The following is a 57,671-nucleotide window of genomic DNA, read 5'->3' as shown; positions in this document are numbered from 1 at the left end:
TGAAGTGAAAATGCTCTACAATGCTGAATTGAGAAGCGTTTTCATGTTTGTTCCTGGTGTCATCACAGTGCTTTTATTACTTATTTCAGCCATGATGACCTCCATTTCGATAGCCCGTGAAAAGGAGATGGGAACGATGGAAGTGTTGCTCGTTTCACCGCTCAGGCCCATCCAGATCATCATTGGCAAAGTCGTACCTTATGTATTGCTGGCCTTTATGATTGCTGTGATGATCCTCATTCTCGGGTTTTTTGTTTTTGGCGTTCCCGTCCGAGGCAGCCTTGTGCTGCTTCTCGGCTACAGTGTTCTCTATATCATCCTGGCATTGTCGCTTGGGATTTTTATTTCATCAGTTGTCGATACACAGCAGGTAGCCATGCTGATCTCAATGGTAGCGCTCATGTTGCCTTCCATTTTGCTTTCAGGATTTATTTTCCCCATCGAAAACATGCCCTGGCCATTACAATGGATTTCCAATGTGATTCCGGCCAAGTGGTTCATTATCGTATTGCGTGGTGTTATGCTCAAGGGAATTGGTCTTGGTCATTTATGGAAAGAGACCTTAATTCTAACAGGAATGATCATATTTTTTATTGCACTGAGTGTCCGGAAATTTAAAATCAGGTTGGCATAATGAGGACGATCATCTATATTTTACAGAAAGAATTTCTGCAGATTTTCCGTAACCGGATGATGTTACCGATCATTTTTGTGATGCCGGTCATTCAACTGCTGATTCTCGCTCACGCTGCAACCTACGACATGAAAAGTATCAGAACTTTCATTATTGATCTTGATCAAAGCCCTTCATCGCGCGAACTGGTGAGTAAATTCAATGGCTCGACATTTTATAAAATGGTAGGGTACTCATTTAATTACTCCCAGGGCGAACAAGCACTCGAAAGAGATGTTGCCGACCTGATTATTCAGATTCCTCCGGATTTTGAAAAAGACATTGTGAACGAAAAAGAAGCTGCCGTTAATTTAGTAATAAATGCCATCAATGGCTCATCAGCAAGCCTGATCAATGCCTATACGATTTCGATCATCCGCGATTTTAATCTGAACCTGGTTGCCAACATGATCAGCCGGAAGGTGGAACAACCTGTTGGGGTCGAATACGCTTACTGGTACAACCCCGAATTGAATTACAAAACCTACATGGTGCCGGGAATACTTGTTCTTTTGGTGACCATCGTGGCTCTTTTTCTTTCGGGGATGAACGTCGTCCGCGAAAAGGAAATCGGGACCATTGAGCAACTCAATGTAACGCCCATTAAAAAATACCAGTTCATTGCAGGGAAGCTTTTACCATTTTGGATCATAGCTATATTTGAACTGGCGCTTGGATTGGTTGTGGCCAAAATTTTCTTCGATATTCCCTTTGTTGGGAGCATCGGACTTGTTTTTGGAGTAGCAGCTGTGTTTCTTTTGGTGGTTCTGGCACTTGGACTGATCATTTCTACACTTGCCGATACCATGCAGCAATCCATGTTTCTGACCTGGTTCTTTTTAGTAATTTTTATCCTGATGAGCGGCCTTTTTACTGCAGTTGAAAGCATGCCGGAATGGGCGCGTATAATTAATGTCATCAATCCAATTGCCTATTTTATTGAGATCATGCGGATGGTTATGCTCAAAGGATCCGGCCTGGCCGACATTATCCGGCAGTTTGTGTCATTATTTATCTATGCAGTTGTTGCATTGTCAGTTGCCATGTGGAGGTATAAAAAAGTTGACTAATGATAATAATTGTCATCTTGACGGAACAAAATTTGTTTGAATCTGCACAAAAAATTCCGGAAAATTTAGTAATCTTGCCCTAAGTTTCGCAATTAGTTAAGTTTAACCAAAAAGTCAGTTTTTATGAAAACAAGTTTCGTCATTCGTCGAACGATGGTATCGTTTCTGATTGTCTTTTTTAGCTTAGAAGCCTTTGCGCAAACCGGGTTTGAAGAATGGAAAAAACAGCGGCAGCAGCAGATGCAGGACTTTAAAGAAGAACGTGAGAAGCAACTTGAGCAACTTTCGAAGCAATTTGATGATTATATAAAAGAGCAGGATAAAGCCTTTGCCGGCTACCTGGCCGAACGGTGGAAGCAATTTCAGGTTTTTAAGGGAGTTGAGCCTCCCGATGAACCAAAACCGGATATCTTTCCATCTTATGAAGAACCTGAAAGGCCAATACCTCCAAAGCCCCTTCCAACCATTAAAGTTCCTCCCCTGATTACTCCGAAATTTGTCCCTGATCCTATTTTGCCGAGGGTAATGAAAAGCGAACCTCAGGAATTTGCTGTAACCATTGCCGAGATCAATTTTTATGGGGTTCTGTTGCCATTTGAATATGATCTTAATCTGGCTTCCAGGTTATCTGGTGAAATTAATGAAGAAGCAATCAGCAAGCAATTTGAACTTCTAAGCGCAACCAATTACAATACGCTGCTTGATCAGTTCTATGATTATCGCGAACAGATGAACCTGAATGATTGGGGTTACTATATGTTTGTGCGCAAAGCTGCAGATCAGATCGCAGGAAACGATTCAAATTCAGCAAGGTTTCTTACCTGGTTTCTTCTTATCCGCTCAGGTTATTTGACTAAAGTTGCTTTTTATGAAAATGAAATTTTTGTACTTCTTCCGGTCATTAACCAGGTATATAGCCGTAATTATTTCACATTCAACAATTTGAATTATTATATGATGGAAGGTGATCAGAACAACCTGTTTACCTATGAGAACGATTTTCCGGAAGCCCACCGCCTGTTTGACCTGAACGTAAATAGTGTATTGGCCATTGGAGATCAATCATCAGCTTATCAATTCAGATTTACATTTGAGGGAAATGAAACTCCGATCAATGTAAACTTCAACAGCCATGCCATTGATTTCTACAAGGATTACCCGCAATCAGACATCAAGGTTTATTTTGATGCGATGGTTTCCAATGAGTTAAAAACCTCACTGGTTGAAAACTTCGCTCCACTCATTCAGGGTAAATCAGAACTTGAAGCGGTCAGTATTTTATTACGTTTCGTGCAGACAGCTTTCGACTACAAGACCGATCAGGATCAATTCGGGTTTGAGAAATTTTTCTTTGCTGACGAGTTATTTCATTATCCTTATTCGGATTGTGAAGACCGCTCGGTGCTTTTTGCCTACCTGGTCCGAAGCCTGATTGGACTGGATGTTGTTGGCTTGCAGTTTCCCGGTCATATAGCAACTGCAGTAGGATTTACAGAAGCAGTGAATGGTGATTATCTCATCTTTGAAGGTAAAAAATTTGTTATGGCCGATCCTACTTATATCAATGCTCCCGTGGGTTTGACCATGCCTGATTATGTGGAAATTGAGGCAGAAATTGTACCGCTTGGTAATAAATTCGGGAATGCAAAATATGAACGGGAACTCTGGGAAGAGGTGCTTGCAGGTGGCGGTAATCGTGGCGATAACCAATCTGATTTGATTGTCGGAAAGGATGGGAATATACTTATTACCGGTTATTTTGATGAGTACTTTCGTTTTGGCGCAATAAATCAAACCGCCGATGGAAATGCTGCAATGTTTTCGATGCTCCTCAATTCTGACAGAGAACCGGTTTGGTTTAACCGGAGCACTGGTAATGGAAAAGCTGTTGCTTATAGCGCCAACTTCGATGAACAGGGAAACGCACTGGTTACCGGTACTTTTTCCGGGGCAATCACTTTAGGCAAACAAAGTATCCAAACAGGGGGAGAGGTCGATATTTTCCTTGCAAAATTCGATCGGAGTGGTCATCCGGTCTGGATTTCCAAAGCGGGCTTTGACACAATCCATCAGGATAATTTTTTGAATTTTGTGGCTAAATTTTCTGCGGACGGCCACCATCTGGGGAATGATCTTTACTTCGACAGCAAAGACTTTAATCAATTTGGAATCAAAACCGGATCGGGTGGAGATATTTTCATTACCGGAGCATTCAACAGAAATACAGGGATGAACCTGAAGGAAGCCGGCTTTGCCAGTGGCGGAGAATTTAGTGTGATAGAAATGCTCAAGGAGGAAAATGACAAGCTGGTACAGCAGAAATATGAAAAAACAATTGCCGGCCTGTTTGCAGCGGTTCATCTGATCAGGACAAGCGATGTTTCCATCCCAGGTAAAGACGTACAGATTTTATTCGATAAGTATAACCCTTCATTCAAAAAGGAGTTCCCGAACATATACAATACTATTGGGAGTATCGTGTTTTTGAAAAACAAAGACGGCATTGTTACCATTAAAACCAGTAACAGCAAAGGGTTGAATATTGATATGATGCGCGTTGATAATGAGGCCAAAATTAAAATTGTGATGCTTTCGTCAGGTGATGCACGACTGGAAGTCCTCTCAGGTGTTCGCGTAGGCAAAGCAATTTTTTGGTATAACCTCAATTATGTTGTGATGTATCGTCAGAATGGGAATATGCTTTTCGATTATGATACTGATAATGCCCAGCAGGTCAGGAATTTGAAAAACGATATTTTATATTGAAATTCATTAAAAATCACATGATTATGAAAAGGAAAATTTTTCTTGCCGGTTTATTCATGCTGGCTTGTCTTCATGGTTGGTCACAAATTGATAAAATGCGTGATGTGCTTGATGATGAAATGGACACAGAAAACTACACCATCCGTTTCTTTAACGCACTTGATGGAAACCCGGTTAGCGGTGCAACGGTTTCCATCCAAAATATCGGCGATTTTTTTACTGATGTGGAAGGAAAGATCAAGTTTCCCAGAAAAATTAAAGACGGGAACCTTTTGGTCCACTTCAGTGCCGACGATTATATCGCCACGAGTTTGAATATTGAGGTGATCGCCGGCACGATTTTCAATAACCGCATTTCAGTGTCCCCTGAAATGGCTATGGAATGGCTGCGGATTGTCCTTGACTGGGGTCGCACTCCGAAAGACCTTGATGCCCATTTTGAAAAGAAAGGAAAATATCATGTATCATTTCGCAATATGAAAATTGCTGAAGACGGTTCTTGTCAACTCGACAGGGATGATACAAAAGGATATGGGCCGGAAACGATTACAGTAAAGGTAATTGAAACGGAAGGAAATTACGAGTATTGGGTTCACGACTTCACGAATTTATCTGATGACAACTCAAAGCAACTTTCAAAATCTGGCGCAAGCGTGAAAGTTTACGGAAACGGCCAACTGTTGCATCATTTCAATGTTCCCGCAGATGGGCGCGGGAATGTCTGGAAGATATTTGAAATCAAAGGGGGTACTATCGAGGTAACAAATTACATTACCAGTATAGGTAATGAACGTTAAATCAAATCATTTACTTTAAAAACAAACAGGCATCACCATAGCTCAGGAATCTAAAATCATTTTCAAGGGCAAAATCATAAATTTCTTTCCATTTGTCTCCCAGCCAGGCAGCAATTAACAAAAGTAGTGTTGAGCGTGGCTGGTGAAAATTAGTGATCATTCCGCGAATCATCCGGTACTGATAACCGGGCGCTATCATCAACTGTGTGTAACCGGTCAGATGGTTTGATCCCGTTTTTTTTAAATAATCAAGGGTATTTTGGAGCGCTTTTTCCACCCGAAGCCCTGTCTGATTTTCTGATTGATAGGGATCAAACTGATCGATAAGAAACCCTGCATTTTTGTCTTTTTCAAGTTTCACGCCATACCAGTAAAGGCTTTCAAGTGTCCGCACGGAAGTGGTTCCGACAGCCACTATATTTCCTTTTTTTTTGATTAGTTTTTCGATCAATGGTTTTGTGATAATCACCTGTTCGGAGTGCATGGTGTGAGAGCTCAGGCCATCTCTCCCTATTGGTTTGAAAGTGCCGGCGCCAACATGAAGCGTCACAAAATCGATCGAAATTTTCCTTTGTTTTAATGCCGTGAAAAGTTCCGGTGTGAAATGTAGCCCGGCTGTTGGCGCTGCCACCGAACCATCGTATTGAGCATAAACAGTCTGGTACTGGTCGTTATCGCTCTCTGTTGCACTGCGGTTCAGATAGGGTGGAAGGGGGATTTTGCCGGCGCCTTCAAGTATTTCGGCAAAAGTTAGTTCGGCAGGTTGCCAGGTGAATTTCAATTCATAGGAATCGCCAACCTGCTTAACTTTTTCCACATTTATTCTGATATTGGCTCCTTCGTGCCCGAAGGTACCCTTCAATTCTCCTGATTTCCAGCGTCGGGCATTCCCAAGTAAACATTTCCAGATCACTTCACCCTTTTGTTGAAAAGCCATTTGAATTTCTGACGATGGCGGCGCCGGCTCAAGACAAAACACTTCGATCAGGGCGCCGGTTTCTTTTCTAAACAATAACCTGGCATGTACAACCCGGGTATTATTGAGCACAAGTAAACAATCTTCAGGAAGATGATGAAACAAGTTTTTAAACTTATCTTCGTGAGGCATGTGCCCATTGAATAGCAACAACTTTGACTCGTCACGCTTGTCCAGGGGAAATTTCGCTATGCGTTCATCTGTAAGCTGATAGTCGTAATCTTCAATATCCAGGTGGGAGAGAATGGGGGGAAGAATCATTTATTTTCAAATAAGTCAGAGATGTCAATATTTTTTTCGTACAAATGTAAAACATCCTCCTGTTTCACTACAAGAATTTTGTCAATACGCTTGGAAATCTGCAAAAACCATATTTCAACAAAAAAATCGCTGTACCTGAATAGTTTAATATGATAAAAAATGTAAATCCTATCCATTAATTCAATCCCTTCGCTCAGCACAATGTTCGCACGCTGTTTAAGAGGGTATAAAATGAATTCATCAACTGTCATATAGTGAGGAGGTATTAAAGCTTATCATTAAAAATTAATACTTTTACCGGACATTTCAGTCTTAATTCACAAATTGTTGATCGCTATCAAAAATCTGCACATTCGTTTTCTTCGACATCAGATTAACAACCGATTTGGAGTTTAAGTTCTATTTTTATCAAAAACATGCTGCTTTGATACGTAAAAACATACCCAACTTTGTGACACTGCTCAACCTTCTGAGTGGTTGTATTTCGATTGTATTTGCCTTCAATGGCAATTCTGTATTGGCGGCCTGGCTCATCGGGATCGCAGCGGTTTTCGATTTTCTCGATGGTATGCTGGCCAGATTGCTTAATGCCCGATCACCGTTAGGACTGCATCTTGATTCGCTTTCTGATGTGATATCATTTGGCGTGGCGCCTGGAGTCATAGTCTTTCAGTTAATGCAAAACAGCGAACACCTGCCCTTTTTCTTTTGGGATGGAGTCAATTTTGCATCATTTGCTGCTTTTCTGATCCCTGTTTTTTCGGCGCTCAGGCTGGCAAAATTCAACATTGATGATCGTCAGACGGACTCCTTTATTGGGTTACCCACGCCGGCCAATGCGTTGTTCTTTGCTTCCATGCCACTGGTAAATTTTCAGGCCGAAAATTTAAATCACCACTGGATCAATATGATCCTGCAGAATTATCATTCATTGTTGATCATTACCGTTTTCTTCTCCCTGTTGTTGGTTTCACCAATCCCATTAATGGGTTTCAAATTTAAATCCTACAAATTCAGCGAAAACAAGCTAAAGTTTTTTTTTCTGGTGTTTACCGCCGGACTTATTCTCTTGCTAAAATTTTATGCACTACCTGTAATTATAATAGCATACATCCTGGTGTCAGTTCCTGGGAAGAAGGAAAAACAAAAAGTTGCTTGAATTCAAATTTTTTGAACCAGTCCCGCAACCCTGCCCGTTGGATCAATAAAATTATTTGGGAAAAGCCGGGTAAAATCATACAAAAGGAATACGGCTGGCTGATGTGGTGATCACATCTTTAGTTCATCATTGTTTTTATTGAAAAAGTGGTACTCCAGGAAATGGTGTGATGAATTGGGTTTTACTTTGATCCATGTTTTGAGGTTGTAGCTCCATTTTAACAGGGTTGACGGGAACCCTTTGGTAAGGTGTGCATAAACGAACGGATGCACGGTAATTGTAAGGTTTCTCTCGTTTTGATCCTGGATGAGATAGCGCAGGTTGTTTTCAAGTTCGTCGATGACAAGGATTGAGGGTTTAATCTCACCAGTGCCGTTGCACACCGGGCATTTCTCAAGAACCTGAACGTCCATGGCAGGTCTCACCCGTTGTCTTGTGATCTGAACCAGACCAAACTTGCTTGGTGGAAGAATAACATGCCTTGCGCGGTCTTTTGACATTTCATCCCTAAGCTTCTGGTAAAGTTCACGTCGGTGTTTGGCTTCGGTCATGTCGATAAAATCCACGACGATAATACCACCCATATCTCTTAGTCGCAATTGCCTGGCTAATTCAGTAGCAGCTTCAATATTTACTTCGAGAGAATTATTTTCCTGGTTTTTTTCACGGTTAACCCTGTTTCCAGAATTAACATCAATGGTGTACATGGCTTCGGTGCGCTCGATGACAAGGTAAACACCGCTTTTTATGGTAACGATTTTCCCAAAAGAACTTTTAATTTGCTTGTCAACGCCAAAATATTCAAATATCGGCTTTGAGCCACTGTAATACTTAACAATTTTTGCCTTTTCAGGGGCGATCTGCTTGATGTAGTTCTTGATCTCCTCAGCAAGGGTGGCATCGTTTACATGAATATTGTTAAATGACTCGTTGAGCAGGTCACGAAGCATGGCCGAAGTACGGTCTAACTCACTGACAATTTTTTGGGGTGCTTCAGCTTTGACAATTTTTTGGCTGAGAGAATCCCATTTTCCAACAAGATCCCGGAGGTCAGCATCCAATTCGGCGACGAGTTTGTTTTCAGCAACGGTGCGCACGATCACTCCGAAATTATTAGGCTTAATGCTTTTGATCAGTCGCTTCAGGCGTTTTCGTTCTTCAACACTGCGGATTTTTGAGGAGATAGAGATTTTTTCGGAAAAAGGGACCAGTACAAGAAATCTACCGGCAAAGGAGATTTCAGAGGCAATCCTTGGCCCTTTTGTAGCAATCGGTTCTTTTGCAATTTGAACAAGGATCTGCTGGTTCACACTCAACACATCCGAAATTTTCCCGGTTTTTTCTATTTCTGGCTCAAGCCGGAAGTCTCCCAGAGTGAGAGAAGTGATTTTTCCCGTTACAGCGAGTTTGCTGAATTTGTTCAGGGAACGCACATTTGGCCCAAGATCCAGGTAATGTAAAAAAGCGTCTTTTTCGTACCCGACATTAACGAAAGCAGCATTCAATCCGGGCATGATTTTTCTTACCTTGCCCAGGTACACATCGCCAACCGAATATTTTTTGTTGGACTTTTCTTTTTGAAGTTCTACAAGGGATTTGTCCTCAAGCAGTGCAATTTCAACCCCTGAGGAGTTCAAATCTATGATTAATTCCCTATCCACGCTGCGGGGTTTTGATTCATTATGCTAAATATCAGGTACCTCAATACAAAATTTGATAGGCGCTAAAAAGAAAAAATTATTACATAATGCAAAAATCTGTGGTGCATTATGTAATAATTCCCTCAAATTGTGCGTGTTACTTCTTCTTATGCCTGTTTTTCCTCAAACGTTTTTTGCGTTTGTGGGTTGACATTTTATGTCTTTTTCTTTTTTTACCGCTTGGCATAATTTTTTCCTTTCTTGATTATTTAACGTTTACGTGGTTTTTTACTTCGTTTACAAAGGTTTTTGCTGGTTTAAAAGCCGGAATATTATGCGCCGGGATAATAATGGTTGTGTTCTTGGAGATATTCCTTCCGGTTTTCTCAGCTCTTTTCTTGATTGTAAAACTTCCGAACCCACGGAGATAAACGTTTTCGCCGGTAACCATCGAATGTTTGATAGTTTCCATAAAAGCCTCAACAGTGGCCTGTACAGAGACTTTTTCAATTCCTGTCTTGCTGGCAATTTCGTTTACGATGTCTGCTTTTGTCATAATTAAAAATTTAAAGATTTGATTATTAGTTATGTAAATAGGGGTGCAAATATAGATTTTTTTTCAAACACAGTGCAAACCAAAAAAATTTAGCAATTTTTTCGAATTGATATGAATACCCTTAATCACGCTGTTCACAGGGATCGGACTCAAACAACAAATTAATTTCCAAATTGTTAAAATATTGATATTCCCGATTAATCTTTCGGAACATCTTTTAAAACCTATGAATTTTGCAAGCAAACTAAAGAACTGGTACATTATCAATCAAAGAAATCTGCCCTGGAGGAGCACGACTGATCCCTATAAAATCTGGGTTTCTGAAGTCATCCTGCAGCAAACCCGCATTGATCAGGGACACGATTATTACCTGCGTTTTACCGCACGTTTTCCGGATGTAAAAAGCCTGGCCAATGCAAGCGAGGATCAGGTACTAAAGATGTGGCAGGGACTCGGATATTATTCTCGTGCGCGAAACATGCATACGACTGCGAAAACTATTGTTGATGTGCATGGCGGTAAATTTCCTGAAACTTACATTGAATTGATTGCCCTGAAAGGAATCGGAACCTACACTGCTGCAGCCATTGTTTCAATCTGTTTTGGATATCCAACACCAACTGTTGATGGCAATGTGTTAAGGGTTATCAGCCGTTTGTTTGCTATTGAAGAACCGATTGACAAGGCAGTTGGTAAAAAAATGATTTTTGAGGCTTTGAATGAAATCTTTGACCTGGAAAACCCGGGAATTTTTAACCAGGCACTTATGGACTTTGGAGCTATGGTTTGTAAGCCAAAAAGCCCATCCTGCCACGAATGCATTTTTAAAATGAACTGCGCTGCTTTTAGCCAGAGTCTTGTCAGTAAGTTGCCAATAAAAAGTAAAATATCCAACCAGCTTGTTCGCCACTTTCATTACCTGGTAGTCCTTTTTGAAAAAAATGGGGAGCTTTTTACTTATTTAAATAAAAGAGGCAACAAGGATATTTGGGCAGGTTTATACGATTTCCCCATGATAGAAACCATCAATGAGTTTAGTCCTGAACAACTCACCTCTACTGAGAGGTGGCAGGAATTTTTTGTCGAAGGTAATCCTGAACTTTTAAATGTTTCGGCAGTTTACAAGCATCAGCTCTCCCATCAACTGTTGTTATCCACTTTTTTTCTGATTCGTACAGATGAAAAAACGGCCTGGCATGATCCAGTGATAATGATTCGCTTAAAAGAAGTGTATCAATATCCAATGCCACGATTGGTTGACAGGTACATTACTGAAAATAATGCATTGCGAAAGGTTTTGGAAAATATTTATCCGGGTTTACACGACAAAAATTAATTTTGTACAATGATATTGGTAACAGGAGGAACAGGATTGGTTGGGGCGCATCTGCTTTACGAATTGGTAAAACAGGGGAAAATTGTGCGAGCATTAAAACGTCCCGATAGTGACACAGGCAAAGTGAAAAAGACAATATCCTGGTACAACCGGGACTATGAGACAATATTTGAGAAAATAGAATGGGTAGATGGCGATATACTTGATCCCCATTCGCTTGCTGAAGCTCTCGATGGTGTTGACCAGGTTTATCATTGTTCCGGATTGGTTTCTTTCAGAAAAAGTGACTACAAGCAACTTATCCTGACTAATCAGGTTGGCACTGCTAATATAGTTAATGCCTGTCTGCAAAAGGATAATGTCCGCTTATGCCATGTGAGTTCCGTATCAGCACTTGGACGCACCAAACAAGGTGAAACAGTTACCGAGAGCAGTTACTGGAAAACCTCACGAAACAATTCAGCCTACGCATTAAGTAAATACGGCGCCGAAAGGGAGGTATGGAGGGCAGCCGAGGAGGGGTTGGAGATGTTTATTGTTAATCCATCGGTGATTATTGGTCCGGGAGACTGGAAAAAAGGCAGTTCACAAATTTTCAATACAGTGTATAGAGGTATTCCTTTTTACACTTCTGGTATCATGGGTTATGTTGATGTGAGAGATGTGGCAAGTATCATGGTGCAATTAATGGAATCAAAAATTTCCGGAGAGCGCTTCATCCTTTCTTCTGAAGATATTTCCAACCATCAGCTCTTCACAATGATCGCTATGGCGCTTGGCAAAAAACCACCCGCAATACAACTTTTGCCCTGGATGGCTGCAGTCGCCTGGCGGGTTAATCTTTTTTTTCCACTTTTTGGGAAACAGCCAACATTCACTAAAGAGATTGCCCGATCGGCCTTCAATCGTTACTTTTTCGACAGCTCAAAGATAAGTAAACTGCTGAATTACAATTTTATACCTGTAAAAAAGTCAATATCAGACACAGCAAATATTTTTCAGAAAGAAATAAAAAAAATTCAATCGTAATCAGTAAAAGCTCCCAGTAAACTAGTAAACAGTGTAATACTTTTGGGCTGAGGTTAAAACAAAAAAGACCATCATTTTTCGATGGTCTTTGTCGGGATGGCGAGATTCGAACTCGCGGCCTCTTCGTCCCGAACGAAGCGCGCTACCGGGCTGCGCTACATCCCGCATTTCAATCACCCGGCAAAATTATTTAATTTTTCAAAAGGAGAAGTCTTGTGAGCAAAATTAAGTTGTTTTTTCAACTTTTTTCTACACAGCAAAAAATACTAATTTTGATCTTCTTTTAAAGAATACTTTATGCTAAAAGGATTCAGGGGTAGCCTATTTGATTTTTACGCCAGTACGGATGTTTTTAATCTTAAAACAGGTTACCGTTATATTGAGGATGGCTTGCTGGTAACAAAAGATGGAAAAGTGCTGGCATCCGGCAATTATCCCGAAGTGATAAAAGAGTTTCCACTGCCGATGGAAATTACAGATTTTGGTGAAACATTTATTTTCCCGGGTTTTATTGATGCACACGTCCATTCGGTACAGACCGGAGCTATCGCATCCTACGGGAATCAACTGCTGGAGTGGCTCGAAACTTATATTTTTCCAAGAGAAAGACACTTTTCCGATTCAGAATATGCATTTAGACATACCCGGTTTTTCATCGATCAATTGCTTAAGAACGGAACTACCACCGCTGTGATTTATCCGGCTGTTTTTGATGCTTCCGTTGAAGCGGTTTTTAAAATTGCCGCTCAATTAAATATGCGCATAATCACCGGAAAAACATGGATGGACCGGAATGCTCCCGACTATTTACTCGAAAAACCTGAAATTTCCTACGAATCGTCAAAGCGTCAGATTATTAAATGGCATGGATGCGGTCGCCTTAGTTATGCTATCACTCCCCGGTATGCTATTACATCTTCGCCCGAATCGCTCAAAATAGCATCTTCACTTTTAAAGGAGTATGAAGGGTTATATGTACAAACGCATATTTCGGAAAACAAACAGGAGGTTGAACTGGTTAATCACAACTACAATAATCACAAGGGTTACCTGGATGTTTATGACAGTTTTGGTTTACTAACCTCACGAACACTTCTTGGTCACGGGATTTACCTGAATAGTAACGAACTTAAACGGATCTCTCATGCTGGCGCTTCTATTGTTCATTGCCCTTCGTCCAATCTCTTTCTTGGCAGTGGACTTTTTGATTACCACAAAACACTGGAATATGGGATTAAGATGGCTGTTGGAAGTGATGTTGGTGGCGGTACTAGCTTTTCCATGCTAAATAACCTACACGATGCTTACAAAATTTCAGCATTAAAAAATCACCTGAATTGCGTTAAGGCTTCATCAACTGCATTTGCAGCCATGAGTGCGCTCGAAGCTTTTTATTTTATTACCCTTGGGGGAGCAAAGGCTTTGAAACTGGAAGATAAAATCGGAAATTTCGATCCAGGCAAAGAGGCTGATTTCATTGTGATAGATCCATCGTTGAACGAACTGCTCAACTACCGGCTTCAGGAAGTCAACTCTATTGAAGAATTGTTGTTTGCCCTGATGATGCTTGGAGATGAAAAGATGATTAAAGCTACTTATCTGATGGGTGAAAAAGTAAATTTCACAAAATAAATCAATGCTGTTCGAGTAAAATTAATCAATCGTCCTGAAACCCTTAATTTCTTTAACCTCTACGAGGTATTTTTAAAATCGGGGTAACCTCTTCCTACAATACTTCACCCCGTACATACGGGGATTCCGCGTAGCGCATGCCTGAATGCTCAAGCAGGCAGGGATAAAGTATTGTAGCAGATAATTTTACGATTTGCCAAATTTTCACGTAGTATATTAACAAATTTTAGTCGGGCAGTAGTGAAAATAAATACCTGCAAAATTACCGAGGCTGTCTCAAAAGTCTATTATTTGGATTTTCAATTCATCGGTTTAAATCCAGACTTTTGAGGCAGCCTTGGTAAAATTACACATGGTTAAGTATATGGAAAAAGTTAATCGAGTAACTCGGCCAACTTTGTGTGTAACTCCTCTCCTCGCAGGTTTTTGGCAATGATGATCCCTTCTGGGTCAAGCAGGAGATTCGCAGGGATTGAGCTAATGCTGTAGAGTTTTGAAGCTTCGTTGTTCCAGTATTGCAGGTCTGAAACCTGAGGCCAGGTAAGGTTATCGTCTGCAATGCCCTTGAGCCAGGCATTTTTATCCCTGTCAAGCGAAACGCCAAAAACTTCAAATCCTTTGTCGTGGTATTTTGCATAGGCAGCTACAATATTTGGATTTTCGATTCGACATGGTTTGCACCAGGATGCCCAAAAATCAACCAGCAAATATTTTCCACGGAAAGAATCAAGAGAGATTGGATTGCCATCGGGATCATTTTGTGAGAAAACCGGAGCCTCGCGGCCAACTGACAGACGCTGCAGTTTTTCTACCTGCTCATTCAACATGACGTAATAGTTTGATCCATGGACTGATGGATCGAGTTTGGCCATTGAACTTTCCACTTTTTCGATATCGAAGTTTTGAATGTTGTTGACCAGAATAAAGGGTGCAACAATACTCGTATTATTTGCTTCAGCAAAGTTCAGCATATAATCCATTCTTTCTTTTTCAATTACAGTTGCTCTTTGCTCGATAGCCCGTTGGGTCATTTCATCATTGCGGGCAGCTGCTTCGCGGTATTGCAACGAAATTTCTTCAAATTGGTTCTCATACACTTTTAACTCCGAAACCAAACGGTCGTAAAGTGCCTGTGTTGGCAATCCCTCATATTTGGCCTCCTGAAGCGTTCCGGTAATGTTTAACTCGCCCGGTTCCACAAAAAAGCCGAGGTATTGTTCATCTGTTTTAAAGTGCAGGTAATACATTTCGGGGATATCAATCGTTCCTTTAAAACTGAATTTGCCCTCTTTAACCATTAGTGAATCGAGTGGTGAGAGGTCGTTATCAACAGCTTTTGCCAAGATTACCCAGCCTTCGGAAACGCCTTCAAGATTTGCCTTGATTTCAAACTGATTTTTTGGTTTGCTACACGAAAATGCAAGAATTCCTGCAATTAGAATTAAAAATAAATTTCTCATAGTGGTCAATTATTAATGAATGAAAATTTAAAACTCATGGATTAAAAACGTTTATTGTCAACGTTTATCTTGTTTGTAAAAAATTAGTTGAGCAAGTATCACAAGGATCATTGTTGCGATTGTGCTTAAAATTATCCTGAATAGGGTTTGTTTAAAATCTGAAAATCCGAAAACCTCCAGAAGGAATAGCATCGAATGATGGAGAAGGGTTAACAGGAAAGAGTAGGTAAGGAACCAGCTAAACCCTGATGATTTCATGCCGGGAGAAGAACCGGTTTCATTTTCTTTACCAGCAGTGAGCATGCGGATGATTGCTGGCCGGCAAAATGCCATAAAAACTGAAGCGCCGGCATGCATCCCCAATGAGTTGGAAAAGAAATCTACCCCCAGGCCAATTAAAAATGCTGATAGTAGCAAAACCCACCCCTTGGTTTCAAATGGCAGAAGAAGAATAAAATAGATGTAAAAAGAGGGATAAATATAGGCGCCAATTAAGATATGGTTGAACACCAGTACCTGGAGTAAAAGCATTAGTATAAACCTGATGACTTGCTGAATAATCATTGTTATTTTTTACTAATTTTGGGTCTCTGACTTTTGCAGGATCATTAACTCATCAATTAAAACATTCTTAACTACATAAACATAGGACAGCTTATTAAAATCAACAGTGAATCGTACCTTCACCTGATAAAAGTTTTCACCGGGGTCAAGCCGGAAATTTTCAACAACCCCAATCAGGCGACCTTCAGGAAATACATGGGAAAAACCGCTTGTAACAACCGAATCACCAACTATAATCTGAACGTGTGACGGAATGTCAATCAATTTTCCCATTCTGTAATTTTCTCCGTCCCATTGCAGTGATCCAACCTGGTTGGAGCTTTTCAGTTTTGCGCTCACACGTGAATTACGGTTTAAAACGGACATCACCGAACTGAAATGAGTGGAAACTTCGATAACCTGTCCCACCACGCCATCAGGGGCAATTACAGCCATGTTGGGTTTTATCCCCTGCAGCCTGCCTTTATTAAGTTTCATGTAATTGTTTCGTCGGTTGACAGAGTTGCTGATAACTTTTGCGGCCACATAATCGTATTGTCTTAAATAGCCACTGTCATTGCTGTTGATTTTTTCAGTTCCCAGGTAAAGATAAGCGTCTTTAGATCCCGCCAGTAGTCGTGCATTTTCTTCAGCCAGCTTTTGATTGGCATACCGCAGGGTGAGATAATCTGAAAAATTATCTACAACCGATAGGATATTACCGGTGATTCCATTTGTGCTGTTGATGGCCACCGTCTTTTGGTAATAATTGTTTTGGACCATCATCACAAACGAGATAACCATTAGCAGCAAAAACAGGAAGTAAAATGAATATTTCCAGATAAATGCGAATAAATTTTGCATTTGCGCTAGCGGGTTTTACTTATGCGGGGTTGGCATTAAAATATGATTTACTTTCCGGATCACTTTATCAGGAAGGTGAATTTATCGAAGTTCTTAAGGGCAATACCTGTACCGCGTGCCACAGCTCTCAAAGGGTCTTCGGCTACATGGATTGGCAGCTTGGTTTTCAGGTGCAAACGTTTATCTAGTCCTCTGAGCATGGAGCCACCCCCGGCCAGGTAGATCCCGGTTCTGAAGATGTCGGCCGACAACTCCGGAGGTGTCATCTCGAGTGCCTGTAGCACTGCCGTTTCAATTTTTGAAATGGATTTGTCGAGACAGTGGGCAATTTCGGTGTAGTTTACAATAATTTCTTTGGGGATGCCGGTGAGCATATCACGACCGTGAACGGCAAAATCATCGGGTGGATTGTCCAGTTCCGGCATGGCTGCTCCTACTTCAATTTTAATTCGTTCAGCTGTGCGTTCGCCGATATTAATATTGTGTTGTTTGCGCATGTACTCCTCGATGTCGGCATTGAAATCGTCGCCGGCAATACGGATGGATTTGTTGTTTACAATACCGCCAAGCGCAATTACAGCAATTTCGCTGGTACCACCACCGATGTCGATGATCATATTGCCGGTGGGTTCAAGCACGTCAATTCCGATACCGATTGCTGCTGCCATGGGTTCATGGATGAGTTTGACCTCTTTGGCGCCGGCCTGCTCAGCCGAGTCTTTTACCGCTCTCTCCTCCACTTCGGTTATCCCGGAAGGGATACAAATTACCATCTTTAATGCAGGTGGAAACAGTGAATTACGAATACCGATCATTTTGATCATCTCTCTGATCATAAATTCAGCGGCCTGAAAATCGGCAATCACACCGTCGCGCAGCGGCCTGATGGTTTTGATGTTTTCGTGCGTTTTCCCGTGCATCATCTGGGCGCGCTTGCCCACGGCGATGATTTTGCCAGAACTGCGCTCAATGGCTACAATTGATGGTTCGTCAACAACTACTTTATCGTTATATATAATAATGGTGTTGGCTGTGCCAAGGTCAATAGCGATTTCTCTTGTAAAAAATGAAAATAAACCCATAGTATTATTAGCTCAAAATATTGTTCGATAATTCACTTAGTCAATATGCTTGATTGTTTAAGCAAACGCAAAACTACTCTTTTTAATGCTTGAAATGTCGTATTCCTGTAAAAGCCATTGAAATTTCCGATTTATTGCAAAATTCAATGGATTCGTTATCCTTTACAGAGCCACCGGGTTGAATAACTGCGCTTATGCCGGCTCTATGTGCAATTTCGATAGAATCGGAAAAGGGGAAAAAAGCATCGGAGGCCATTACTGCACCTTTAAGGTCAAATCCAAACGCATTGGCTTTTTCGATCGCCTGTTTTACCGCATCCACCCTTGATGTCTGGCCTATTCCGCTTCCCACCAGCTGTTTGTTTTTTACTAAAACAATAGCATTGGATTTGGTGTGCTTTACAATTTTATTAGCAAAGAGTAAATCTTCAATTTCATGGTGGGTTGGTTGTGCTGTGGTTACGATATTAAGTTGTAGCTCAGATTCAGTAGTAGTGTCCTTTTCCTGTTCGAGTACCCCGTTTAGCAGCGATTTGAACTGTCGTCCCTCTGGATGGAAACTTTTATGTCGCAGGATGATTCTGTTTTTCTTTTGCTTTAGCAACTGTAGTGCACTTTGCTCATAATCAGGAGCAATGATTACTTCGAAGAAGAGTTTATTGATTTCTGCTGCAGTTTCCTGATCAACCAGTGTATTTGTGATGATCACGCCTCCAAAAGATGAGAGCGGATCACCGGCCAGGGCCGCTTTCCATGCATCAGCCAGGGGCTCCCGCGCTGCCAGTCCACAGGCATTGTTATGCTTTAGGATGGCAATCACAGTTTCGTCAAAATCATTCACAAGATTTATGGCTGCATCAATGTCGTTCAGGTTGTTGTAGGAAATTGCCTTTCCATTCAACTGATCAAACATCGAGGTGAGATTTCCAAAGAAATTTCCTTGCTGATGCGGGTTTTCGCCGTAGCGCATCGGGGTTGCATCCAGTATACTCTGTTTAAAAACTGGTAGTCCAGCTTCGATATTAAAATAATTAAAAATAGCAGTGTCGTAATGCGAAGAAATATTGAATGCATGAGCAGCAAAGCGTTTCCTGTCTTCGATTGTGGTGTATCCGTCATTCTTGTTGTAAACCTCAATAAAATCAGCATAAAGTTTAATAGAAGGAATTACAACCACATCTTTGAAATTTTTTGCTGCAGCCCTGATCAGACTAATGCCCCCAATATCAATTTTTTCGATGATTTCTTTTTCGTCCGAAGAGCTTTTTAAGGTCTGCTCAAAAGGATACAAATCCACAATCACCAGGTCAATTGCAGGAATGGCATACTGTTTAAATTCAGCTTTATCCGCTTCATGGTCGCGTCGGCCAAGAATACCACCGAAAATGAGTGGATGCAGTGTTTTTACCCTCCCTCCAAGAATTGAAGGGTAAGAAGTAATATCTTCAACAAGCAGGGCATTGTAGCCCAACTCACTGATATAACCGTGAGTACCGCCTGTAGAAAGTATTTGAACACCATGTCGGCTTAACGTCTTTACCAGAACGTCAAGACCTGTTTTGTCGTAAACCGAGATCAGTGCTGAGGTGATTTTTTTCAATGTTGTGATGCTTAATTTGGTAGATGTGCTTTTTGCTCCATCATCCTTAAAAAAAGGAGGTTGCAAAAATATAGAAAAAAGTTTTGAGGGTTAATTTTTCCTTTTCTTTGTCCAAAAATAATCCTGTGAATAACAATTCAATAAAACTTAGTGCGTTTGGTTAAAATAGTTCCTGATTCGCCTTAATTTCTTAAAAAATTACCCGTTCCTTCCTATGTTTTTACTTTTAAAACTTATCAGAGAGAGTTATCTTTTTGCCTTCAACGCCATTGTGGTCAACAAGGTGCGGACGCTTCTATCATTATTAGGGATTACTATTGGTATTTTTTCAGTAATCTCGGTACTTTCTGTTTTCGATTCTCTCGAGCGAAGCATTCGCAGCAGTCTTGACGATTTGGGGTCCAATGTATTATTTATTCAGAAATGGCCCTGGATGATGGGAGGAGGGGATTATCCCTGGTGGAAGTACATGAACCGCCCTGAGGCTACCGTTGCTGAAATGGAAGAAATCCAGCATCGCAGTAATGCTACTGATGCAGCTGCTTTTATGTTCGATATTCAGCGGTCAGTGAGTTTTCGCAGTAATACTTATGAGGATGTTAACATCATTGCCATATCGCATGACCACGATAAAGTGATGCCGGTTGATATTCAGGAGGGGCGTTATTTTACGAGGCTGGAGTCACAAGGTGGGCGCAATGTGGCTATTATTGGCGCTAAAATAGCAGAAGAACTTTTTCCAGGTGTTGATCCGCTTGGTCAGACCATCAAAATAGGTGGCAACAGAGCTAATGTCATTGGAATTTTAAAGTTGCAGGGCGAAGGCGCTTTTGGTAATTCAAACGATGAGCAGGTTATGATACCTGTAAATTTTGCGAGGAATTTTGTGAACACCCGCAATATTGGAACAACCATCGTCGTCAAAGCCAAATCAGGTGTGTCCAACACGCAACTGATGGATGAAATGACAGGGATTATGCGTTCGTTGCGCAAGCTAAAACCCGGAGAAGAAAGTAATTTTGCACTAAATGAAGTGAGCGTAATCAATCAGGGACTGCAGGCATTCTTCAGTGGGCTGGCTGTTATTGGCTGGATCATCGGGGGATTCTCCCTTTTAGTCGGGGGGTTTGGAATTGCCAATATCATGTTTGTTTCGGTTCGTGAAAGGACGAATATCATTGGGATACAAAAAGCCATCGGCGCCAAAAATTATTTCATCCTGCTACAGTTCCTGTTCGAAGCAGTGTTCCTTTCACTTCTTGGCGGGATCATTGGGTTAATCCTTATTTTTATCGGAATGTTGTTATTTCAGGATGCTATGTCGTTTCCGCTAATTCTTTCACAAAAAAACATTTTGTTGGGGCTTGTAATCTCCACTTTTATTGGATTGATTTCCGGATTTGTTCCAGCCTGGGTTGCCGCCCGCCTCGATCCTGTTGAAGCCATCCGGTTTGGATATTGATCACTTTCAAAACACGAACTTTACCTTTTGAGGGAAATTTTGGTGTTAATTCAATGGACATGCATGGAAGAGGAAAGTTGTTTACCGGCATACAATGAATAATTTATTAAGTGAGAAAACATTGAAAATATGGTTTTACCTGACGACATTTTCATGAGAATGCTGAAAAATGATCAAAAAATTATTTCGCCGGTTTAAATTTTAAACAATTTTGCCGGAGACAATGTTTAAGTAAAGATTAACAATACTAAGATGAGCACAGAAAAAATACTTGAAACCCTGGGTTATATTACCAAGAAAGAAACCCTGGCCTCTATTGAGCACGATACTGCCAATGCCCTTGTTCTTGAAACCCGGGAACCCTATCCCGGATATCATGGAACCACTATACCTGATCATCTTAAACCGATGAGCCTTTTCCTGGTTACGGATAAAAAGTACTCGGGTGAACACATTATCAGAGCGACAATGGCAGTGAAAAAGCACTATCCAGATCATTTTGATGCTACGCCTGGCCTGGTAACGGTTTTTAATGTGATGCATCCGTGCATCAGGATTAAGGACATGGCCTCCTACAAAAATATTCATGAGTTGATTGAAGCCTACCGTAAAGCCGGTGTGGAGTTTATGAAGGACAAAGTCATTGAACCTTTTGAAGGGTTGATCAAAATCAGGAAGTATTTCAACCTGAAGGAAGTTGGTAATGATTTTTATATCGATATCGATGTTCCCTCCATGGCTTATTTTAAAATACCCGGACTGATCAGTTGGGAGCTGTTTGAAGACATTACCCTAAGGCTGAAACCCAATTCGGAATACAACAACTTCGATGCTGCGCTTGGGGTATTTTTTACTCCAAAAGGTGTTATTGATACCATCCGCATTTATCACGAAGAAATTGATATGGCCAACATCATTTATCTTCGTGGTAAGTATCTTGAAGAAATCGAGCGATTGTTCTGATTTCTCAGGATGAAATCATTTAGAGGAAAAGGTTGTTTCATGGTTGTCTGTAGAGATGATCAGCATTCCATGGTAAATAAAGACTTTTAATGTTTTTTTAATTCGAAGATGGTTCAAGGATAAAACCAATTTCGAGGATGCCCTGTGTGAAGTAGTTCGAATTCAGATTTTCGATTTCGAACTTGCAGATTCCCTTCTCACTAAAGGAGAATTGGGGGTGCGTCAACACTTTCTGCTCATAAAAACCATCACTTCTCTCCCCGGTTATTTCATCGTTGTTGACACTTCGTAGAAAAAGATTGTAATCCTTTACCCGCGAGTCACCTGAAGGAGTCACCATCTCAATATTCAACGGTAAAAGCCTCCCCTGGAAACTTTCATTATACCTGAGCACAAGATAGATATCCCAACGCTGTCGGGCATCGTGAACAGGAAATTCAAAATTAACAAACTCAAAGCGTTCCCAGACGCCATTCTTAAACTGGTGGAATTGAGAATGTTCGTCCTGTTTTTTGCATCCGCCAAGCCATAATGCGCCCCAAAGAATGATCAATATGATTTTTCTCATTTTTAACCCTTTTTAATCGCCTGAAAAATGATCAATAAAATAACTACCCAGGTAAAAGCGCCAAAGAAGGATATAACGACAGAGTTGCTGGATTTTATTTTAATGAATGGGAAAAGCAGAATTTTACCTAACCATCCCTTTTTTTGAATGAAGTAACTGGCTTCAACACATAGGTTTTCATTTTTCCCCGATGCCCTGAGAAGCTTGAAAAGATTTTCGGCATAGAGCCCGTAAGCACCGAAAACTGTCAGAAATAAGACGATCAAAACATTGATTCCCAATTGAAAATCAGTGATCGTTCGATATTGCAGGTAGAAAGTAAAAACTATTAAAACCAATGCTGCTATTATAGCCGCCAGGTAGATTAATTTCTTCATTTTTGCAGAATTCTGATTTTTGCAAAATTAACTGAAATCGGTAATGGCTAAAAAAGGAAGCAAGTTTTATGTTGTTTGGATTGGTCTTAATCCTGGTATTTACCGGAGTTGGGACGAATGTCAGGCACAGATCAGCGGATTTGAGGGTGCAAGATTCAAGTCATTTGCAACTGAAATTGAAGCTGTTGAGGCTTTCAGGGGGAATATGTGGAGCTATCTTGGGAAGAATTTGGGAGGTCCCACGATGAGTTTTGATGAAATAGAAAAAAGCCGCGAAGGAATTATCTGGGAAAGCATCTCTGTGGATGCAGCCTGCAGCGGAAACCCCGGTGTGATGGAGTACCAGGGTGTTTACACAAAAAACGGAAAACGAATCTTTCATGGTGGTCCTTTTGAGGAGGGAACCAACAACATCGGCGAGTTTCTGGCACTTGTGCATGCTTTGGCATTACTCAAAGAGAAAGGAAAAGTGATACCTGTTTACACTGATTCGGAAACTGCAAGGGCATGGGTTAAAAACAAACATGCCAAAACTAAACTCGAACAAACTTCGGGTAACGCAAAACTTTTTGAGCTGATTCAACGCGCCGAGAAATGGCTTAAAACCAACCTTTGGGAAACACCCGTTCTCAAATGGAACACTGAAAAGTGGGGAGAAATTCCGGCTGATTTTGGCAGAAAATAGCGAACCGACGATCAAATGATACATCCAGTAGATATAGCAGAGTTCAAGCGGTTACGGAAATCACTTCCCGCAGTTGATGTCCGGTCGCCGGGCGAGTTTACGGTCGGGCATATCCCCGATGCTTTCAATCTTCCGCTTTTCGATGATGAAGAGAGAAAAGCAGTGGGAATTACTTACAAGCAGCAAGGCCGTGAACCTGCCATTCTGAAAGGACTCGACCTGGTTGGATGTAAATTGTCCGGTTTTGTGAAACAGGCGCGAAAGATTGCACCGGGACGAAAGTTACTCTTGCACTGCTGGCGGGGTGGAATGCGTTCCGAAGGGATGGCGTGGCTTTTATCTACAGCCGGATTTGAGGTTAATGTGCTTAAGGGCGGATACAAGGCATACCGGCGTTTCAACAGCCGTTTTTGGGAAAAAGCCAGTAAAATGATCATTCTTTCCGGAAAAACAGGATCAGGTAAAACAGAAATCCTTCATGTCCTTCAACATTTGGGGCATCAGGTGCTTGATCTCGAACGCTTTGCTCATCACAAAGGGTCCGCATTTGGAGCGATCGGCGAAGTTGATCAACCCAACAGCGAGCAGTTTGAAAATGACCTTGCTGAAGTATGGCAGCTGTTTGATTTTCAAAAGCCAATCTGGATCGAGGATGAAAGCCGGATGATCGGCAGGGTTTTTATTCCGGAAATATTGCATTTCAAAATGAGCAAGGCTAGCGTCATCAGCCTTGAAATGCCAAAGAAATTGAGAATTGAAAGGTTGATTGATGATTATGCCAAATACCCGAAGCCACTGCTCATCCATTCAATCGAGAAAATCAGCCGGCGCCTTGGCGGGCAAAATATGAAAACTGCCGTGAACGCTATCGGGCAGGACGACTTTGGAACGGCCATTGACATTGTCTTAGATTATTATGACAAAGCCTATTGCTACGACCTGACTAAAAAAGTCAAGGACAAGACTTTTACAGTACCGGTACAAACTGCTGATGCAGAAGCCAACGCACGCGAAGTGATCGATTTCTGCAATAAATACCAACTCATTTAACAAACAGAATGGAAACCTCAATATACCTGGATTATAACGCAACCACACCGGTTGACCGTGAAGTTGCAGAGGCCATGCGCCCATTTTTGGAAGAGCTGTTTGGAAACCCCTCAAGCAGCCATATTTATGGGGTTCAAACCAGAAGGGCTGTGGAACAGGCCCGGCGCCAAATAGCAGCACTGCTCAACTGCTTCCCTGATGAGATCGTTTTTACCAGCGGTGGTACCGAGTCTAACAATTATGCCATCAAAGGGGTTGCATTTCAGAACCGCGACCAGGGGAATCATATCATCACCTCCACCATTGAGCATCCTGCAGTTACTGAGGTTTGCAGTTACCTGGAATCACAGGGTTTCAGAATTACTTATGTAAATGTTGATGAATTTGGGAGAGTAAATCCAGGTGACATCGAAAAAGCCATCACGCCGGCCACCATTCTCATCAGCGTCATGCACGCCAACAATGAAGTGGGAACGATTCAGGCCGTTTCTGAAATTGGGAAAATTGCCCAAAATCACGGAATAATTTTCCATTCCGATGCAGCCCAATCTGTTGGCAAAATTGACACCGATGTCAGGAAAATGGGTGTTGACCTGCTTTCAGTGGCCGGGCACAAGTTGTATGCACCTAAAGGGATTGGCGCTTTGTTTATCCGGCGGGGAGTGAAATTGCAAAAGCTGATGCATGGCGCCAACCACGAACAAAACCTGCGTGCCGGTACCGAAAACGTACTCGAAATTGTTGGTTTGGGAAAAGCGGCAGAAATTGCCAAACGGGATCTTGAAGCCAACACCCGACAGATGAAATCGTCCCGCGACTTGCTTCAACAACTGTTGACCGAAGCCCTGCCGGGCATCAAGTTAAACGGCCACCCTGATTTCCGGTTGCCAAACACATTGAGCCTGAGTTTTCCGAAAATTGAAGCCAATACATTGCTTGATGAACTGAAAGGGATCGCTGCCTCAGCAGGAGCTGCTTGTCATGCTGACCATGTGGATGTGTCGGCCGTACTAACGGCGATGAAAATTCCGGTTGATATTGCCATGGGAACCATTCGTTTTTCCACGGGGAAACTAAGTACTGCTGCTGATATGGAAAAAGCTGCACAAATCATAATTAAAGCAGTTCACAGGCTCAGGCCAAAAGAACATGTTACCCAAAATGTTGAAATTCAAACCGGAGAAATCAAGCTGACGAGTTTTACACATGGGTTAGGTTGTGCTTGTAAAATAAGGCCGCAATATCTCGAGCAGGTGCTTAAAGATCTGCCTCAGGTGTTCGATAAAAATGTGCTGATTGGCGCCAGCACATCCGACGATGCGGCAGTTTACCTGATCAATGAGAGCACTGCAATTGTTCAGACTGTTGACTTCTTCACCCCGGTTGTGGATGATCCGTATTACTTCGGCGCCATTGCTGCTGCCAATGCGCTGAGCGATATTTATGCGATGGGCGCAAAACCACTTTTTGCCCTCAATATCGTCGGATTTCCCGATAACCGTTTGCCCATGCAGGTGCTGAAAGATATTCTCAGGGGCGCCTCAGACAAGGCAGCTGAAGCTGGAATATCGGTACTTGGCGGGCACACAGTTGAAGACACCGAGCCAAAGTTTGGTATGGTGGTTACAGGAGTTGTTCATCCTTCAAAGGTGATTTCTAATGCCGGCGCCAAACCCGGCGATGTGTTGATTTTGACCAAGCCCATTGGGACCGGAATTATCTCCACTGCTGTTAAGCGGGGACTGGCAGATGAAAAAACTGCCCTATCAGCCCGCAATGTTATGGCCGAACTCAATGCAAAAGCAGCAAAATTAATGGAGTCATTTCCTGTAAATTCCTGCACCGATATCACCGGCTTCGGATTGCTTGGACATTTGAAGGAAATGGTAATGGCATCAGGAGTTCAGGTTAAAATAAACGCATCCATGGTGCCATTCATCGAAGGTACCTACGAATTGGCGATGGCCGGATCAATTCCCGGCGGAACCCGTAATAATCTCGATTTTGTCTCCGGGGTGGTTGAATGGGATAAAGACATCCCGGAAATTACCAGACTTATCCTTTGCGACGCCCAGACATCAGGAGGATTGCTGATTTCATTACCAAAAAAAGATGCAGAGGAATATATCCGGCAATTCGGACTTAGTGCGTCAATCATCGGAATGGTTTCGGAAAAACGGAACCATGTTGCCAATCCAATTTTCATCGGCGATTAGTCAGGTGAGTTAACCAGAAAAATGGAAAACTTTATAAATTATCACATCTGATTCCCCTTTCCGTATTACCTTTGCAACGCAAACCGATCATGCTAAAAACGATAATATCCATAAGATGAGCGAATTCATTCATCACGAATGTGGGGTTGCTCTGCTTAGGCTCCTGAAACCATTGGAATTTTACCAGGCAAAGTACGGAAGCCCTTTTTACTCGCTTCACAAAATGCATCTGATGATGCAAAAACAGCACAACAGGGGACAGGATGGCGCCGGAATTGCCAATCTGAAACTCGATGTGGAACCCGGGGTGAGATACATCAACCGTTTTCGCTCCAATTCCTCAACACCCATCATTGATATTTTTGAACATATTTACAGGCAATTTGCAAAAATTCAAACCCAACATCCTGAGCTGCTGAATGACTCAGGGTGGCTCAAGAAAAATCTCGAATTTACAGGAGAACTTTTCCTTGGACACTTGCGCTACGGTACTTTTGGCGGGCATAAGCTGGAAAACCTGCATCCGGTCCTGCGCGAAAATAACTGGATGACCAAAAGTCTTGTTCTTGCCGGAAACTTTAACATGACCAATGTGGATGAGCTGTTTGCCCAATTGGTTGAACTGGGACAATACCCGATCGAAACCACCGATACAATTACAATTCTTGAGAAAATTGGACATTTTCTGGATGAGGAGAATGAGGTGCATTACGAAAAATACAAAGGGTTGGGCTACGTAAAAAAAGAGATCACCGACAAAATAGTTGCCAACATCGACATTAAAAAAGTTTTAAGCCGTGCAGCCAAATATTGGGACGGCGGTTATGTGATTGCCGGTCTGCTCGGCCATGGCGATGCTTTTATCATGCGCGATCCGTCAGGGATCAGACCGGCTTTCTATTATTATGATGATGAGATAGCGGTTGCAGCCTCCGAACGCCCTGTACTTCAAACTTCATTTAATTTGTCTGCCGGAAAAGTCATGGAATTGAAGCCCGGTCATGTATTGATCATCAAAAAAGATGGCCGGATTGAGGAAGTGCCGTTTACCGATGTCAAAGAAAAGAGGTCATGCTCCTTTGAACGCATCTACTTTTCGCGGGGTACTGATACCGACATTTATAAAGAGCGAAAACGCCTTGGTAAGTTGCTAACACCGGCCATTCTGAAAAGCATTAATCATGACCTCGAAAACACAGTTTTCTCTTACATCCCAAACACAGCTTCAGTTGCATACAAAGGGTTGATCGAGGAGATCAACATATTTTGCAATCAGATTAAGACCGACCGTATCATGGAGCTTGGTAACGGGGCAACACCCGAAAAAATCGCTGAGATTCTGAAGTTCTCGCCAAGAGTGGAGGATATTGCAGTAAAAGACGTTAAACTCAGGACTTTCATATCAAAAGAAACCGGACGCGATGACCTGGTAGGTCACGTTTACGATATCACCTATGGTGTGATCAGGGAAGGGGTGGATAACCTGGTGGTGATTGACGATTCCATTGTAAGAGGCACAACCCTGAAGCAGAGCATCATCCGCATTCTGGACAGGCTCAATCCGAAAAAGATCGTGATTGCCTCTTCAGCACCTCAAATCCGCTATCCCGACTGCTATGGTATCGACATGACCAAACTCAGCGAATTTGTTGCTTTCAGGGCGGCTATTGAATTATTGCGCGACACCCGCCAGGAACATATCATCAATGAGGTATATAAAAAAGCCAAAGCCCAGGAGAACAAACCTAAAGAAGATATCATCAACCATGTGAAAGAGATTTACAGACCATTCACCGCACAACAGATTTCTGAAAAAATCTCCGCCATAGTTACACCGGCCGGTACGAAAGCAAAAATCGAGATCATTTATCAAACCATTGAGGACCTTCATGCAGCCATTCCGGGGCATACCGGCGACTGGTACTTTACCGGTAATTATCCTACACCCGGAGGGAACAAGGTGGTTAACCGGTCATTTATCAATTACATCGAAAACCGGAACGAGCGGGCATATTGATAGAACAAAATGCTTTCAATGAAGCCCTCATTGACCGGAGCATGAAGGAAAGGTAAATAGTGTGTCCTGTGAAATGAGCATCATATAGGATTTCCCCGGTTTAAGCGTTCCAAGCGTGTTTACTCCGATTTCAGGCCAATAAACGTTAACCCCATCGGCTGTTTTTATCACTTCAAAATTTAGCCCCATAATGTCTTGCAGCAGTTCCACAGGTTGATCGCACGAACTGACAATGGGGAATAGATTCCATCCGCTGAACAACGGCAGTTGCCCCTCAACCAGCTGATATCCTTCCATTGTAAGGCTGTCCGATGATAACATGTTAATGATCAGCCCTTTTGAAGTATCCCAGAAACCAATAGTATTGATATTCAATGCCGGCCAATACATCCCCTGCTCATTGACAGCGAAAATCAATTGATCAGCTACTGGGGCAAAGATGGCTTCGATAGAGGGGAAAACAGGTTGAATGTATGTGGAAATACCACTCCAGCCAGGCTCAATAGAGATGACCTGTGTATAAGTGGGCGGCAAAACATTGATGTAACCGGAAAGTATAAGCGTATCAGTCAGATATTGGTTAGCTGCAATCAGCGTCACATCCACATACCCGGGTTCCCAGAATGTGATGAAAGGGTTTTGCACAAAAGAAGAATCACCACTGCTGAAAATCCATTTCCAGTAATCCGGGCTGCCGGTAGTCAGGTCGAAAAACTGAACCTTTTCACCGATTTTCACTTCTTGAAAATTCGATGTAAAGCTTGCTACCAATGGCTCAATGATGGTGATAAAATTTTCTTTTATCCGGACATCCTGCTGATACTCGTTAGATACTGCAAGTTCGATTGTATATACACCGGGTTCACTATAGCTCGTCTCAGGATGTTGAATGACGGCATTACTGAAGTTACCGAAATCCCAAAACCAGGAATAAGGTTCTCCGATTGATAAATCCGTAAATTGGATGGTTTCATCAACAAATGCAACCTGTTTGTCAGTGGTAAAATCGGCCACAAGCGGGGGAAGGACTTTGATGTATTTGGTTTTTACTGTGTTTGATGTGTAATTATCCCTTTTAACCCGCAGAGATACATTGTACTCTCCACTATTGCTGTATTGATGCATCGGATACTGGGCGTAACTCGAAAATCCATCGCCGAAAGTCCAGAACCAGGTTTCAGGAAAACCGGACGAAAGGTCAGTGAATTGAATGGGCTGTCCGGGAATAACGATGGTGGTATCGGATGTAAAGTCAGCAGAAAGTGGCTCCCTGATGTAGATGTAATCGGTTTTTGTTTCGGTGGATGATTGCATCAGGTTGTTTACGATGAGTGTCACTGTGTAGTAGGCTTCATCAGAATAAACATGAACAGGATGTTGAAGCATGGAAGTCTGCCCGTCGCCAAAGTCCCATAACCATTCTTCCGGGCTGCCGGTTGTCAGATCAGTAAAACTGATTGTTTGCCCGGTCCATGCAAACGTTGTGTCAACTTTAAAATCAGCAATAAGCGGAACCAGTATGGTGATATAGTTTGATTTGGTAATCGTGTTTTGCTGAAGCCCGGTAGCAATAGTGAGTGAAATCGAATAGGCGCCTGGGTCATTGAAAACCATTTCAGGATTTTGCAAAGTGCTTGTCAACCCATTGCCGAAATCCCAGAACCAACTTGTCGGATCTCCCTGCGAATTATCATAAAAAGGAATTGTTTGGCCTGGTAATGAGGTAGTTTGATTTGTCGTGAAATCGGCAAAAATTGTGTCTTCCACATAAATGTAATTCGGTTTGGTTTCAGTGCTGGTTTGCAGAGGGTCATTTACTGTAAGGCTGATGGTAAAATAGCCCTCCTGGCTAAATGAATGGACAGGGTTCGGCAGAGTTGAAGTCATACCATCGCCAAAATCCCAAATCCATCCGGTTGGATTACCAAGCGACAAATCGTTGAAACTGACCTGCTGACCGGTTAACAAGTTAACGGGGCTGCCCTCAAAATTAGCAATCAAAGGCGAAAGAATATGGATATAATTTGTTTTGGTGATCGTATTTTGCTGATAGGCATTGGTTACTGTGAGAGAAACCGAATAGAGCCCGGGGGTGCTGTAAGTCACCATCGGATTTTTAACGGTGCTGGTTGTTCCATTCCCAAAATCCCAATACCAGGTGGTCGGGATTCCAATCGATTGGTCGGTGAAATTAATAACCTGTCCGGGTAGTGACGTAGTAGCGCTGGAAAAGAAATTGGCTATAAGCGGCGTCAGAACCTGAATGTAGTTCGTCCTGGTTTTTGTATTGCTCTGTGACCCTTTTTGCACCATCAGCGAAACGGTATAAATTCCTGGCTGGGTGTATGTTTTTGAAGGATTTTGCTGAAAACTTAGGGTTCCGTCGCCAAATGTCCACATCCAACTGGTTGGATTGCCTACTGATAAATCGGCAAACTGCACCGGACTTCCGGGTAAAACTATGGTGGGGGCGCCCACAAAATCAGCAACCACTGGCTGATCAACCACGATGAAATTCTGCCTGGTAACCGAGTGAACATATTGCCCTGAACTAACCTGCAATGTTACAGTGTAGATCCCCGGATTTGTGTAAATCTTTTGAGGATTCTGCTGAAAACTGAAAGTGCCATCACCAAATGTCCACATCCAATTGAAGGTCCCCCCGGTTGTGTAAATTGTCTGATCGGTAAATTGAACGGTGAGCGGTGAAAATCCTGTTCGTGGGGTTGCAGCAAAATCAATATGAAATGGTACAAAAAACTTCGCATCAAAAGCCCCGTCCCAAACCACCGGAGGGACATCCAATTGAAGGTTCCCATCGGCTGTAAACTTGTATTGCGCCGAATCAATCGTTGCATTGCCATTATACCAGTTGATTTTGTAAAGCCCCGGGCTGAGGTTTTGCATGTTAATTTTTCCACCACTGTAAGGAGGGGGAGGGCCACTTTCAAGCAGCCGTTTCCAATTGTAATTGATATTTTGGAACCAACCGAGAACCTGATTGTTTTTTCTTAGTGTAAATGCCCGAATCTGTGGCTTGTAGTTTTCGAGCTGGTATTTCTCGATGCGCATGATACCGGTTCCGGAATTTTCCACATCAATAAAGTGAAACCCTTCAGGAACATCAATACTGTAAGTGGTATTGGCCGAAGCATTAGTGTTGATAATGGAAACGCCGTTAAGCCTGATCCTGATTTTTGACAAAACAACCGTATTCCCTGTCCTGACTTTAAATTTACCGGGTTTAATATAATGGACATGAAATTTGGGGGGATTGCGCAAAGAGTTATAAAGACTGCCGTACAGATGCTGCCCTAAGTCCATTTCTGTAGGACTTATCGAACCGGAAGGGCCGATGGTAAAATCATTGGACGGCGCCTTTTGTGAGGTAGACGAAAAATCAGGGAAAACTTCCAGTGTTTCATGCACATTACTTGATGTGAGCGGGAGATCGTGGTACCAACTGATGTCGTTGATGTTGGCCTGGTTAATCAGCGATGATATCGGTTGAAAATAGCTAAAGAAACCGTTTGGGTACAGATAGTTATCCCACCACCACGACATGGCCGATCCCATTGATCCTGAAAAAACCGAGGACCATAGTACATTGTGAAATGCCACGCCATTGGGGTCGGATTGGTAGATTACTGAGGGGTCATGTCCAAGTGCAAATTCACCGACAATGTGAGGTTTTTGGTACCTGTCGAGGTAGTATTTCGAATAATTATAGACCTTCATTTCAAGGTCGGGAATATTGGCATAAATGTGCGATTGCGTGTAATCTGCCTGACTGCTGTTCCAGTAATTGGGGTCGTTTTGTGGCCATGCAAATCCCGATGACACCGGACGGTCGTAGTTGTCAATATTCCTGATATAATCCGACATCTCATTCACCCAATTGTAGGTCTGGGTATAGTTGCTGCTGTAAAATCCTGTATTGTCAGTTTCCGACATCACCTCCCAGGAGTGAAGATACGACGAGTAACCCCACCGCGCATTGGAGTAACGCATCTTTTGTTTGTAATTTTTTTTGGCAGTGGCATTGGTGAAAAAATCTTGGGGGTTATTACATGGGCCGCCATTTGAACTTTTATAAGGATTTTCATTCCAACCGGTTGTGTAATCAGTTCGTAACTCGTCGTGCACAAGGAAGTGAAACTGACAATAGATGTTTTGCTGCTGCAACTTTTCAAAAACCCAGTCAAGTCCCCAGGCGCGGTTTTGCCGACCGGTGTAATTTCCTAAAGATCCCGCCCCCCATTCCAATCCGAAAATCCAGGGCGCCATGGTAATCTTAACATAATTTCCCCCATTATTTTTCAATGAATTAAGCCAGTCATTGTAAATTGTGAAACCCGATGCCCATTCAGTCCAGGCCAGGTTTGTTCCCAAAGCCAGGAATCGGTTTCCGTTGTCGTAAAGCAAATGATCACCATCCCTTTTAACAAATCCTTTGTGTGATGAGTTAGTACAACTAAACTGCTGGGAAATATGCGTTGTGCTTCCCTGGGTATCAGTTAATTTAACCAAATAGGACCAGGTTCCTGTTTCGTTCGGTGCAAAACGGATCCGCCAGTCCGGCTGTCCGTTTGGAACAAGAACATTGGGTTGTGTCATCGTGAAATCCTGGTAATAGAACCCGTCAACGACGAATACCTTACCGGTGGGCGAGGTGAAGGTGCATTGCAGGTTTACCTGGTCGAAGTCGTAAGGTGAATTGAAAGTTGCAGTTAAATTAACCGTAAGTTCAAGTTTTTCATACCTGGGAACAGAAGTGTTGTTGGGTGTAACGGAGAGGATTTGCGGATTGGCTCCAGCAGAGGCTTTTGCGATGCAAATCAATAAAACAAAAGCAATGATATTATGATAAAATTTACCCATGCAACATTATTTCAGCGGATGAATTGGAAACAAAATTAATCAATATCCTTAATCTTAAATCCATCTTTGATTAAACAAACCGATTAAAAAATGGTTGCCATTCCAAATATCATTCCGATTCTGTGGATAAAATTTTTTATCATTTTTTTGCTGCTGATTATCCTTTGGTTTGAAGAAAATATTCCAAAACAACCAACAATTATGGAAAAGAAAACGATTGAATGCGATTTTTTATAAGGCTGATTTAGCTTGTTTTATTCTTTCCAAAGCTTCCAAAACTAACGATCTGGGGCAGGCTACATTCATTCTCATAAAACCTTCACCACCCTGGCCAAATACCCGACCATCATTGAGACCGACTTTTGCTTTCTGGACAAAAAATTCTTTTAGGGCGTCACCTTCAAACATCATTTTGCGGCAATCGAGCCAGATCATATAAGTGGATTCTGGCATAACAGGTGAAATCTCAGGCAGGTTCGTTTTACAAAAATCCACTACCAGCTTTATATTTTCCTGAATATAATCAATTAATTGTCCGAGCCACTCATTACCCCAATTGTACGCAGATTCGAGAGCAATAGTGCCCATTAGGTTGCCCATACCAAGGTGTAATTCGTCGTTGACCGTGCGGTTGTATCGTTCCAGAAGCGTTTTGTTTGGAATGATAAGGTAAGAAGTAGATAGCCCGGCAAGGTTGAATGTTTTTGAAGGTGCATTGCAGGTGATGGTTTGCTGAGCAATGGCTTCGGATATCAAAGCCAATGGAATATGCTTGTGCGGTGGAAAAATCAGATCAGAATGGATTTCGTCAGAAATTATCAGGATGTTGTGCTCAAGACAAATTTCACCCAATTCCATAAGTTCGTGCTTTGTCCAGACACTACCTCCCGGGTTGTGGGGATGGCTGATGATCATCATTTTAGCACCTTTAGCCTTCTTTCTTAAGTCCTCAAAATCCATGTAAAGTCTGCCATTGTTCAATTTCAGAGGATTATCAACCCTTATTCGTCCATTGTTGTCCACTGCCGAAAAAAACGGGAAATACACCGGTGGTTGCACAATGATCCTATCCCCGGGCTGTGTAAAAGCCAATACCAGCATGTTGATAGCCGGTACCACACCCGGGCTGAAACTGATCCAGTTGGGATTGATCTTCCAGTTGTGCCTTGTTTTCATCCAATTGGCTATTGCCCCGGTGAAACTTTTTGAGCGAATGGAATATCCAAGGATTTCATGATCCAGCCTCCTTTTCAGTGCTTCGATGATGAAATCAGGCGTTCGGAAATCCATATCGGCCACCCACATCGGGATCACATCTTCGGTCCCGAAATAGAGCCTGCGTAAATCATATTTCACGCAATCAGTATTTGCCCGGGGAATGATTTCATCAAAGTTGTATTGCTTCATTCCTAATTCCATTTTTTTTGTCTCACAAACATCATTCTGAACCAGATAAATAAATCAATAAACATGAGAAGAATCTCAAGAAAGGGTGATAACATCAACAATTTCTTTTCAAAAAGTTTCTTTTGAGCATTTCCGAAAATAATGAGTTGACTGACCAGCCGGAGCAGAAATAGTCCAACTACAAATGGCCAATGAAGATTCAAGATGAGCAATAACACAAAGAGCAGATAAAAAAGAAATGTTGAAGTTGAAAACAGTGAGATGACAATCCGGTGCCAGAATTTGAAATGACTACGGGTAGAAAGTCGGGTCTTTTCGTTGCTCAACCACTGGGAAAAAGACATCGGTTTGGTGTATTCCACCATACTGGCCAGGCTTGTCTGAACCTGTACATTTGTACTTGTGGCTGCTTTGTTTATAAAAAGCTCGTCATCGCCTGCATTGATTGTATAATGAGAACTGAATCCATTTTGATTGTAGAACAGGGTTTTCCTGTATGAAAGGTTTCTTCCGATGCCTTTGAAAGTGCTCCGTGCCAATGCCATCGAAAGATAGAGCAGGCCGTCGTAGAATGCTGCAAAGCGGAACCAGAGGTTAATTTTTGAAAGGGTATGGAAGGTGGAATAACCCACTACAATTTCGGTGTGATCGCCATATACTGCAACTATTTCGCTGATCCAACGGCTGCTTATCGGCCGGCAACGGATATCAGTCAATAAAAGGATGTCGTGTTTCCCCGACTTTATGCCAATCGAAAGTGGAAACTTCCGTCCTTTGAACCAATTGAGACTTTGCTTCATCTCCACAATTCTCAAATGGGAATATTGTTCTGAAAATCTATCTAAAAGCTCGTCGCTCCCGTCTTCCGAATTTTCATTCACTACTACAACTTCATAATTTGGATAGTCCTGGTTTAATATCTCGGGCAGGTTCTTGCGCAAGTCTTCGTATTGATTGTTAGCTACGATGATTACCGAAACTGGAGGCTTGTCTTCCCTTTTTAATGTTTGTTTAGCAAAGGCCAGTCTGCTAAAAAAAATCCAGAAATAAAACAACTGAATAATCAGCACAAAAAGGAATGTAAAAAAGAGAGCAGCAAACGAAATGTTTTGAAGAATGCTTTGATAGAGTGCTTCAATCATACCTATGATTTGATAAAGCGGCAAAATTAGCATTCCCCGCTCAACCATTCAGTGTTGGTTAATAAATTCTGAAAACCGTTAGTAAAACTTATAGCTGATACCCGTAAACCAGGAAAAGGAATACGGATGTGCACTCAGTTTACTGTCCTGATTGACAGGACTCAATGAGTACTTGAAGGCAGGATCAAGATTAACGGAAACTTTTTCAGAGATAGAATATTCAAAGCCAAAACCAACTAAACTGTTGAGGATCATTGGATTAATATTTTCCACAACTCCGGTTTGCAGCTTAACTCCATCATCTTCAAAATAGGAACGATTGTTAATAAGAATACCAGGACTTAATCCTCCTTTCAGATGAATTGAAAACCTCTGATCTGTCAACTTATACTGCATGATGAAAGGCACTTCAAAATAGTCAAGATTCTGGACAAATGTACCCGAAACTGTATATCCACCAGGTATGGTGTCTTTAATAGATGCCTGCTGTTCAACCATTACCGATTCGAATTTCTTTGGATTAATCGTCACTGTACCTGCGGATGTAGCCAGCTTGTACATCCCGCTGGAGCCGGGAACAGCAATGGCGAGCACCTCGTTGTTTTCCTGCCCGGTTCTCGAAACATACATGCCGGATCCAAGGCTCCACCGGTTACTGAATTTATAATCGAGACTAATCCCGGCAGCCACTGTAAGAATGCCATTTTCAACGTCATCAAAATACTCCTGAGCCACTGGATCACCGGTTGTTTCGTAACCGCTCCCACTCAGCGCACGGTATGAATAAAGGGGTGAAATTCTGCCACCAATACTCCAATTGGAGGATGAATTTTTACTTTTAGCATTATCCGGTTCAAATCTATACAGGTCTTCAGCTACCAGGAGTTGCTGCAGAAAAGCAGGATCTTCAAATAATTTATTTACCGGAAACGAAACATCATTAGCCTGCACTTCTATCTGTTTGGGGTCAATAGGAGAAATTTCAGCGTTAAAAGTTTCATCATGATTACCATTTTGTTCTTTAGATGTAACTACTGCCATTTCTTCTTCAACAGGCGTGGAAACTTCTTCTAATTCTAAATCAGTTTGAACGGGCTCATTATTTAAAGTCAACTGTTGATTGGATGGGACTTTTTCAGGGTGAATGGATTTATTTTCAGGTTTCGTTTGCCTTACATTTTCAGGAGCGGATTGGTTAATTTCATTGGTTGTGACCAAATTTTCAGAAATTTCATCATGTTCATCAGTGGAAATGATTTCCCTGTCAACATCCGTGGCTGTAGCATCGGGTTTATTTTGTTTAGCCGGTGTAGATGAGGTAAATTGCCGGATTCCGGATTTTTGATAATCTGACAAAAAATACCCAGCTGAAAAAGTGATCAGCAGCAGCAGAACGGCAGCCACCGAACGCCAGATCCATACAGGTCGGGTTTGGCCACTTTTGTGCAGCTCACCATGAAGCCGTTCCCATGCATCGGCAGGGGCTTTAGCCTTGTGGCCTAAAAGGTAGTCCTTAAATAGCTTGTCAATATTATAATTCTTGTCAGACATTCATTTGTTTGGATGAAACATAAAAATAAGCTTTGACTTTTTGCTGCAAAATCCCCCTGGCACGTGCAAGGTTGGATTTGGAAGTTCCTTCGGAAATATTTAGCTTTTCGGAAATCTCCTTGTGCGATAATCCTTCGAGAGCATACAAGTTGAACACCATGCGGTATTGGGGTGTAAGCTCCTGGATCAGGCTGATCAGGTCGTCGGCTGTAATGTTGCTGATGATGTCTTCGCGGTCAATGTTGTCAGCAATTTCGAGATGCTGATCATCAAGGAGGTACAACGGGTTTTTCTTCCGGTATTTTTCCAATGCTGTATTCACCAGAATCCTTCTGATCCAGCCTTTAAATGAACCTTCTCCCTTAAAGCTTTTAATATTTTGAAAAACTTTAAGAAAACCTTCGTGCAATGTATCCTCGGCATCGGAGCGATTTGGCGAATAATAGAGACAAACGCCAAACATTTCATCAGCAAAATGGTTGAACAATTCCTGCTGTGCCTTACTCTTGCCTTTGATGCATTCTTCGATGATTTTTTGCTGATCCAAAACGCAATGGAATTTCTGATTTCCAAATTTAAGTCAAAACATTCAAAGAACGCTCGTAAAAGTTTAATATTAGACGTCTATTTAAAAAATATGGTTGCGTTGATACTTAATTTGATAGAAAGAAGAGTTGGTTTTTCCCATCGACTTAGTCTCCGCCACAAAACTACTCATGTAGAAAATCATTGCTGACCCCAACCCTCCCAAAGTCTCGGGATAAATTCCTGGAGCCTGATTTTCAACGTTTTCCCTTTTACCAAAGGCATCCTCCAAAGGTTCAAAGAACTCCTTTGGAGAATCCTTCGGACCTTTGGGAAGGGATCAAGGGTTTAAAAACGTTGAAAATCAAAGTGAAAGACTTATGAGACAGCCTGGGGGTAAAAAAATCAATGAAAATCTATTTTCGGGAGTTTTCAGGCGGAGACGATTTAAAAAAGATTGGAGTAAACGCAACCAATTTTCCGGTTGCTTCATCTTATTATCAAACAAAATTTAAATCTCAATGGAAAGTATCAGAAATCTGCTTTTGGTTATCAGTAATAGTGAGAAGGTGAATGTAAACTCAAAAGCATCCTTTTACGTTTTGCTGGCTGCCTTCATCATCCTGCTGATTGCGACCGAGAGTATCATCAAGCAAACATTCGTTCCGTTATAATATTAGGAGTAGTTTTTTTCATGGTATTAACTTTGAGTTAATGGATTGGTTTGATTTTGAAAAGACGAGCCGCAGACTTAAAAATCTGCGGCTTAATTTTTTTAATGACGCGGAATATTTTTTCGATAGACAAAAAAAGGCAACCACTTCAGGCTGCCTTTTTTAATGATAAATCTGTCGGGGTTATTTAATAACTCCCAATTCTTTACCAACTTTTATAAAAGCGTTGATTGCTGTGTCGAGGTGTTTCCTGTCATGACCTGCTGAAAGTTGAACCCTGATGCGAGCCTGGTCTTTTGGAACAACCGGGTAGTAGAACCCGATCACATAAATTCCTTCTTCAAGCAGTTTGGATGCCATTACCTGTGAAAGTTTGGCATCGTAAAGCATTACAGCGCAAATGGCTGATTTAGTGGGTTTAATATCAAAACCGGCGGCTTTCATTTTTGTCATGAAATAGTCGGTGTTGGCGTGCAGTTTATCCTGTAGTTCGTGTGTTTCGGCCATCATATCGAACATCTTGATTCCGGCACTTACTACAGAAGGAGGAATGGAGTTGGAGAACAGGTAAGGACGCGAGCGCTGGCGCAGTAACTCAATGATTTCTTTTCTCCCGGTTGTGAAACCTCCAATAGCGCCGCCGAAGGCTTTTCCCAATGTTCCGGTTATAATGTCCACTTCTCCGCGAACATTAAACAATTCAGTTACCCCACGGCCGGTTTCGCCTACAACACCAGCTGAGTGGCACTCGTCAACCATCACCATGGCATCATATTTTTTGCATAATGCAACTATTTTATCCATAGGAGCAACATTGCCGTCCATCGAAAAGACCCCATCGGTTACAACTATTTTAAAGCGGCAATCTTTTGCAGCAATCAGTTGAGCTTCGAGATCGGCCATATCGGCATTTTGATAACGGAAACGCTGAGCTTTGCAAAGTCTGACGCCATCAATGATTGATGCATGATTGAGCGAATCGGAAATGATGGCATCCTGTTCGCCAAGCAGTGGTTCAAACACACCTCCGTTTGCATCAAAACATGCAGCATATAGGATAGTATCTTCGGTGCCGAAAAACTCGGCAATTTTTGCTTCAAGGGTTTTGTGAAGATCGGTTGTACCACAGATAAAGCGAACTGACGACATTCCGTAGCCGTGGGTGTCGAGTGCTTCTTTACCGGCTGCTACCAAGGCAGGATGGTTGGATAATCCCAGGTAATTGTTGGCGCAGAAATTTAAAACTTCCTGACCTGTGTCAAGCCTGATTTCGGCTTGCTGCGGTGATACAATAATCCGTTCTTTTTTGAAAAGGCCGGCTTCCCGAATATCGGTGAGCTCTTTTTGCAGATGATCTTTAATTTTCCCGTACATTTTTACTGTGTTTTAGAGTGTTTAAAAACAATTTGTTCTTTTTTTAACAGGCGACAAATGTAGTGCTTTCTTTTATTTTGGGATGCGATCGCCTCACGATTTTTTTGGTTTTAACCCACTCTAAAAGAAAAAATTATACTTTTGCCGCCTAACTTGTTATTTAATTAACACAAAACTAATTTTTTAATCTTTATGAAAAATATTCTTGTTATCGGATCAGTAGGACAGATAGGTTCGGAATTGACCATGGAGCTTCGCAAAAGGTATGGTAACGATCACGTTGTGGCCGGGTATCGCAAAACAGCCCCTTCGCCGGAACTTGCCGAAAGTGGCCCATTGGAAATTGTGGATGCAACTGATGTTGACCGTATTGTGGAAGTAGTAAAAAAATACAAAATTGATACGATCTATAACCTTGCAGCATTACTCTCTGCGGTTGCTGAGAGAAATCCACAGGCCGCATGGAACGTAGGTGTTAACGGCGCTTACAATGTTTTGGAAGTGGCCCGTGAACACAATTGCGCCGTATTTTTCCCCAGTTCAATCGGCGCCTTTGGTTCGAGTACTCCACTCGACAATACACCACAGGATACCATACAACGACCCAGTACAATGTATGGCGTAACAAAAGTAGCTGCCGAACTACTGAGTGATTATTACTTTAAACGCTTTGGCGTTGACACAAGAGGAGTTCGCTATCCGGGAATTATTTCCAACCTCACTCTTCCGGGGGGAGGTACTACAGATTACGCTGTAGAAATTTATTACGCAGCGGTTAAAGAAGGTCATTTCACCTGCCCGTTACCAAAAGGGACATTCCTTGATATGATGTACATGCCCGATGCACTGGATGCTGCCATCGACCTGATGGAAGCCGATGCTTCGAAACTTAAACACAGAAACTGTTTCAATATCACAGCCATGAGTTTTGACCCGGAAATTCTTTTCCATGCCATAAAAAAATACATGCCTGATTTCAAAATGGATTATGATGTTGACCCAGTTAAAAAAGGGATTGCCGATTCATGGCCAAATAAGATGGACGACACAGCAGCCCGCGAAGAATGGGGCTGGAACCCAAAATGGGAACTTGACAACATGACCCAGGATATGCTCAAGGTGATTAAAGAAAAACATGCAAAAGGGCTGATTTAGAACAACATAATATTTAATGAAAAACCGGAGGTCAAAAAAATGATTTCCGGTTTTTTTCTTCAATAAGAAAATGGAGTGATGGAGTATTGGTTAATTTTTAATGACAAGCCGGTCTATTAGCCTGACAAAGGTAAATTGAGCTACAGATTTTCTCTTCAAAACTCAGGCATGAAAATAAAAGTGGCCTTTTGATGGTTTTATTCAAAATTTGAATTGAAATGACAAACGAAATCACATCTCTTGAAGCAATCCAGGAAATGATCAGAAACGAAAAGGGAGTTGCGGTTTACTTTTACAATGATCGTTGTGCTCCTTGTGTAAGTCTCCGACCAAAGGTTCAGCAGTTGATTGATGAGGATTTTCCTGAAATGAAGCTGGTTTTTGTCAATTCCGAAACCAATCCTGCTTTTCCAGCCCATTTTGGCGTGTTTGCCAACCCCTGTATCCTGATTTTCTTTGAGGGCAAAGAATTCAACCGTTACAGCAAGTACATTTCAATCAACCAGTTAGGTGGTGACATCAGCAGGATTTATGAGATTGTTTTTTAAAGACCTGAAATGAATTTTTCTCTATAAAGTCCTGTTAACTAACGGGACTTTTTTTGTTTAATCCGGTAAAAGTAATTTCCAATAAATGAAAAGCCAAGTTGAGAAAAGATCATGAATCGCTTTTTTAACAAAACATTAACAATAATTTAGATACTTTAATAATTAATACTTGCCTTCCGTAATCTTAAGAGTGTAAATTTGCATCGGTTTAAAAGTTCCTGTCCATTAAATCCCCGACATTGAATTTTAGGGATTTAATCTGATGAACTTCCATTTACTTATTTGATGAATTAAAATTTAAATCAATATTAATCTTAAAAATCCATTACAATGAAAAAGTTCTTTACGCTTTCGATGCTGGCTTTATTCATGCTTGCAGCCACAGTAAATGATAACCTGTTTGCCAATGAGGGATTACCTCCTCAAAATAGAGAAGGTGAGTTAACCATCACGGGTTATGCTTATCTTGAAGCTCGTTTCAACCATGCGAACATTAAGATCAATTTTGTTCCTGTTTCGCCAAGCGCTGTCGCTGACAGTGTTTTAACCAATGCATTGGGTTATTTCGAGATCAACGACCTGATCCCTGGCGTTTACTCGGTGAGGATGAGCCGCCCGGGATTTCAAACCCCGTTGATCCATGAAAACCTTACCCTGATCGAAAATACAGACCTGGGTGAGACAACGCTGTATGATCTTGGAACCACGGTTTCGGGTAATGTGTCGGGGAACTGGAGCGGGTTCATGAGTGTTTCGGGTGATATTACCGTTCCCAACGGTGACTCGCTCATTATTGATCCGGGAACAGTCATCCGCTTTTTAGGCAATTATAATTTATTTGTGTATGGTTATCTCGCAGCAAATGGAGCTGAAGGCGATACGATTGTGTTCACTTCGGGTCCGGCAAATCAGGCTCAGGGTGTAAATCAATGGCAGCGCATCCGTTTTTATGATGCTGCCAATGACAACTCCTTTTTAAAGTACACAAAAGTTGAATATGCCAACGACGGAATCTTTTGTGAATGGGCCGGGCCGCAGGTTGAAAACAGCCTGATTCGCAGGCACGGGCGTTACGGATTTTATTTTGCCAACTCTTATAGTTCAACCATCAAAGACTCGGAAATCAGAAACTGCAGCGATGATGGGATTCACATGCAGGCTTCCTATGTAACGGCTGAGAATTGCACTATCTCCAATTTTGCCAACGAAGGTGTTTACATGAATAATTACTCTAAACTGACGATATCATCCTCAACAGTTTCTTATGGGCAGTCTGGAGTTTACCTCGAAAATAATTCAGATATTATTGCGGATGGATGTACTTTTTCTAACAATTCATCTCAGGGTGTATTTTTTAACACAAACTGGGGAAGAGGATATATTGCTAACAGCTCTTTCATTTCCAATACCAGGGGTGTTTATTTGTATCATCAAACACATCCACAGATCATTAATAACCTGTTCACTCAGAATAGTACTGGAATTGAGTATTACTATGACTGCGATGCTCTAGTTGAAGGGAATGAATTCAACAACAACCAGTATGGCATTGTTTTTAATACGTCAAGTCACTATTGCCAGACCACAATCACCAAAAACCTGATCGTTAACAACACAGTTGACGGAATACACAAAAACAGTTACAACTGGGGCCCCGCCGAGACAAACCCAACCATCACTTACAATACCGTTTCAAACAATGGACGGCATGGAATTTATAATGACATGCCAGGAACTGAGATCATAACTAACAATATCATTTCCAATAATGGTCAATGGGGAATTTTTACCAATATAGCAGTTGAGACGTTTGAAAACAACAATGTTTATGGTAATACTTCAGGTGCTATTAATAACCTGGCACACTTTCCTGCTGCCACCTGGAATTTCCTTTCCCTTAATCCGAATAACAACGCCACCTGCGACATCTACCGTAACATAAACGAGGATCCATTGTTTGTGGGAATTGAGCCTCAAAGTTTTGGCCTGCAGAACGGGTCAAAATGTATTAACGGAGGTGCAGAAGGGGCAACTGATCCTGATGGCTCGGTTTCGGATATTGGTGCATTCCCTTTCGAATTGGGCAATCCACACATGGTTTTTACTACAGGGTATGATAATCAGCAGGTTTCTCTCGAATGGGAGCCGGTTGCCAATGATTCACTTGTCAGCTATAAAGTGTATTATAAAGAAGCTGAAGCAGAAAATGGTTACACACTTTTTGGTAGTACAGCCAATACATCGATCGATGTTACCGGTTTGACAAATAACACCTTGTATGATTTTACCGTTACAGGAAATTATCCCAGTTATGAATCCCAATACGCACCTAAAGTAAGCGAGAAGCCGGGCGTGGCAACCTTTGATTATGATCCGGGCTCATTTAGTGTTTTGATCCCGGCAGGACAACCAAGTAAGAATGAGAATTTCGAAATCACTAACAGTGGTTCAAGAGACCTTAATATGCAGTTTGCCGAAGGGAATCCAAGTCCGGCATTTGCCTATTTTGATGGCAGTGGCGATTTTATCAGCTATGGTCATCAGAATCATTTACACGGGATGAGTGCATTGACAATGGAGTGTTGGATTTATCGCCAGGGCAGTGGCCATTTTGAATTTTTTGGGAAAAATTACCGTAACTATCAATTGGTAATTGATGGTAGTCAACGTGTTTATTTCTATAAAGGTTATGGAACAATTAGTAGTAGCAGTTACCAGGGTTGGTCAACAAATCAGACAATTAATGCCAACCAATGGTATCATGTGGCTTTGACCTGGGAAGGCAACACCCTGAAATTATATGTTAATGGTGAGTTTGTCTGGTCGGCTACAGATGCAGTTTCCAGCCCGATACCCGATTTTCATCTTTACGCTTTTGAATTTGGCAGAAGAGCCGGAGAGAATGTTTATTATATGAATGGCAGGTTGGCAGAAGCCAGGCTTTGGAATGTAGCACGTACTCAGGATGAGATTAAAAATTCGATGTATTCTTCTCTTCTTGGAAATGAATCCGGACTAATCGGATACTGGCCATTACAAGATGATTTTAACGATTATTCTCAGTATGGCATAACGGGGACTCCCGTTGGTGAGGTAAACCTTCAATCATCAGGTGCACTTCCTTTTACATTATTTACTGTACCCCAGACCAGCTATCAAATTGCCCCCGGGCAAACGGAGGTGATTCCAATAACTTTCGTCAACCGGACAGATATGACTTCCAGATATTTTACCTCAAAGCTTTTCTCAGATGATCTTGATAAGCAAGAGGTGGATTTGGAATTTTTTGTTCAATATGGCGAAACCGTTCCTGCAACTCCTGTTTACTTTACCCCGGTAGCTGAAACAGGCAAGCCTTATACAATCGTAATCAAAGATGCTAAGATTGATGGAGTGACGATCCAGGTGGGCGATGAAATCGGTGTTTTTGATGGCGAACTTTGCGTTGGAGCGGGTATTTTTAACGGAACTTTCAATTTTGCTTTCACAGCATGGGAAAGTGATGCCGGCCAGAGTTTACCGGGTTTTACTCCGGGAAATCCCATGTCGTTCAGATTGTACGATACTTCAGCCGATCTTGAGACCAACGAAGCGGAAGAAACCTGGTTTATCGGAGATGATACATTTGGCCATGGCGCTTTTTCTGTGGTTGCGCTTGAAGCATCGGTGTTCAACATTCAGAGTGTTGCAGTAACAAGTGGTCAGTTCAACCTCGTTTCGTTCAACCTGTTCCCAAGATATGCCAATGCATGGACGGTATTCGGAGGGATGGAGGGATTGCAGATTGTTTACAATGACGAGGGTCAGGTGGTGATCCCCGGTTACAACATCAATACTATAGGTGACATCAATTTTCTTGATGGATTCTATCTATATAGTGATCAAAACGAAACTATTGACTACGAAGGAACCTATATCCGCATTGAAGACTGGGACATTACCGTTGAGCCCAATAAATGGAATTATATCTCAGTGTTAAGCCGTACTCCGGTTGCAGTAACGGATGTTTTTGCCGGACTGGAGGATGAAATCAGCATCGTTCAGGCCGCTTCAGGTGCTTCATGGATTCCTTCACAAAGCATCAACACCATTGGCAACATGCAGCCTGGCCTGGGTTACAAAATTGCGCTGTCAGGAGCTGCTCCGATGACTTTTAATTATCCGCCAGCTGGTTCCAAGTCAGGCGTTGTTCAGGAATCGGGAAAAAGAAAACTGCCCGTTCTGACAGAATCCGGTGTATTTAATTATATTGAAACCGGTTTACCCTACGCAGTTGTTGTGACGCTCAAATCGCTGCAGGAATCACCCTACAACCTGGAATTGGGAGACGAGATTGGGTTGTTTGATGGGAATCTGTGTGTTGGTTCGGCCATTTATGATGGTAACGAGCACCTGATGATTACTGCCTGGCAGAAAGATGAGGGCCAGAATCTGACCGGATTTACCGCCGGTAATCTGATGTCAGCCCAGGTTTATCGTCAAAGCAATGGTGCGGCCACGAAGCATGTGCTGAAAAAGTTTTCCGGTGCAAAACCCTATTTTGGTGAAGGAAACTATGCTACAGTTGTGCTTGAGGTGATCCCGTCAGTTGAAGAACCCTTCAACTTTGATGTTCTCCCCAATCCATTTAAGGATGCAACTGCTGTTGTTCTTGAGCTTTTCAAAGAGGATTTGGTGAAGGTTAATATTTATGACAATACAGGTCGTTTGGTTAAAACTCTTGCCAATGATCAACTTCCTGCCGACACCTATCGCCTGAACTGGAATGGCACAGACCATTATGGTAAGAAGTTAAACCCGGGGGTTTACTTCATCATTGCAGAGACAACCGGTTCGGTGATTACTGAAAAAGTCATTATTCTGCAATAATCTGGTGATTATTGATGAATCAGCTTTTCACCGGTTTTTGATCGTTATTTGATAATTTTTTAAGCATCAAAACAACTTTGAATTATGGGAGCAAATCAATTTAACAAAAAATACGGACTGGCCAGATCAGTCTTGCTGATGATCCTTTTTGCAGGATCATTTTATAGCGTACAATCACAAAACTATGCCCTGACCTTTGACGGGAGCGGCGATTTTGTGAACTTTGGCAATCCGGCAGGGCTACAAATTACCGGTAGTCAAACCATCGAGATGTGGATTCATCCCTATTCCATGAACGCCCGTCGAAATCCTATTGCCAAGGCTTATGCCGGCGAGGGGACAATGACGCTGGAAACCGATGGAACCATCAGCTATTTTTATGGAACAGGCGGCGGAAACAACAGCCCTTACCAGGGTTTTTCCTCGCCTCCAATCCCAGTAAACGATTGGACCCACATTGCACTTGTCAGAGATTTATCGGCAATGAAATTGTATTGGTATTTTAATGGCGTGCAGGTGGCAGTAGCAGATGCTCAATATCCCAATGCACAGAGTGGAACTCTTCCATTTTATATCGGGAGGGGTTATGTGAGTGATTTTCACGGTATGCTCGATGAAGTGAGAATTTGGAATATTGCCAGAAGTGCCTCTGATATTGCTGCTTACAAAAATGCTGGTTTAACAGGAGCAGAAACCGGGTTGGCAGGCTATTGGCCATTTGATGAAGGCTCGGGAGCTACCATCGTTGATAACTCGCCCAACGTACACAATGGGACTGTGAATGGTAATACTGCCTTTATAGTTTCTTCTGCACCGGTGTTTCCATATACTCCCGGAGGGGAGCCTTTTGAACCGGTTCCTCCAACAGGGTTACCTTATAATATTGTGTTGGCTGAACTAAAGATCAATGGTGAAAACATACCTGTCGGAGCACAGATAGGTGTATTCGACGGTGAATTGTGCGTTGGCACAGCATTTTATGATGGATCGCCAAGCCAGAACCTCGTTGCATGGCAGGCTGATCCGGGACAAAATCTCGCTGGTTTTACACCCGGAAATCCAATGTCGTTTAAATACCATATGCCCTGGCATTCAGAGATCAGAAACTTTGATGCTACCAAAACCATGGTAAGGGGTGACGGTAATTTTGGATTTGTACCCTTCAGTGCGGTTAATCTCTCTGTGACAACGAATCTTGTTCCGGAAATCACGATTTCGGCAGAGATCATCAATTTCAATACGGTTGTAGTCAACCAGAGCCTGAGTCTGCCGCTCGCTTTCGAAAATAACGGAACAGCAATTTTGTCCATTACTTCAATTCAAAATTCAAAACAGCAGTTTACCAGGTCAACCAATGCTCTCTTAATTGCTCCAGGGGAAAAGGACACACTTTGGATTACTTTTACACCGACTGCTGTAACCTCATACAGCGATTTGCTGACTTTTAACACAGACGTTCCTGATATGCCTTCAGTTTCAATCCCACTTTATGGAACAGGGCTTCCTCAGCCAACTCCTCAGATCGTGGTAACACCTTCGAGCCTCAACTTTGGAGGAATTGCCATGAACACAACGAAGACTATGATTTTCAATATTTTGAATCCCGGCAACGGAAATTTGTCCATCACCGGTATTGTATCCTCAAATGCTGTTTTTACGATTTTGGGGAGCACTTCATTTACGTTGGGTCAGGGTGAAAATACTAACGTAACCGTACTCTTTTCACCCACCCAACCGGGAGGATATTATGGACAACTTACTATTCAAAACAATGTACAGAATTATGTAATCCCTGTTTATGGTGTCGCTTCACAGGGGCATTTTACCAGTGTTGCGCCAACAGGCAAACCTTACATGATTTTAGCGCAGGAAATTGATATTGATGGATTTAGTCCCATTGTTGGGGATGAAATTGCTGTGTTTGACGATGAACTTTGTGTTGGGCTGGGGATTGCCGGTGGCGGAGGAAACAGCCTTCAGCTTAACGGATCCAATGGTTATGTGATCAACGATAATTCATCCGCTTTCGATCTGCAGCAGATGACCATTTCAGCCTGGGTGTTTTCTTCTAATTTCAACCAGAATGGATTTATTTTTGAAAAGGGGCCAGTGAATAGCCAATACTCATTATTTTTTGAAGGAGGCAACATCAATTTCAGGACCTATCCAACATCAGGAGGATATGATGATTTCTATGTAAATTGGTCATCCATTGGCATTCAGAATAATAAATGGAATCACATTACAGTCACCTACAATGGAGTACAAAAAGCGATTTATGTCAATGGACTGTTGAAGGCCTCCAAAGCCTTCAGCCAACCGCTCAGAACAGGTCAGGTTGGTCAGATCATTGGCGCATATGGCGGCAGCGGCGGACATTCCTATTTTTTCAATGGAAACATCGACGAAGTGAGGGTTTGGAGTAAAGCCAGGTCAGTATTTGAAATTCAGTCGGATATGAATCGACAATTGAACGGCAATGAGCCAAACCTGGTGGGCTACTGGAATTTCAACGATGGGAACTTTAACAATCTTGTGGCCGGATCCACTCTTTCGTACCTCGTTGGAAGTGCCAGTTTACTGGGACCACAGAATGGAGAAATTTTCAACAACATGCTGATCACGGCCTGGGAAAAAGACGATGCACTTGGCTTGCCGGGATTCACAGCGGGAAATCCGATGTCTTTCAAAGTATGGACTGAGATTTACGATAATTGGGTTGAAGTGGAAGCCGTACCTGAATACCTTATCGGAAATGGTACTTTTGGGTTTGGGCAGATGTCTGTTGTAAATCTTGAGGGAACTTCAGGTCTTGAACCTGATATCGTTGTGCCCATCGAAAATCTTTATGTCGGGCAGGTAACTGTCGGGTCAAGTGTGGTGAACAGTGTTGAGATTTCGAATCAGGGAAATGCACCTCTTCACTTTACTCTAAGTGATAATTCAGCAGCTTTTTCAACGAATATCAGCGGTGGTACAATAGCTCCGGCTGAGTCGGCAGAGTTTCAGGTTACATTCACACCGGCAACTGCGGGGGGCTATTCAGCAGTGTTGTTGATTCAAAGCAACGATCCGGATGAAACTGAGATACCGATCAGCCTCGAAGGATTTGCCCTTCCGGCTGGCGCTTCAAATATTGCCACTTCAGTTAGTCAGATGAATTTTGGAGGTGTAGAAATCGGTTCGCCTGAAACACATTCCATCATTGTTATTAACACCGGAACCTCGGCGCTCACGGTAAGCAATATCACCTTTAACAATGCTGCATTTACAGCAATTCCCACATCCTTTTCACTGCAAAACACCAACGACCAAATGGAAGTATTGGTCACTTTTCTGCCAGTCAGCAAAGGACTGTTTGATGCGATGATGACCATTAATTCTAATGCCCCACAAAAGCAGGTAAGTTTAATAGGTATTGGAATCGAAGATCATTTCAATACGGTTGATCCAACCGGATTACCTTACACGATCATTGTTCAAAGTACAAACCTGGCTCCGGGCGCCATCAAACCCGGGGATGAACTGGTGGTAATGGATAACGGGCAAAGTGTCGGATCGAATGCATTCTCATCTGCCGAAAAAGTACTGGGACTTGATGGTAATGGTGATTTTGTTGAAATACCTGATCACAGTAGTTTAGATTTGCCGGGTAACCAGCTGACAATTGAAGCATGGGTGAAAACCAATTCGTATGCAGGTGATTACAGGTGTATAATTGGTAAAATTGGATGGACAAATATAAGTGACTGGAGTTACAATTTTCACATAGCAGATAATGGCACGCTGCATTTCAATTTTGTAAACACCAGCGGAACCAGCTTCCCGGTCAACAGTCCTACCTCAATTTTGAATAACGTTTGGCACCATGTAGCGGCAACGTATGATGGCAGTCTTATCAGACTTTATATTAATGGTGATGAAGTGATTAACCTGCCCGCTTCAGGTAATTTAAGGCAAAACAATCAACCTGTTAAAATTGGAAGTTGGCATTCTGCCGATGCGAATTATTTTAATGGCAATCTGGACGAAATTCGCTTATGGAACTATGCCAGAACAGAAGAAGAAATTCAGACCGGTATGTACAGCTCTCTTTCAGGCAGCGAACCGGGGCTTGCCGGTTATTGGAATTTTAATTCAAATACGGCCAACGATATTTCCATAAATGGAAACCATGGAACGTTGACTGGTAATGCATCTATTGTTCCAGACTGGAGAGTAACCGATGAGCATACCATTATTGCCTGGCAACAGGATTTACCAAACGGTCTTCCCGGCTTTACCCCCGGAAACCCGATGTCGTTCAAACTTTGGACAGAAATCAATGGCTTCCCAACCGAACTTTCCGCCACCCCAACTTACGTTGTAGGCAACGGAAATTTTGGTTACGGACAATTTACCGTTGTTAACCTTGAGTTTGGTTTGCCGGAAATTTCGGTTGACCCGATGGAAATTTTTGTTGCTGTTGAAGAACCTGAATCAACGGACGTAACCTTAACAATTTCCAACAACGGGGTTGAAGCGCTTCAGTATAACATTCCCGATACTTATTCAAACGGAATGTTTACGGCAAGCTATTATTACAGCCCCGGAACAGGCGCCTCTCCTCCCATAGGACCTTTTATTTTTGAAACGGAAGACGAATTTATCGATAGCAACTGGGGTAGCGGCGGCCCTGGAAATGGTGTGGGCAGTGATGACTTCCAGGTGATCTGGACAGGGCTGATCTTAGCTGAAACCGCCGGCACTTACCAGTTCAGAAGTGTTACAGATGATGGTAAAAGACTTTATATAGATGGTCAGCTTATTATTGACCAGTGGTATGATATGGGAGGAGTAAGTCATAGTGGTTCGATCGTATTAACTCCCGGGTTGCACGAATTGGAATTCCAATTTTATGAAAATGGCGGAGGTGCTCAAGCTTATCTTTACTGGACACCGCCAGGGCAACCGGAAGCGCTTGTTCCGGCCGCAGATATCCAATGGATCGCACTTTCACCCTCCTCAGGAACGATTGCTCCGGGTGAATTTGCTGAAATCACTGTAACCTTTAATTCCGAAGGATTAAACGACGGCCTCTACGGGTTTGACCTGCTCATAAACAACAATACCCCCGGCAACTCGCCTGTTACTGTTCCCGTTTCGATGAACGTAACCGGCAATCCGCAGATCTCTTCCTCCGTGCCTGTAGTTGAATTTGGCCAGGTGGTAGTAAATGAAACTGGTGAGCAAACTTTCAACCTGAAAAATATCGGAACGAAGGATCTGATCATTACAGACATCAGTGTAGCCGGTGGTATTGCCAATGGTTTCAGCTATGCTCTCGGGAGCAAATCATTGCCGATAACCCTTCCACCCGGCCAATCCGTGCCGGTGGTGGTCGAATTTACACCGCTATTGCCCGGACAGGCCAATGACACACTTTTAGTGGAGTCGAATGCAGGAAATGCGGCCAGTTTTGAAGTGCCCTTATCAGGTTTGGGAATTACCCCTCCTGACATCTTCCTTGCTGAAACTTCGTTCAGTTTTACCCATCCATGTAATGATGAGCTGAATTCTTCCTTTACTATTGAAAATCAGGGAGAGGACATCCTTTCGGTATCGATCACGTCAGACAATACCTGGTTGGTAGCCAATCCTTTGCAGGCGACAGTTCCGGGTGGAGAAAGCACAACCATCAATGTCAATATTTCTACTTTCGATTTGTTTGCCGGAGTGCATGAAGCAATGCTTTCGATCCAGTCAAACGACCCGGACGAACCGATGGTACAAGTGATTTACACCCTGACCATCACCGGAGAACCAGTTATTGTCTGCAATGATTTTCTCAACCTTGGAACAGTAAACGTTGGAGAAACCTACGTTGGACAACTTACTGTGGCCAATGGTGGCTGCGATGATCTTGAAGTCTATTCGGTGAATCTTCAAAGTCAGTTTGCTGTGTTCTCAGTTGATAACTCCGGTTTCATTGTTCCTCCCGGAGACGCAGCCTTGTTAAATATTTCTTTTACCCCGCTTGCTTCCCAGCAGTATTCCGGTATTCTGACCATTAATTCCAATGATGCAGGGAATCCGGCTTTGCCTATCGTTGTGGCCGGGACAGGGGTTGAACCGCCAAAGATGTCGGTTTTCCCATTGGCTGTCAGTTCAACATTGCAGTCGGGTGATAGCGGGCAGGAATCGGTTGCAGTGCAGAATACCGGTGGTCTTGTCCTTGAATTTGATACAGAAGTTAATCCTGTGAACCCATACATGCTCCATCTGGATGGAAGCGGGGATTACATCAACGTAAACCATTCCGAATTACTCAATCCTTCCGATGCGCTGACACTCGAAGCTTGGGTTTATTTGTATGACAACACCAACGAATTTATCATTGGTAAAGAAAACTCAACAGAAGGGAAATACAGGTTTTATGTGAATAGCGGCAGCCGGTTTGAGTTCAAGCTCAACAACCAGTTTGTTGTTACTTCGAACCTCGTAGCTGCTAAAAACCAATGGTATCATGTGGCTGCAACGTTTGACGGAAGTACGATGCGTATTTTCGTGAACGGTAATCCCGAAGCAGAACAAACGTTCGCTCCGTTTACTATCCTTACAAACACAGATAATCTCAGGGTTGGCCGGTCTTACCAATTCAGTTATTTCAATGGCTTGGTTGATGAAATAAGGGTTTGGAACATAGCCAGAAACCAATCGGAAATACAGAGTGCGATGTCGCAGTCGCTTCTGGGGACTGAGCCTGAATTGCTGCTATATTTCCCGTTTATCAGTCCTACCGGGAATATTGTGACTGACGCTTCATCCAACAACCATAATGGGATTATGTTTGGTGACCCGGTTCGGCTCAATTCCACAGTTCCTTTTGATGATTATCTATCCGTGATCAATGGCAGTGGAAACCTTACTGCCGGTCAGCAGCAGGATGTCACCCTTGAACTGAACTCAGCCGGATTTTTTGCGGGAAATTACCAGCGTGAGATCACGGTCAACAGCAACGCCATCGATAATCCTGTTCAGACCGTTTCGCTGGACCTCGCCATTGAAGGGGAGGGAAATGTTGAAACGAATCCAACCCAGATACAGTTTGAAAATACGTTTATCGGGCTGAAAGATACTTTTGAGCTGGTCATTGCCAACAGCGGCGCCACAGCCAGTCTGATCTCAGGGATTTCCTTCAGCGCTCCTGTGTTTTACAGTCTGAATACTGTGAACAAAGTGTTTCCATTTTCGCAAAAATCGCTGCTGGTGGTTTTCGAGCCTGACATGGTGCAATTGTTTGAAGGGATGCTGACCATCACGGTTGAAGGAGGTAAATCAATAAATATTCAGGTTCCGTTATCCGGCCTTGGCGTTACCCCACCAATACCGGTTTTAAATCCACTTTTAGCCGAATTTGGGTCTGTGGTTGTCAATCATTCCGAATCCATCAGTTTTTCATTGGGGAATAATGGGACTTCGGCCTTGGAGGTTTATGGATTCAGCCTGACAAATGCTGCATTATTTAGCTCCACACTCCAGCCGCCGCAAACGATTGCTTTCGGTCAACAGGCGCAATTTGACGTCACTTTTACACCGGTGAATTATGATCCTGTAACCGCACAAATGATCCTTTCGACCAATATCGGTCAAATCATCATTCCTCTGAGTGGAGTCGGCATGCCTCCCGAACACGACCTGGCCATCACGGCTTTACTGTCGCCACAAAACGGCTGTGGTTTGTCTGAGGAAGAGGTGCTGTCGGTCACCGTGCACAATTTTGGAACGTTGCCCCAATCTGACTTTAATGTTGGTTTTACGGTGAACGGTGGAGCGCAGATCGTTGAAATGGTGAGCGGAACGCTGGCTTCAGGTCAATCATTAAACTACACGTTTAACCAAACGCTTAACTTTTTTGCCATCGGTAATTATACTCTCGAAGTGTCCACATTGCTTGGTAACGATCAGAATACAGGCAACGACACCCTGAACCAGGTAATTACCAATTTTCCATCAGTGGGAGTAGTTACCGGATTATTGCCGGCTGACGGCGCTTCCGGAGTAACTGAACCGGTTACTTTTTCATGGGCTGCCACTGCAAATGCAACTGCCTATGATCTTTATATCTGGAGAACTTCTCAGCAAAAGCCGGCAACCCCGACCGTTGCAGGGATTACAGGCACAAGCCATACTTATACCGAATACCTGAACAAGAATTACCTGTACAACTGGCAGATTACCGCACGCAATCAATGCTCGCAGAGCGAAAGTGCGGTGCATGTATTCTCTTTCAACGTGTTTTCGGATTTAACAGTTAACAGTGTTGTGGCGCCCGAGACAGCCAACTCTGGCGAATACATTGACATAATATTTACTGTGGCCAATACCGGTACAGGTGGAACGGGAATTATCCCGTGGAAAGATGACATTTATTTGTCGCTGACTTCAACTTTCGATCCGGTTACTGCTGTAAAAGTGGCATCCGTAAACAACAAAAACGCCCTCAACCAGGGACAGAGTTACATCAACACAGTGAACATCAAGCTGGCTGATTATCTTGAAGGGAGTTTCTATGTTTTTGTGGTTACCGACGCCAACAATATCATCCAGGAAACGGATGAAAACAATAACCTGCTGGGAACAGCAAGCCCTCTGGTTGTAAGTTTACCACCTTATCCTGATCTGACAGTAAGCAATATTCAGTCGTTAAGCGGAAATATTATTCCGGGTCAGCCCGTCACTATAGGCTGGAATGTCCTGAATATAGGTGATGCTCCGGGAGTTGGTGGCTGGAGTCAGCGTGTGGCGCTGATTTCGGGGTCGCAAACCCAGGTGCTTGGTTTTATTCAGAATACTGAAGTGATTGATCCGGCAGGTGTCATTGGGATGAGTACAAACTTCAACGTGTCAACCCAGTTGAACATGGAAGGAGATATCTTTATCCAGATCAGGCTGACACCCAATCCTGCTTTGGTTGAAAAACCAAACGGCGCAGCGAACAATACTGTGCTTTCGGATGAAACAGTAATACTTGAAAAACGCTTAACCATTTCCATTCCTCAGCCAACGCTGAACGAAAACTCAACATTCCCGCTGAATTGCATGGTTTACCGGAGTGGTGATATGAGCCAATCGTTGACATTGAATATGAGCGTCTCGGAGGAAAACAGGGTTACCATCCCATCCACACTCATTATTCCTGTTGGACAGGCCGGGGCCCCATTTAGCATTACAGCGATTAACAATGCAGTGATTGAGGGGAATATTGCCTTGCAGATTTTTGCAGATGCTCCCGGATATCCTACAGGCGCTGCAAACCTAACGATTGTTGATGATGAAACACCTTCGCTGGCAATAAGCCTGAGCATGACCGAAGCAAACGAAGGTGACATTTTCCAGTTGACCGTTACACGCGATCTGGTGACTGCAAACCCTTTGACAGTCACACTTTTTACAACCAGGCCTAATCAGATCACGCTGCCGGCAAACATTGTTATTCCGGCTGATGTGGCCTCGGCAACAATTGACATTCCGGTGGTGCAAAATGCCACACCTGAACTTACTGAAGATGTAGTAATCAATGCTACAGTTGCCGGTTATTTACCCTCGTCAGCCACCGTCACTATCCTGGATGACGATCTGCCACAAATCACCCTGACGCTGAATCCTGAAACAGTTTCTGAAGGTGGCGGCCCTTATGCTTCGTGGGGAACGGTGAGCCTTGACCAGCCAGCAAACGGAAACATTGTTGTGCTTATTTCATCTGATCCCTCGGGACAGTTGTTCTTCCCGTCTCAGGTAACTATTCCGAATGGCCAGTATCAGCAACAGTTCAATGTGGGTGCTGTTGATAATGGAATTTTGGATGGCGATCGCACGGTTGAAATTTCTGCTGCTGTTTACATTGCATCCTGTGGTTGCGGAGCACCTGCAGGAACCGGCGGAGCTGATACCAAAACCTTAACAATCCTTGATAATGACGGACCTTCGCTCTCAGTATCCGCCAATCCTTTCGTTGTTCCTGAAAATCTTGTCAATGCAGGTTTATTGACTATCACGCGAAACACCCTGGGCGGCGAAGCCATAACGGTTAACCTTCAACACAACAGTCCCGATGAGATTGATATACAGGAAACCGCCGTTATTCCTGAAGGCGCTACTTCGGTTAACGTTCCGTTTAATACAATTGACGATGGCATCGAAGATGGCGATCAGATTGTGACCATTACTGTCACTTCACAGGAATACAGTTCCGGCTCTTGTTGGATTATCGTAAGCGACCGGAATCTTCCGGATTACGTAGTCGGCAATATGACATTATCCCAAAACGAAATACTCATCAATGATCCGGTTCAGATGAGTTTCACCATTTCCAATGAAGGATTTGCCCTTGCCGGCGATGGAGCGGAGGTGAAGTTTTACCGATCCGATAACAATTCGCTTAGCGGTGATGACCTTCTCATCTCTACTCAGTACACAGGTTCCGTTCTAAACATTGGTGAATCATTGCAGATGAATTTCACCTACACACCCGACGATAAGGTGGGTGATTTCTTCATTATCGCCAATGTAAACGCCAATGGTGCTAAAGCCGAGTTGGTTGCGATCAACAATACAACCCAGGCAGTGCCACTTTCGATTGTTCCCGATTATACCGCCACTGTTACGGTTGATGGCGATGTTTTCAACGGTACCACACCCATTACCATTAACGGGGTTGTTGAAACGGTGGCAAAAAGTCCGGCGCCCGACAAAGCTGTGGATGTGTATGTTGTGGTGAATGG

The 57,671-nt window shown here is 42.7% G+C and carries 36 protein-coding genes and 1 tRNA gene (1 of these 37 running past the window's edge); 19 read left to right on the top strand and 18 right to left on the bottom strand.

Going from position 1 to position 57,671, the window contains the following annotated elements; translation table 11 throughout:
- The 4 genes from IH598_07450 to IH598_07435 form a co-directional block, all read left to right on the top strand.
- Positions 1 to 634: the 3' portion of an ABC transporter permease gene (locus tag IH598_07450; protein ID MBE0638337.1), read on the top strand. 473 nt of this gene lie to the left of the window's left edge; the window shows 634 of its 1,107 coding nt (coding positions 474–1,107); its start codon lies off the left edge, out of view; the stop codon is at positions 632 to 634.
- A complete protein-coding gene (locus IH598_07445; GenBank protein MBE0638336.1) occupies positions 634 to 1,743 on the top strand; it encodes an ABC transporter permease in 1,110 nt (369 codons plus the stop codon). Before IH598_07450 ends, IH598_07445 begins: the two co-directional genes overlap by 1 nt.
- Before the next feature lie 123 nt (positions 1,744 to 1,866).
- Positions 1,867 to 4,509 (top strand): hypothetical protein, encoded by a 2,643-nt coding sequence (locus IH598_07440; GenBank protein MBE0638335.1) that lies wholly within the window; start codon positions 1,867 to 1,869, stop codon positions 4,507 to 4,509.
- A gap of 23 nt (positions 4,510 to 4,532) precedes the next feature.
- Entirely contained in the window at positions 4,533 to 5,306 is a 774-nt protein-coding gene (locus tag IH598_07435) for a hypothetical protein (protein ID MBE0638334.1), read from the top strand.
- A gap of 10 nt (positions 5,307 to 5,316) precedes the next feature.
- On the opposite strand, the gene IH598_07430 is transcribed toward IH598_07435, so the two are convergent.
- Together IH598_07430 and IH598_07425 are read right to left on the bottom strand one after the other, a co-directional pair.
- Positions 5,317 to 6,543, bottom strand: a complete 1,227-nt coding sequence (locus IH598_07430) for an S-adenosylmethionine:tRNA ribosyltransferase-isomerase (GenBank protein MBE0638333.1) — start codon at positions 6,541 to 6,543, stop codon at positions 5,317 to 5,319.
- Positions 6,540 to 6,794, bottom strand: coding sequence for a hypothetical protein (locus IH598_07425; protein ID MBE0638332.1), 255 nt, complete (start codon positions 6,792 to 6,794; stop codon positions 6,540 to 6,542). The genes IH598_07430 and IH598_07425 overlap by 4 nt, the downstream gene beginning before the upstream one ends.
- Before the next feature lie 176 nt (positions 6,795 to 6,970).
- On the opposite strand from IH598_07425, the gene pssA reads away from it, so the two are divergent.
- Positions 6,971 to 7,702: a CDP-diacylglycerol--serine O-phosphatidyltransferase gene (pssA, locus tag IH598_07420; GenBank protein ID MBE0638331.1), complete on the top strand. Its 732-nt coding sequence runs from the start codon at positions 6,971 to 6,973 to the stop codon at positions 7,700 to 7,702.
- Between the two features lie 110 nt (positions 7,703 to 7,812).
- On the opposite strand, the gene IH598_07415 is transcribed toward pssA, so the two are convergent.
- The gene (locus tag IH598_07415; protein MBE0638330.1) at positions 7,813 to 9,363 is read right to left on the bottom strand and encodes an Rne/Rng family ribonuclease; all 1,551 of its coding nucleotides are present in this window, start codon (positions 9,361 to 9,363) and stop codon (positions 7,813 to 7,815) included.
- Between the two features lie 244 nt (positions 9,364 to 9,607).
- Positions 9,608 to 9,898 carry an integration host factor subunit beta gene (locus tag IH598_07410; protein MBE0638329.1) on the bottom strand — a complete coding sequence of 97 codons (291 nt, stop codon included), beginning with the start codon at positions 9,896 to 9,898 and terminating at the stop codon, positions 9,608 to 9,610.
- A gap of 226 nt (positions 9,899 to 10,124) precedes the next feature.
- On the opposite strand from IH598_07410, the gene mutY reads away from it, so the two are divergent.
- Both mutY and IH598_07400 read left to right on the top strand, forming a co-directional pair.
- The gene (mutY, locus tag IH598_07405) at positions 10,125 to 11,234 is read left to right on the top strand and encodes an A/G-specific adenine glycosylase (protein MBE0638328.1); all 1,110 of its coding nucleotides are present in this window, start codon (positions 10,125 to 10,127) and stop codon (positions 11,232 to 11,234) included.
- Between the two features lie 9 nt (positions 11,235 to 11,243).
- Positions 11,244 to 12,263: an NAD-dependent epimerase/dehydratase family protein gene (locus IH598_07400; GenBank protein ID MBE0638327.1), complete on the top strand. Its 1,020-nt coding sequence runs from the start codon at positions 11,244 to 11,246 to the stop codon at positions 12,261 to 12,263.
- A 91-nt stretch (positions 12,264 to 12,354) separates the two neighbouring features.
- On the opposite strand, the gene IH598_07395 is transcribed toward IH598_07400, so the two are convergent.
- A tRNA-Pro gene (locus IH598_07395) sits at positions 12,355 to 12,428 on the bottom strand.
- Between the two features lie 132 nt (positions 12,429 to 12,560).
- Between IH598_07395 and guaD the strand changes: the two genes are divergently transcribed.
- Positions 12,561 to 13,895 carry a guanine deaminase gene (gene guaD, locus IH598_07390; protein ID MBE0638326.1) on the top strand — a complete coding sequence of 445 codons (1,335 nt, stop codon included), beginning with the start codon at positions 12,561 to 12,563 and terminating at the stop codon, positions 13,893 to 13,895.
- Between the two features lie 374 nt (positions 13,896 to 14,269).
- On the opposite strand, the gene IH598_07385 is transcribed toward guaD, so the two are convergent.
- The 5 genes from IH598_07385 to purH all read right to left on the bottom strand — a co-directional run bounded on the left by IH598_07385 (position 14,270) and on the right by purH (position 19,453).
- Positions 14,270 to 15,355, bottom strand: coding sequence for an AhpC/TSA family protein (locus tag IH598_07385; GenBank protein ID MBE0638325.1), 1,086 nt, complete (start codon positions 15,353 to 15,355; stop codon positions 14,270 to 14,272).
- A 57-nt stretch (positions 15,356 to 15,412) separates the two neighbouring features.
- The gene (locus IH598_07380) at positions 15,413 to 15,919 is read right to left on the bottom strand and encodes a rod shape-determining protein MreD (GenBank protein ID MBE0638324.1); all 507 of its coding nucleotides are present in this window, start codon (positions 15,917 to 15,919) and stop codon (positions 15,413 to 15,415) included.
- A 12-nt stretch (positions 15,920 to 15,931) separates the two neighbouring features.
- A complete protein-coding gene (gene mreC / locus IH598_07375) occupies positions 15,932 to 16,762 on the bottom strand; it encodes a rod shape-determining protein MreC (protein MBE0638323.1) in 831 nt (276 codons plus the stop codon).
- 59 nt (positions 16,763 to 16,821) lie between these two features.
- Entirely contained in the window at positions 16,822 to 17,844 is a 1,023-nt protein-coding gene (locus tag IH598_07370) for a rod shape-determining protein (protein MBE0638322.1), read from the bottom strand.
- Positions 17,845 to 17,926: 82 nt separating this feature from the next.
- Complete coding sequence (purH, locus tag IH598_07365; GenBank protein MBE0638321.1) at positions 17,927 to 19,453, bottom strand: bifunctional phosphoribosylaminoimidazolecarboxamide formyltransferase/IMP cyclohydrolase; 1,527 nt, start codon at positions 19,451 to 19,453, stop codon at positions 17,927 to 17,929.
- 205 nt (positions 19,454 to 19,658) lie between these two features.
- Between purH and IH598_07360 the strand changes: the two genes are divergently transcribed.
- Both IH598_07360 and IH598_07355 read left to right on the top strand, forming a co-directional pair.
- Positions 19,659 to 20,906: an ABC transporter permease gene (locus IH598_07360; GenBank protein ID MBE0638320.1), complete on the top strand. Its 1,248-nt coding sequence runs from the start codon at positions 19,659 to 19,661 to the stop codon at positions 20,904 to 20,906.
- Positions 20,907 to 21,158: 252 nt separating this feature from the next.
- Positions 21,159 to 21,869: a hypothetical protein gene (locus IH598_07355; GenBank protein ID MBE0638319.1), complete on the top strand. Its 711-nt coding sequence runs from the start codon at positions 21,159 to 21,161 to the stop codon at positions 21,867 to 21,869.
- Positions 21,870 to 21,966: 97 nt separating this feature from the next.
- Here the strand turns inward: IH598_07355 and IH598_07350 are convergent, their stop codons facing one another.
- A complete protein-coding gene (locus IH598_07350) occupies positions 21,967 to 22,437 on the bottom strand; it encodes a hypothetical protein (GenBank protein ID MBE0638318.1) in 471 nt (156 codons plus the stop codon).
- Positions 22,438 to 22,439: 2 nt separating this feature from the next.
- A complete protein-coding gene (locus tag IH598_07345) occupies positions 22,440 to 22,814 on the bottom strand; it encodes a hypothetical protein (protein MBE0638317.1) in 375 nt (124 codons plus the stop codon).
- A 43-nt stretch (positions 22,815 to 22,857) separates the two neighbouring features.
- On the opposite strand from IH598_07345, the gene IH598_07340 reads away from it, so the two are divergent.
- From IH598_07340 to IH598_07325, 4 genes are all read left to right on the top strand, one after another.
- On the top strand, positions 22,858 to 23,499 hold the full coding sequence (locus tag IH598_07340) for a ribonuclease H family protein (protein MBE0638316.1): 642 nt from the start codon (positions 22,858 to 22,860) through the stop codon (positions 23,497 to 23,499).
- Between the two features lie 15 nt (positions 23,500 to 23,514).
- Complete coding sequence (mnmH, locus tag IH598_07335) at positions 23,515 to 24,549, top strand: tRNA 2-selenouridine(34) synthase MnmH (GenBank protein MBE0638315.1); 1,035 nt, start codon at positions 23,515 to 23,517, stop codon at positions 24,547 to 24,549.
- A gap of 8 nt (positions 24,550 to 24,557) precedes the next feature.
- On the top strand, positions 24,558 to 26,765 hold the full coding sequence (gene selD, locus IH598_07330) for a selenide, water dikinase SelD (protein MBE0638314.1): 2,208 nt from the start codon (positions 24,558 to 24,560) through the stop codon (positions 26,763 to 26,765).
- A gap of 115 nt (positions 26,766 to 26,880) precedes the next feature.
- Positions 26,881 to 28,782: an amidophosphoribosyltransferase gene (locus tag IH598_07325; GenBank protein MBE0638313.1), complete on the top strand. Its 1,902-nt coding sequence runs from the start codon at positions 26,881 to 26,883 to the stop codon at positions 28,780 to 28,782.
- 27 nt (positions 28,783 to 28,809) lie between these two features.
- Here IH598_07325 and IH598_07320 read toward each other — a convergent pair whose 3' ends face one another.
- The 5 genes from IH598_07320 to IH598_07300 form a co-directional block, all read right to left on the bottom strand.
- The gene (locus IH598_07320; protein ID MBE0638312.1) at positions 28,810 to 33,663 is read right to left on the bottom strand and encodes a PKD domain-containing protein; all 4,854 of its coding nucleotides are present in this window, start codon (positions 33,661 to 33,663) and stop codon (positions 28,810 to 28,812) included.
- A gap of 231 nt (positions 33,664 to 33,894) precedes the next feature.
- Positions 33,895 to 35,070: a putative C-S lyase gene (locus IH598_07315; GenBank protein ID MBE0638311.1), complete on the bottom strand. Its 1,176-nt coding sequence runs from the start codon at positions 35,068 to 35,070 to the stop codon at positions 33,895 to 33,897.
- Between the two features lie 2 nt (positions 35,071 to 35,072).
- Positions 35,073 to 36,212: a glycosyltransferase gene (locus IH598_07310; GenBank protein MBE0638310.1), complete on the bottom strand. Its 1,140-nt coding sequence runs from the start codon at positions 36,210 to 36,212 to the stop codon at positions 35,073 to 35,075.
- A 78-nt stretch (positions 36,213 to 36,290) separates the two neighbouring features.
- Positions 36,291 to 37,763, bottom strand: coding sequence for an outer membrane beta-barrel protein (locus IH598_07305; protein ID MBE0638309.1), 1,473 nt, complete (start codon positions 37,761 to 37,763; stop codon positions 36,291 to 36,293).
- Positions 37,756 to 38,310, bottom strand: a complete 555-nt coding sequence (locus IH598_07300; protein ID MBE0638308.1) for a sigma-70 family RNA polymerase sigma factor — start codon at positions 38,308 to 38,310, stop codon at positions 37,756 to 37,758. The genes IH598_07305 and IH598_07300 overlap by 8 nt, the downstream gene beginning before the upstream one ends.
- A 499-nt stretch (positions 38,311 to 38,809) precedes the next feature.
- On the opposite strand from IH598_07300, the gene IH598_07295 reads away from it, so the two are divergent.
- Complete coding sequence (locus IH598_07295) at positions 38,810 to 38,962, top strand: hypothetical protein (protein ID MBE0638307.1); 153 nt, start codon at positions 38,810 to 38,812, stop codon at positions 38,960 to 38,962.
- Positions 38,963 to 39,145: 183 nt separating this feature from the next.
- On the opposite strand, the gene kbl is transcribed toward IH598_07295, so the two are convergent.
- Positions 39,146 to 40,336 (bottom strand): glycine C-acetyltransferase, encoded by a 1,191-nt coding sequence (gene kbl, locus IH598_07290; GenBank protein ID MBE0638306.1) that lies wholly within the window; start codon positions 40,334 to 40,336, stop codon positions 39,146 to 39,148.
- Positions 40,337 to 40,528: 192 nt separating this feature from the next.
- Between kbl and IH598_07285 the strand changes: the two genes are divergently transcribed.
- The 4 genes from IH598_07285 to IH598_07270 all read left to right on the top strand — a co-directional run.
- Complete coding sequence (locus tag IH598_07285; GenBank protein MBE0638305.1) at positions 40,529 to 41,491, top strand: NAD-dependent epimerase/dehydratase family protein; 963 nt, start codon at positions 40,529 to 40,531, stop codon at positions 41,489 to 41,491.
- Positions 41,492 to 41,709: 218 nt separating this feature from the next.
- Positions 41,710 to 42,039 (top strand): thioredoxin family protein, encoded by a 330-nt coding sequence (locus IH598_07280; GenBank protein ID MBE0638304.1) that lies wholly within the window; start codon positions 41,710 to 41,712, stop codon positions 42,037 to 42,039.
- Positions 42,040 to 42,369: 330 nt separating this feature from the next.
- Entirely contained in the window at positions 42,370 to 46,908 is a 4,539-nt protein-coding gene (locus IH598_07275; protein ID MBE0638303.1) for a right-handed parallel beta-helix repeat-containing protein, read from the top strand.
- 84 nt (positions 46,909 to 46,992) lie between these two features.
- Positions 46,993 to 57,671, top strand: a 10,679-nt coding sequence (locus tag IH598_07270) for a choice-of-anchor D domain-containing protein (protein ID MBE0638302.1), incomplete at its 3' end; no start/stop codon positions are given.

It is taken from the genome of Bacteroidales bacterium, assembly GCA_014860585.1.
In the GTDB taxonomy this organism is placed as follows: domain Bacteria; phylum Bacteroidota; class Bacteroidia; order Bacteroidales; family 4484-276; genus RZYY01.
This window is presented reverse-complemented; position numbering and strand designations above follow the sequence as displayed.

What these genes read in the sequence shown, in the direction of transcription:
- IH598_07445 (MBE0638336.1), top strand. Translation starts at nt 634, where the DNA reads ATGAGGACGATCATCTATATTTTACAGAAAGAATTTCTGCAGATTTTC.
- IH598_07440 (MBE0638335.1), top strand. Translation starts at nt 1,867, where the DNA reads ATGAAAACAAGTTTCGTCATTCGTCGAACGATGGTATCGTTTCTGATT.
- IH598_07435 (MBE0638334.1), top strand. Translation starts at nt 4,533, where the DNA reads ATGAAAAGGAAAATTTTTCTTGCCGGTTTATTCATGCTGGCTTGTCTT.
- IH598_07430 (MBE0638333.1), bottom strand. Translation starts at nt 6,543, where the DNA reads ATGATTCTTCCCCCCATTCTCTCCCACCTGGATATTGAAGATTACGAC.
- IH598_07425 (MBE0638332.1), bottom strand. Translation starts at nt 6,794, where the DNA reads ATGACAGTTGATGAATTCATTTTATACCCTCTTAAACAGCGTGCGAAC.
- IH598_07410 (MBE0638329.1), bottom strand. Translation starts at nt 9,898, where the DNA reads ATGACAAAAGCAGACATCGTAAACGAAATTGCCAGCAAGACAGGAATT.
- mutY (MBE0638328.1), top strand. Translation starts at nt 10,125, where the DNA reads ATGAATTTTGCAAGCAAACTAAAGAACTGGTACATTATCAATCAAAGA.
- IH598_07400 (MBE0638327.1), top strand. Translation starts at nt 11,244, where the DNA reads ATGATATTGGTAACAGGAGGAACAGGATTGGTTGGGGCGCATCTGCTT.
- guaD (MBE0638326.1), top strand. Translation starts at nt 12,561, where the DNA reads ATGCTAAAAGGATTCAGGGGTAGCCTATTTGATTTTTACGCCAGTACG.
- IH598_07385 (MBE0638325.1), bottom strand. Translation starts at nt 15,355, where the DNA reads ATGAGAAATTTATTTTTAATTCTAATTGCAGGAATTCTTGCATTTTCG.
- IH598_07380 (MBE0638324.1), bottom strand. Translation starts at nt 15,919, where the DNA reads ATGATTATTCAGCAAGTCATCAGGTTTATACTAATGCTTTTACTCCAG.
- mreC (MBE0638323.1), bottom strand. Translation starts at nt 16,762, where the DNA reads ATGCAAAATTTATTCGCATTTATCTGGAAATATTCATTTTACTTCCTG.
- IH598_07370 (MBE0638322.1), bottom strand. Translation starts at nt 17,844, where the DNA reads ATGGGTTTATTTTCATTTTTTACAAGAGAAATCGCTATTGACCTTGGC.
- IH598_07360 (MBE0638320.1), top strand. Translation starts at nt 19,659, where the DNA reads ATGTTTTTACTTTTAAAACTTATCAGAGAGAGTTATCTTTTTGCCTTC.
- IH598_07355 (MBE0638319.1), top strand. Translation starts at nt 21,159, where the DNA reads ATGAGCACAGAAAAAATACTTGAAACCCTGGGTTATATTACCAAGAAA.
- IH598_07350 (MBE0638318.1), bottom strand. Translation starts at nt 22,437, where the DNA reads ATGAGAAAAATCATATTGATCATTCTTTGGGGCGCATTATGGCTTGGC.
- IH598_07345 (MBE0638317.1), bottom strand. Translation starts at nt 22,814, where the DNA reads ATGAAGAAATTAATCTACCTGGCGGCTATAATAGCAGCATTGGTTTTA.
- IH598_07340 (MBE0638316.1), top strand. Translation starts at nt 22,858, where the DNA reads ATGGCTAAAAAAGGAAGCAAGTTTTATGTTGTTTGGATTGGTCTTAAT.
- mnmH (MBE0638315.1), top strand. Translation starts at nt 23,515, where the DNA reads ATGATACATCCAGTAGATATAGCAGAGTTCAAGCGGTTACGGAAATCA.
- selD (MBE0638314.1), top strand. Translation starts at nt 24,558, where the DNA reads ATGGAAACCTCAATATACCTGGATTATAACGCAACCACACCGGTTGAC.
- IH598_07325 (MBE0638313.1), top strand. Translation starts at nt 26,881, where the DNA reads ATGAGCGAATTCATTCATCACGAATGTGGGGTTGCTCTGCTTAGGCTC.
- IH598_07320 (MBE0638312.1), bottom strand. Translation starts at nt 33,663, where the DNA reads ATGGGTAAATTTTATCATAATATCATTGCTTTTGTTTTATTGATTTGC.
- IH598_07315 (MBE0638311.1), bottom strand. Translation starts at nt 35,070, where the DNA reads ATGAAGCAATACAACTTTGATGAAATCATTCCCCGGGCAAATACTGAT.
- IH598_07310 (MBE0638310.1), bottom strand. Translation starts at nt 36,212, where the DNA reads ATGATTGAAGCACTCTATCAAAGCATTCTTCAAAACATTTCGTTTGCT.
- IH598_07305 (MBE0638309.1), bottom strand. Translation starts at nt 37,763, where the DNA reads ATGTCTGACAAGAATTATAATATTGACAAGCTATTTAAGGACTACCTT.
- IH598_07295 (MBE0638307.1), top strand. Translation starts at nt 38,810, where the DNA reads ATGGAAAGTATCAGAAATCTGCTTTTGGTTATCAGTAATAGTGAGAAG.
- kbl (MBE0638306.1), bottom strand. Translation starts at nt 40,336, where the DNA reads ATGTACGGGAAAATTAAAGATCATCTGCAAAAAGAGCTCACCGATATT.
- IH598_07285 (MBE0638305.1), top strand. Translation starts at nt 40,529, where the DNA reads ATGAAAAATATTCTTGTTATCGGATCAGTAGGACAGATAGGTTCGGAA.
- IH598_07280 (MBE0638304.1), top strand. Translation starts at nt 41,710, where the DNA reads ATGACAAACGAAATCACATCTCTTGAAGCAATCCAGGAAATGATCAGA.
- IH598_07275 (MBE0638303.1), top strand. Translation starts at nt 42,370, where the DNA reads ATGAAAAAGTTCTTTACGCTTTCGATGCTGGCTTTATTCATGCTTGCA.